General features: G+C 59.1%; 54 protein-coding genes, 3 tRNA genes and 1 other RNA gene (2 of these 58 running past the window's edge). 27 read left to right on the forward strand and 31 right to left on the reverse strand.

The window, feature by feature from the left end; genetic code table 11:
• Positions 1-743: the 3' portion of a carboxylating nicotinate-nucleotide diphosphorylase gene (nadC, locus tag ACOZJV_RS16615; RefSeq protein ID WP_078469790.1), read on the forward strand. 106 nt of this gene lie to the left of the window's left edge; the window shows 743 of its 849 coding nt (coding positions 107-849); its start codon lies beyond the left edge, outside the window; it ends in the stop codon at positions 741-743.
• Between the two features lie 63 nt (positions 744-806).
• Here nadC and ACOZJV_RS16620 read toward each other — a convergent pair whose 3' ends face one another.
• A complete protein-coding gene (locus tag ACOZJV_RS16620; RefSeq protein ID WP_201129424.1) occupies positions 807-1,112 on the reverse strand; it encodes a DUF6388 family protein in 306 nt (101 codons plus the stop codon).
• A 315-nt stretch (positions 1,113-1,427) separates the two neighbouring features.
• On the opposite strand from ACOZJV_RS16620, the gene ACOZJV_RS16625 reads away from it, so the two are divergent.
• Positions 1,428-1,973 carry a hypothetical protein gene (locus ACOZJV_RS16625; protein WP_421548059.1) on the forward strand — a complete coding sequence of 182 codons (546 nt, stop codon included), beginning with the start codon at positions 1,428-1,430 and terminating at the stop codon, positions 1,971-1,973.
• Positions 1,974-1,982: 9 nt separating this feature from the next.
• Here the strand turns inward: ACOZJV_RS16625 and ACOZJV_RS16630 are convergent.
• The 16 genes from ACOZJV_RS16630 to rlmE all read right to left on the reverse strand — a co-directional run bounded on the left by ACOZJV_RS16630 (position 1,983) and on the right by rlmE (position 17,483).
• Positions 1,983-2,058: transfer RNA gene (locus ACOZJV_RS16630), tRNA-Thr, on the reverse strand.
• 135 nt (positions 2,059-2,193) lie between these two features.
• Complete coding sequence (gene pnp / locus ACOZJV_RS16635; protein ID WP_020299906.1) at positions 2,194-4,299, reverse strand: polyribonucleotide nucleotidyltransferase; 2,106 nt, start codon at positions 4,297-4,299, stop codon at positions 2,194-2,196.
• 196 nt (positions 4,300-4,495) lie between these two features.
• Positions 4,496-4,765: a 30S ribosomal protein S15 gene (gene rpsO / locus ACOZJV_RS16640; protein WP_020299907.1), complete on the reverse strand. Its 270-nt coding sequence runs from the start codon at positions 4,763-4,765 to the stop codon at positions 4,496-4,498.
• A 116-nt stretch (positions 4,766-4,881) separates the two neighbouring features.
• Positions 4,882-5,799: a tRNA pseudouridine(55) synthase TruB gene (gene truB / locus ACOZJV_RS16645; RefSeq protein ID WP_020299908.1), complete on the reverse strand. Its 918-nt coding sequence runs from the start codon at positions 5,797-5,799 to the stop codon at positions 4,882-4,884.
• Positions 5,800-5,802: 3 nt separating this feature from the next.
• Positions 5,803-6,204, reverse strand: a complete 402-nt coding sequence (gene rbfA / locus ACOZJV_RS16650) for a 30S ribosome-binding factor RbfA (protein WP_078469788.1) — start codon at positions 6,202-6,204, stop codon at positions 5,803-5,805.
• Positions 6,205-6,363: 159 nt separating this feature from the next.
• Entirely contained in the window at positions 6,364-8,889 is a 2,526-nt protein-coding gene (gene infB, locus ACOZJV_RS16655) for a translation initiation factor IF-2 (RefSeq protein WP_020299910.1), read from the reverse strand.
• A gap of 27 nt (positions 8,890-8,916) precedes the next feature.
• Entirely contained in the window at positions 8,917-10,398 is a 1,482-nt protein-coding gene (gene nusA / locus ACOZJV_RS16660) for a transcription termination factor NusA (protein WP_020299911.1), read from the reverse strand.
• 47 nt (positions 10,399-10,445) lie between these two features.
• Positions 10,446-10,904: a ribosome maturation factor RimP gene (gene rimP, locus ACOZJV_RS16665; protein ID WP_020299912.1), complete on the reverse strand. Its 459-nt coding sequence runs from the start codon at positions 10,902-10,904 to the stop codon at positions 10,446-10,448.
• A gap of 130 nt (positions 10,905-11,034) precedes the next feature.
• Positions 11,035-11,111 (reverse strand) — tRNA-Met (locus tag ACOZJV_RS16670).
• A gap of 96 nt (positions 11,112-11,207) precedes the next feature.
• Positions 11,208-11,293, reverse strand: a tRNA-Leu gene (locus tag ACOZJV_RS16675).
• A 29-nt stretch (positions 11,294-11,322) separates the two neighbouring features.
• Complete coding sequence (secG, locus tag ACOZJV_RS16680; protein WP_078469786.1) at positions 11,323-11,706, reverse strand: preprotein translocase subunit SecG; 384 nt, start codon at positions 11,704-11,706, stop codon at positions 11,323-11,325.
• 4 nt (positions 11,707-11,710) lie between these two features.
• Positions 11,711-12,466 carry a triose-phosphate isomerase gene (gene tpiA / locus ACOZJV_RS16685; RefSeq protein ID WP_020299914.1) on the reverse strand — a complete coding sequence of 252 codons (756 nt, stop codon included), beginning with the start codon at positions 12,464-12,466 and terminating at the stop codon, positions 11,711-11,713.
• Positions 12,467-12,532: 66 nt separating this feature from the next.
• A complete protein-coding gene (gene glmM / locus ACOZJV_RS16690; protein ID WP_078469785.1) occupies positions 12,533-13,870 on the reverse strand; it encodes a phosphoglucosamine mutase in 1,338 nt (445 codons plus the stop codon).
• 16 nt (positions 13,871-13,886) lie between these two features.
• Entirely contained in the window at positions 13,887-14,738 is an 852-nt protein-coding gene (gene folP / locus ACOZJV_RS16695; RefSeq protein ID WP_421548060.1) for a dihydropteroate synthase, read from the reverse strand.
• 8 nt (positions 14,739-14,746) lie between these two features.
• Positions 14,747-16,651 (reverse strand): ATP-dependent zinc metalloprotease FtsH, encoded by a 1,905-nt coding sequence (ftsH, locus tag ACOZJV_RS16700; RefSeq protein WP_421548061.1) that lies wholly within the window; start codon positions 16,649-16,651, stop codon positions 14,747-14,749.
• A 202-nt stretch (positions 16,652-16,853) separates the two neighbouring features.
• Positions 16,854-17,483, reverse strand: a complete 630-nt coding sequence (gene rlmE / locus ACOZJV_RS16705; protein ID WP_020299918.1) for a 23S rRNA (uridine(2552)-2'-O)-methyltransferase RlmE — start codon at positions 17,481-17,483, stop codon at positions 16,854-16,856.
• A 103-nt stretch (positions 17,484-17,586) separates the two neighbouring features.
• On the opposite strand from rlmE, the gene yhbY reads away from it, so the two are divergent.
• On the forward strand, positions 17,587-17,895 hold the full coding sequence (gene yhbY / locus ACOZJV_RS16710) for a ribosome assembly RNA-binding protein YhbY (RefSeq protein WP_201129421.1): 309 nt from the start codon (positions 17,587-17,589) through the stop codon (positions 17,893-17,895).
• Between the two features lie 12 nt (positions 17,896-17,907).
• Here the strand turns inward: yhbY and ACOZJV_RS16715 are convergent, their stop codons facing one another.
• From ACOZJV_RS16715 to grpE, 8 genes are all read right to left on the reverse strand, one after another.
• Positions 17,908-18,312 (reverse strand): MFS transporter, encoded by a 405-nt coding sequence (locus ACOZJV_RS16715; protein WP_421548328.1) that lies wholly within the window; start codon positions 18,310-18,312, stop codon positions 17,908-17,910.
• A gap of 28 nt (positions 18,313-18,340) precedes the next feature.
• Positions 18,341-18,817 carry a transcription elongation factor GreA gene (gene greA, locus ACOZJV_RS16720; protein WP_020299921.1) on the reverse strand — a complete coding sequence of 159 codons (477 nt, stop codon included), beginning with the start codon at positions 18,815-18,817 and terminating at the stop codon, positions 18,341-18,343.
• A complete protein-coding gene (carB, locus tag ACOZJV_RS16725; RefSeq protein ID WP_201129420.1) occupies positions 18,814-22,035 on the reverse strand; it encodes a carbamoyl-phosphate synthase large subunit in 3,222 nt (1,073 codons plus the stop codon). The genes greA and carB overlap by 4 nt, the downstream gene beginning before the upstream one ends.
• Positions 22,036-22,164: 129 nt before the next feature.
• Positions 22,165-23,301 (reverse strand): glutamine-hydrolyzing carbamoyl-phosphate synthase small subunit, encoded by a 1,137-nt coding sequence (carA, locus tag ACOZJV_RS16730; protein ID WP_201129417.1) that lies wholly within the window; start codon positions 23,299-23,301, stop codon positions 22,165-22,167.
• A 258-nt stretch (positions 23,302-23,559) separates the two neighbouring features.
• A complete protein-coding gene (dapB, locus tag ACOZJV_RS16735) occupies positions 23,560-24,366 on the reverse strand; it encodes a 4-hydroxy-tetrahydrodipicolinate reductase (RefSeq protein ID WP_421548062.1) in 807 nt (268 codons plus the stop codon).
• A 10-nt stretch (positions 24,367-24,376) separates the two neighbouring features.
• Entirely contained in the window at positions 24,377-25,501 is a 1,125-nt protein-coding gene (dnaJ, locus tag ACOZJV_RS16740) for a molecular chaperone DnaJ (protein WP_020299925.1), read from the reverse strand.
• 325 nt (positions 25,502-25,826) lie between these two features.
• A complete protein-coding gene (dnaK, locus tag ACOZJV_RS16745; protein ID WP_020299926.1) occupies positions 25,827-27,743 on the reverse strand; it encodes a molecular chaperone DnaK in 1,917 nt (638 codons plus the stop codon).
• Positions 27,744-27,845: 102 nt separating this feature from the next.
• The gene (grpE, locus tag ACOZJV_RS16750; protein WP_020299927.1) at positions 27,846-28,412 is read right to left on the reverse strand and encodes a nucleotide exchange factor GrpE; all 567 of its coding nucleotides are present in this window, start codon (positions 28,410-28,412) and stop codon (positions 27,846-27,848) included.
• A 251-nt stretch (positions 28,413-28,663) separates the two neighbouring features.
• On the opposite strand from grpE, the gene recN reads away from it, so the two are divergent.
• The gene (gene recN / locus ACOZJV_RS16755) at positions 28,664-30,337 is read left to right on the forward strand and encodes a DNA repair protein RecN (protein ID WP_020299928.1); all 1,674 of its coding nucleotides are present in this window, start codon (positions 28,664-28,666) and stop codon (positions 30,335-30,337) included.
• Between the two features lie 86 nt (positions 30,338-30,423).
• Here the strand turns inward: recN and fur are convergent, their stop codons facing one another.
• Positions 30,424-30,831, reverse strand: coding sequence for a ferric iron uptake transcriptional regulator (gene fur / locus ACOZJV_RS16760; protein WP_020299929.1), 408 nt, complete (start codon positions 30,829-30,831; stop codon positions 30,424-30,426).
• A 98-nt stretch (positions 30,832-30,929) separates the two neighbouring features.
• Between fur and ACOZJV_RS16765 the strand changes: the two genes are divergently transcribed.
• Positions 30,930-31,457 (forward strand): outer membrane protein assembly factor BamE, encoded by a 528-nt coding sequence (locus tag ACOZJV_RS16765; protein ID WP_020299930.1) that lies wholly within the window; start codon positions 30,930-30,932, stop codon positions 31,455-31,457.
• 66 nt (positions 31,458-31,523) lie between these two features.
• On the opposite strand, the gene ACOZJV_RS16770 is transcribed toward ACOZJV_RS16765, so the two are convergent.
• The 3 genes from ACOZJV_RS16770 to ACOZJV_RS16780 are packed head-to-tail and all read right to left on the reverse strand — an operon-like array spanning position 31,524 to position 33,673.
• Positions 31,524-31,835, reverse strand: coding sequence for an RnfH family protein (locus tag ACOZJV_RS16770; RefSeq protein ID WP_421548063.1), 312 nt, complete (start codon positions 31,833-31,835; stop codon positions 31,524-31,526).
• Complete coding sequence (locus tag ACOZJV_RS16775; protein WP_020299932.1) at positions 31,828-32,262, reverse strand: type II toxin-antitoxin system RatA family toxin; 435 nt, start codon at positions 32,260-32,262, stop codon at positions 31,828-31,830. Before ACOZJV_RS16775 ends, ACOZJV_RS16770 begins: the two co-directional genes overlap by 8 nt.
• 7 nt (positions 32,263-32,269) lie before the next feature.
• Positions 32,270-33,673, reverse strand: coding sequence for a sodium-dependent transporter (locus ACOZJV_RS16780; RefSeq protein WP_078469773.1), 1,404 nt, complete (start codon positions 33,671-33,673; stop codon positions 32,270-32,272).
• A 118-nt stretch (positions 33,674-33,791) separates the two neighbouring features.
• Between ACOZJV_RS16780 and smpB the strand changes: the two genes are divergently transcribed.
• Entirely contained in the window at positions 33,792-34,274 is a 483-nt protein-coding gene (gene smpB, locus ACOZJV_RS16785) for an SsrA-binding protein SmpB (protein WP_020299934.1), read from the forward strand.
• 74 nt (positions 34,275-34,348) lie between these two features.
• On the opposite strand, the gene ACOZJV_RS16790 is transcribed toward smpB, so the two are convergent.
• Positions 34,349-35,116, reverse strand: coding sequence for an FCD domain-containing protein (locus ACOZJV_RS16790; protein WP_421548064.1), 768 nt, complete (start codon positions 35,114-35,116; stop codon positions 34,349-34,351).
• A 260-nt stretch (positions 35,117-35,376) separates the two neighbouring features.
• Between ACOZJV_RS16790 and ACOZJV_RS16795 the strand changes: the two genes are divergently transcribed.
• The 11 genes from ACOZJV_RS16795 (at position 35,377) to ACOZJV_RS16845 (ending at position 46,709) form a co-directional block, all read left to right on the forward strand.
• The gene (locus ACOZJV_RS16795) at positions 35,377-37,071 is read left to right on the forward strand and encodes a lactate permease LctP family transporter (protein ID WP_078469771.1); all 1,695 of its coding nucleotides are present in this window, start codon (positions 35,377-35,379) and stop codon (positions 37,069-37,071) included.
• A gap of 148 nt (positions 37,072-37,219) precedes the next feature.
• Positions 37,220-38,044: a (Fe-S)-binding protein gene (locus ACOZJV_RS16800; RefSeq protein ID WP_421548065.1), complete on the forward strand. Its 825-nt coding sequence runs from the start codon at positions 37,220-37,222 to the stop codon at positions 38,042-38,044.
• A complete protein-coding gene (locus ACOZJV_RS16805; RefSeq protein WP_078469769.1) occupies positions 38,041-39,498 on the forward strand; it encodes a LutB/LldF family L-lactate oxidation iron-sulfur protein in 1,458 nt (485 codons plus the stop codon). The genes ACOZJV_RS16800 and ACOZJV_RS16805 overlap by 4 nt, the downstream gene beginning before the upstream one ends.
• On the forward strand, positions 39,495-40,166 hold the full coding sequence (locus ACOZJV_RS16810) for a LutC/YkgG family protein (protein WP_421548066.1): 672 nt from the start codon (positions 39,495-39,497) through the stop codon (positions 40,164-40,166). Before ACOZJV_RS16805 ends, ACOZJV_RS16810 begins: the two co-directional genes overlap by 4 nt.
• On the forward strand, positions 40,163-42,973 hold the full coding sequence (locus ACOZJV_RS16815) for an FAD-binding and (Fe-S)-binding domain-containing protein (RefSeq protein ID WP_078469767.1): 2,811 nt from the start codon (positions 40,163-40,165) through the stop codon (positions 42,971-42,973). The genes ACOZJV_RS16810 and ACOZJV_RS16815 overlap by 4 nt, the downstream gene beginning before the upstream one ends.
• Before the next feature lie 216 nt (positions 42,974-43,189).
• A complete protein-coding gene (locus ACOZJV_RS16820; RefSeq protein WP_078469766.1) occupies positions 43,190-43,477 on the forward strand; it encodes a hypothetical protein in 288 nt (95 codons plus the stop codon).
• Positions 43,478-43,565: 88 nt separating this feature from the next.
• Positions 43,566-43,959, forward strand: a transfer-messenger RNA (tmRNA) gene (gene ssrA / locus ACOZJV_RS16825).
• Positions 43,960-44,455: 496 nt separating this feature from the next.
• Positions 44,456-44,833 (forward strand): hypothetical protein, encoded by a 378-nt coding sequence (locus ACOZJV_RS16830; protein WP_153050199.1) that lies wholly within the window; start codon positions 44,456-44,458, stop codon positions 44,831-44,833.
• Between the two features lie 61 nt (positions 44,834-44,894).
• Entirely contained in the window at positions 44,895-45,329 is a 435-nt protein-coding gene (locus ACOZJV_RS16835; RefSeq protein ID WP_421548067.1) for a DUF2388 domain-containing protein, read from the forward strand.
• Between the two features lie 181 nt (positions 45,330-45,510).
• On the forward strand, positions 45,511-45,759 hold the full coding sequence (locus tag ACOZJV_RS16840; protein WP_421548068.1) for a hypothetical protein: 249 nt from the start codon (positions 45,511-45,513) through the stop codon (positions 45,757-45,759).
• A 221-nt stretch (positions 45,760-45,980) separates the two neighbouring features.
• On the forward strand, positions 45,981-46,709 hold the full coding sequence (locus ACOZJV_RS16845) for a helix-turn-helix transcriptional regulator (RefSeq protein ID WP_421548069.1): 729 nt from the start codon (positions 45,981-45,983) through the stop codon (positions 46,707-46,709).
• Between the two features lies 1 nt (position 46,710).
• Here the strand turns inward: ACOZJV_RS16845 and ACOZJV_RS16850 are convergent, their stop codons facing one another.
• Positions 46,711-47,391 carry an acyl-homoserine-lactone synthase gene (locus ACOZJV_RS16850; protein ID WP_201129393.1) on the reverse strand — a complete coding sequence of 227 codons (681 nt, stop codon included), beginning with the start codon at positions 47,389-47,391 and terminating at the stop codon, positions 46,711-46,713.
• 441 nt (positions 47,392-47,832) lie between these two features.
• Here ACOZJV_RS16850 and ACOZJV_RS16855 point away from each other — a divergent pair, with 441 nt between their 5' ends.
• The 10 genes in view from ACOZJV_RS16855 to ACOZJV_RS16900 are tightly spaced (at most 44 nt apart) and all read left to right on the forward strand, a layout consistent with a single transcriptional unit that may run on beyond the window.
• On the forward strand, positions 47,833-49,101 hold the full coding sequence (locus ACOZJV_RS16855; protein ID WP_421548070.1) for a beta-ketoacyl-[acyl-carrier-protein] synthase family protein: 1,269 nt from the start codon (positions 47,833-47,835) through the stop codon (positions 49,099-49,101).
• Between the two features lie 2 nt (positions 49,102-49,103).
• Entirely contained in the window at positions 49,104-49,886 is a 783-nt protein-coding gene (locus tag ACOZJV_RS16860; protein WP_078469737.1) for a MaoC/PaaZ C-terminal domain-containing protein, read from the forward strand.
• A 20-nt stretch (positions 49,887-49,906) separates the two neighbouring features.
• Positions 49,907-50,173 (forward strand): phosphopantetheine-binding protein, encoded by a 267-nt coding sequence (locus ACOZJV_RS16865; RefSeq protein WP_078469736.1) that lies wholly within the window; start codon positions 49,907-49,909, stop codon positions 50,171-50,173.
• 36 nt (positions 50,174-50,209) lie between these two features.
• Positions 50,210-51,109, forward strand: a complete 900-nt coding sequence (locus ACOZJV_RS16870) for a diiron oxygenase (RefSeq protein WP_421548071.1) — start codon at positions 50,210-50,212, stop codon at positions 51,107-51,109.
• Entirely contained in the window at positions 51,106-52,629 is a 1,524-nt protein-coding gene (locus ACOZJV_RS16875; protein ID WP_421548072.1) for a phytoene desaturase family protein, read from the forward strand. The genes ACOZJV_RS16870 and ACOZJV_RS16875 overlap by 4 nt, the downstream gene beginning before the upstream one ends.
• Positions 52,626-53,465 carry an alpha/beta hydrolase gene (locus ACOZJV_RS16880; protein WP_201129390.1) on the forward strand — a complete coding sequence of 280 codons (840 nt, stop codon included), beginning with the start codon at positions 52,626-52,628 and terminating at the stop codon, positions 53,463-53,465. Before ACOZJV_RS16875 ends, ACOZJV_RS16880 begins: the two co-directional genes overlap by 4 nt.
• A 36-nt stretch (positions 53,466-53,501) precedes the next feature.
• Positions 53,502-54,257 carry an SDR family NAD(P)-dependent oxidoreductase gene (locus tag ACOZJV_RS16885; protein ID WP_020299952.1) on the forward strand — a complete coding sequence of 252 codons (756 nt, stop codon included), beginning with the start codon at positions 53,502-53,504 and terminating at the stop codon, positions 54,255-54,257.
• A gap of 39 nt (positions 54,258-54,296) precedes the next feature.
• Complete coding sequence (locus tag ACOZJV_RS16890) at positions 54,297-55,802, forward strand: phytoene desaturase family protein (protein ID WP_421548073.1); 1,506 nt, start codon at positions 54,297-54,299, stop codon at positions 55,800-55,802.
• 44 nt (positions 55,803-55,846) lie between these two features.
• On the forward strand, positions 55,847-56,218 hold the full coding sequence (fdxA, locus tag ACOZJV_RS16895) for a ferredoxin FdxA (protein WP_020299954.1): 372 nt from the start codon (positions 55,847-55,849) through the stop codon (positions 56,216-56,218).
• Positions 56,219-56,239: 21 nt separating this feature from the next.
• Positions 56,240-57,393, forward strand: the 5' portion of a protein-coding gene (locus ACOZJV_RS16900) for a phytoene desaturase family protein (protein ID WP_201129389.1). Its footprint extends 484 nt past the window's final position; only the first 1,154 of its 1,638 coding nucleotides appear in the window; its start codon is at positions 56,240-56,242; the stop codon falls past the right edge of the window.

A 57,393-nucleotide genomic window follows, 5' to 3' on the forward strand; every position in this document is an offset into this window, starting at 1 on the left:
CGGCCGAGCGCCTGGCCAAAGCCACCATCATTACCCGTGAGGCGGCGGTCATCAGCGGCACGGCCTGGGTCGATGCGGTGTTCCGGCAGTTGGATCCGCGGGTTGCCGTGCATTGGCAGGTTCGCGATGGCGATCGGGTCAGCCCCAACCAGGCGCTGTTCCACCTCGAAGGCCCGGCTCGCTCCCTGCTCAGCGGCGAGCGCTGCGCGCTGAACTTCCTGCAACTGTTGTCCGGCGTCGCCACCCGCGCGCAGTACTATGCCGACTTCGTCGCCGACACCCAGGTCAAGCTGCTGGATACGCGTAAAACGCTTCCAGGGCTGCGCCTGGCACAAAAGTACGCAGTGACCTGCGGCAGCTGCCATAACCACCGCATTGGCCTGTACGACGCCTTCCTGATCAAGGAAAACCATATCGCCGCCTGCGGGGGCATCCCTGAAGCCATCAAGGCCGCCCACAAGATCGCCCCGGGCAAGCCGGTCGAAATCGAAGTGGAAAGCCTGGCAGAGCTGCAGGAAGCCCTGGCAGCCGGGGCGGACATCATCATGCTCGACGAGTTGAGCCTGGATGACATGCGCGAAGCGGTGCGTCTGAATGCCGGCAAGGCCAAGCTCGAAGCCAGCGGCGGGATCAACGAAAGCACCTTGCGCACCATCGCCGAGACGGGTGTGGATTACATTTCGATTGGTGCCATGACCAAGGATGTGAAAGCGGTGGATCTGTCGATGCGGCTCAGCATCTAAGTGACAAGGCACAAGCTGCAAGCCGCAAGCTGATCTGCTTTGGCTTGCAGCTTGTAGCTGCTTTTAAACCACCAGATTGTTCATCTCGCAGTACTCTTCCCAATCCACGCCCAATACCTCTGCCGCCTCCTTGTGCAGAACCAGGCGCGCCGCCTCGAACTCTTCCGGGGTCGAGGTGTACTTCAGCGTCAGTTCCCACGGCTGCAAGCCCTGGGCTTCTGCCTCATCCTCAAACGCCCATTGGATCTGGTCCTTCTGATCGTCGGCACTCAGGTCCTTGATCTCTTCCGCCAACTGCGGCGAGTCCAGCAGGTACTGCTTGAGTGCTTCTTCGTGTCTGGCTTCTTGGGTCAATGCTTTAGCGGTCATGTCGTTCTCGTTGATCTGGGGAATGGAAGATGGATCTGGATCATCAAGGATCTCTCTGACGCAAAAAACCGTGACAAGCCCGGTTTGTCTGGCCTTCAGAACCATTCGGGGATCATCTGAAAACTGCTACGGGGTGTTCGTGCAAAGTCCGAATATAGGACCTTTGGCTGACGATTTATACGAGTCGTTACATCAAATCTACAAATAAGCCGACGCCATCAGGTGTCGACCATTTGTGCAGACGCCCAGGAACAAGTTCCACAGCACAAAGTCATAGCGATGTGCCATCTAGGCACCTCACAAGGAATTCAGGTGATGCACAACTTTTCGAAGCTCCCGGCCACCCTGTTTGCAACCGGTATGGCTGCCCTGCTGCTTGGCAGTATGGTGCTGCCCAACGCGGCTCAGGCAGGGTTTGAACTCAGTTCTGACCACCCTTCGTATTCGGACAAACTGGCTGCCGTGCACAACTCGTTCGGCAAGGACGTCGTGGTCCGAAGCGACTTCAGTATTGATGGGATGGAAAAGCTGCAGAGCACGGTCAAGAGCAACTCGGTTGAAATCGAAACCCTGAAGAAAACCATCAAGGACCAGGCGCGCCTTATCGAAGAGCTCAAGCGCAACAACGGCTCGAGTTCCAGTTCGAACGCCAGTGAACTGTCCGACCTCAAGCGCACCGTTCGTGAGCAGGAAAGCGACCTGAAGAACCTCGGCAAACAACTGGACGATCTCAAGCGCAGCGCTGGCTCCAGTTCGAGCGCCAGCGACTTGTCCAGCCTCAAGCGTGAAGTCAGCGACCAGGACCGCGCCCTGGACCAGCTCAAGCGAACGGTCGAAGAGTTGAGCAGAAAAGTGAAGTGATGGGGGCGCTGGTGCCCGAGACAGGAATCGAACCTGCGACCTTCGCGTTACGAGTGCGCTGCTCTACCGACTGAGCTACACGGGCAGTGAGCTAAACCTAGCACAGCTTTGATCCGCGTCCACCGTCGTCACCGTCTCGGTAACGGGCGGACAAAAAAATGCCCCGCAGCTTTCACTGCGGGGCATTTTCACAACGCTGAAGCGTCAGGCGTGGGTGCGATTAAACGCCCGAAGCCTTGGCCGCTGCCACGTCTTTGATGGACAGCTTGATACGGCCGCGGTTGTCCACGTCCAGTACCAGTACTTCCACTTCCTGGCCTTCTTTCAGGATGTCGGTCACTTTCTCTACGCGAGCGTCGCTCAGCATCGAGATGTGAACCAGACCGTCCTTGCCAGGCAGGATGTTGACGAATGCGCCGAAGTCGACGATGCGCTCAACCTTGCCGACGTAGATCTTGCCGATCTCGGCTTCCGCGGTGATGCCCAGAACGCGCTGACGCGCGGCTTCTGCGGCTTCCTTGGTTTCGCCGAAGATCTTGATCGAGCCGTCGTCTTCGATATCGATCGAAGCCTTGGTCTCTTCGCAGATCGCACGGATGGTCGCGCCGCCTTTACCGATGACATCACGGATTTTGTCGGTGTCGATTTTCATCGCGATCATGGTCGGAGCGTTTTCCGACAGCTCGTTACGCGACTGACCAATGATCTGGTTCATCTGGCCGAGGATGTTCAGGCGCGCGTCCAGGGCTTGGCCCAGGGCGATCTCCATGATTTCTTCGGTGATGCCTTTGATCTTGATGTCCATCTGCAGCGCGGTCACACCTTTGGCGGTACCGGCTACTTTGAAGTCCATGTCGCCCAGGTGGTCTTCGTCACCCAGGATGTCGGTCAGGATGGCGAACTTCTCGCCTTCTTTAACCAGACCCATGGCGATACCGGCAACCGGTGCCTTCATCGGCACACCAGCGTCCATCAGGGCCAGGGAAGCGCCGCAGACCGAAGCCATGGAGCTGGAACCGTTGGACTCGGTGATTTCCGATACCACGCGGATGGTGTACGGGAACACGTCGGCAGCAGGCAGCATGGCCTGAACCGAACGACGAGCCAGACGACCGTGACCGATTTCGCGGCGACCAGCGCCACCCATGCGACCACACTCACCTACCGAGAACGGTGGGAAGTTGTAGTGCAGCATGAACGGGTCTTTTTTCTCGCCTTCCAGGGTGTCCAGCAGCTGTGCATCACGGGCGGTGCCCAGAGTTGCAACCACTAGAGCCTGGGTTTCACCACGGGTGAACAAAGCCGAACCGTGGGTCTTTGGCAGAACGCCGACTTCGATGTTCAGCGGACGTACGGTCTTGGTGTCGCGGCCGTCGATACGTGGCTTGCCGTTGACGATGTTTTCGCGAACGGTGCGGTATTCGATTTCGCCGAAGGCAGCTTTGACTTCGCTGGAAGTCGGCTGGCCTTCTTCACCGGACAGCTTGGCGACGACCTGGTCTTTCAGCTCACCCAGGCGCGCATAGCGGTCAGCCTTGATGGTGATGGTGTAAGCCTGGGAGATGGCTTCGCCGAACTCGGAGCGGATAGCGCCCAGCAGTGCGGTGGCTTCTGGCTGTGGAGCCCAGGTCCAGGTTGGCTTGGCGGCTTCGGCGGCCAGTTCCTTGACGGCGTTGATCACCACCTGGAACTCGTCGTGGGCGAACAGTACGGCGCCCAGCATCTGGTCTTCGGTCAGCTCTTTGGCTTCCGACTCAACCATCAACACGGCTTCCGAAGTACCGGCAACGACCATGTCCAGGCTCGATGCTTTCAGTTGCTCGTAAGTCGGGTTCAGCAGGTAGCCGGTGCTTTCATGGAAAGCAACGCGAGCGGCGCCGATCGGGCCGTCGAATGGAATACCGGAGATCGCCAGCGCAGCCGAGGTACCGATCATCGCAGCGACGTCCGGATCGGTTTTCTTGCTGGTGGACAGCACGGTGCAGACAACCTGCACTTCGTTCATGAAGCCTTCTGGGAACAGAGGGCGGATCGGACGGTCGATCAGACGCGAGGTCAGGGTTTCTTTCTCGGAAGGACGGCCTTCACGCTTGAAGAAACCGCCAGGGATCTTACCGGCAGCGTAAGTCTTTTCCTGGTAGTGAACGGACAGAGGGAAAAAGCCCTTGCCTGGATCGGCTTGCTTGGCACCGACTACGGTCACCAATACGCTGACGTCGTCGTCAACGGTGACCAATACTGCGCCGGAGGCCTGACGGGCGATACGGCCAGTCTCGAGGGTAACGGTCGACTGACCGAACTGGAATTTTTTGATTACCGGGTTCACGGTGTCCTACCTTCTTTGTGGCTCTTGGGGAACTTGTCTTCTTGCGAAATTCTTGGGCAACGCCGGGAATCGGCCCAGCTGTCATTGTCCAGGTAAAACTATTGTCCAGATAAAACTTGAGGCTGGGAGCCTGCCATGCGCCAGCGGGAAACCCGCTGACGCACAGCAAACAACCAACCTCTAGCGCAATCGCTTATTAGCGACGCAGACCCAGGCGAGCGATCAGCGAGCTGTAACGGCTCACGTCCTTGCCTTTCAGGTAGTCCAGCAGCTTACGGCGCTGGTTTACCATGCGGATCAGACCACGACGGGAGTGGTGATCTTTACCGTTGGCCTTGAAGTGACCTTGCAGTTTGTTGATGTTGTGGGTCAGCAGTGCAACTTGCACTTCTGGCGAACCAGTGTCACCAACAGCTTGCTGGTAGTCAGCTACGATTTGAGCTTTTTCTTGAACGTCGAGAGCCATGAGGCAATCCTTTTATCAGGAAACGATTCGCGAGAACCGCTTCAATAGGCCGAGGGCAAACCCTCGTATTTTAAAATGAGAAGTGACCATGCCTATTAACAGCCACCCTCGTCCGGTCATTCTGACCGAATCAATCGACGCGGCGCGATGCGCCCGTCTTCGCTCACTTCACCGATACCGATGAAACGACCGTTGTGATCCTGTACCCGTACCATGCCGAACTTCGGGGCATCCGGGGCTCGTACCGGCTGGCCGTTGAGCCAGTAGAACGAGCTGTGCTCCGAGAACTGCAACAGCGGCCAATCCAGCAGGCCGCTGTCCGATGGCATCAGGAAGCGGTCGACCGCTTCGTTGCCGCCTTCGGCATGTACCGCTTCCAACTCTTCCAGCGTGACCGTCTGCGCCAGGGTGAAAGGTCCGGCCTGGGTACGTCGCAGTTCAGCAACGTAAGCGCCACAGCCGAGCTCTTCACCAATATCCTCCACCAGGGTGCGGATATAGGTGCCTTTGCTGCAATCCACCGCAAGCCGCGCAGTATCGCTTTCGAAGGCCAGTAATTCCAAGCGCGCAATAGTAACAGAACGCGCTTCGCGCTCCACTACTTCGCCTGCACGAGCCAGCTTGTACAGCGGCTGGCCATCACGTTTGAGTGCCGAGTACATCGGCGGTATCTGACTGATTTGCCCGCGAAATCTCGGCAACGCCGCTTCGACATCGGTGCGACCAACGGTCACCGGGCGCTCCTGCAAAACCTCGCCCTCGGCGTCCGCCGTAGTCGTGGTCTTGCCCAGTTGCGCCAGGGTTTCGTAACTCTTGTCGGAGTCGAGCAGGTACTGGGAGAACTTGGTCGCCTCACCGAAGCACAGCGGCAATACGCCAGTGGCCAGCGGGTCGAGGCTACCGGTATGCCCGGCCTTTTCAGCATTCAGCAGCCAGCGCACCTTCTGCAAGGCAGCGTTGGAGGTGAACCCCAACGGCTTGTCGAGCAGGATGATGCCGCTGACGTTACGACGGATACGTTTGACCTGAGCCACCGATTACTCCTTGGTGTCTTCGGGTTCTGCCGCAACCGGGTGCTGATTGTCCTCAGCCACGGCACGTTCGATCAGGGCCGACAGGTGGGCACCACGCACGACGCTTTCGTCGTAGTGGAAGTGCAACTGCGGAACGCTGCGCAACTTCATCTCACGGGCCAACTGCATCCGCAGGAAGCCTGCCGCCGAGTTCAGCACCTTGATGCTTTGAGCGATGTCTTCAGCGCTGTCCTGGCCCATCACGGTGATGAAAATCTTGGCGTGACCGACGTCACGGCTGACTTCCACGGCGGTGATGGTCACCAGACCGACGCGCGGGTCTTTCACTTCACGACGGATTAGCTGTGCCAGCTCACGCTGCATCTGATCGCCGATACGTTGGGTACGGCTATATTCTTTTGCCATGTCTTGTTACCTGTTACTGCCCTGCGGTGAAACCCGCATGGTCTGAAAGCGGCAAACGCCCGGCCTGACAGAAGCCAGACCGGGCGTTGCGTTTAGAGTCCTGCTATGGTCCGAGCATGTTTCATGCTGCAGCCCATAGCGGCCCTTGAAGTGCGCGAGTTAGAGGCTGCGAGCAACCTGAACCTTCTCGAAGACTTCGATCTTGTCACCGACTTTGACGTCGTTGTAGCTCTTCACGCCGATACCGCATTCCATGCCGGCACGTACTTCGGAAGCGTCATCCTTGAAGCGGCGCAGGGATTCCAGCTCGCCTTCGAAGATAACGATGTCTTCACGCAGTACACGGATTGGACGGTTACGGTGCACAACACCTTCGATAACCATGCAACCGGCGATCGCGCCAAACTTCGGCGAACGGAACACGTCGCGGACTTCAGCAACACCCAGGATGTTCTCCCGCACGTCGCTGCCAAGCATACCGGTGAGGGCTTTCTTGACGTCTTCGATGATGTCGTAGATCACGTTGTAGTAACGCATATCCAGACCTTCCTGCTCGACGATCTTGCGAGCGCCAGCATCGGCACGCACGTTGAAGCCGAACAGTACAGCGTTGGAGGCCAGTGCCAGGTTGGCGTCGGACTCGGTGATACCACCGACACCGCCACCCACAACACGCACTTGCACTTCGTCGTTACCCAGGCCGTTCAAGGCACCGTTCAACGCTTCCAGCGAACCACGGACATCGGATTTGAGGACGATGTTGAGCGTCTTCTTCTCTTCCTGACCCATGTTCTCGAAGATGTTTTCAAGCTTGCCGGCGTGAGCACGGGCCAGCTTGACTTCGCGGAACTTGCCTTGACGGAACAGAGCCACTTCACGGGCTTTCTTCTCGTCGGCAACCACGCTCATCTCGTCGCCAGCGTCCGGGGTACCGTCCAGGCCGAGGATCTCGACAGGGATGGAAGGACCGGCTTCCTTGATTGGCTTGCCGTTCTCGTCGAGCATGGCGCGAACGCGGCCATAGTTCGAACCGACCAGCACCATGTCGCCTTGGCGCAGGGTACCGTCTTGAACCAGAACGGTAGCAACCGGGCCACGACCTTTGTCGAGACGCGATTCAACCACGACGCCACGACCCGGGGCCGATGGAGTCGCTTTCAGTTCCAGGACTTCAGCCTGCAGCAGAACAGCTTCGAGCAGTTCGTCTACACCGGTACCGACTTTCGCCGAAACCGATACGAACGGGGTGTCGCCGCCCCACTCTTCCGAGGTCACGCCGTGAACCGACAGTTCGCTACGGATACGATCGAGATCGGCGCCCGGCTTGTCGATTTTGTTCACAGCCACAACCAGAGGAACACCGGCCGCCTTGGCGTGCTGGACAGCTTCAATGGTCTGCGGCATCACGCCGTCGTCCGCTGCAACGACCAGGATCACGATGTCAGTCGCCTTGGCACCACGGGCACGCATGGCGGTAAACGCGGCGTGACCTGGGGTGTCGAGGAAGGTGACCATGCCGCGTTCGGTTTCAACGTGGTATGCACCGATGTGCTGGGTGATACCACCGGCTTCGCCGGCCGCTACCTTGGCACGACGGATGTAGTCGAGCAGCGAGGTCTTACCGTGGTCAACGTGGCCCATTACGGTCACGACTGGTGCACGGGAGAAGGTCTCGCCTTCAAACTTCAGGGACTCGGCCAGGGAATCTTCCAGGGCAGTGTCGCTGACCAGGGTCACTTTGTGGCCCAGCTCTTCAGCAACCAGTTGGGCAGTTTCCTGATCCAGTACCTGGTTGATGGTGGCCGGAGTGCCCAGCTTGAACATGAACTTGATGATTTCAGCTGCCTTGACCGACATCTGTTGAGCGAGATCGCCCACAGTGATGGTCTCGCCGATCTTCACTTCGCGCACGACAGGGCCGGTTGGGCTCTGGAAACCGTGGGCGTTGCGTTTTTTCAGCTTGGCCTTGCCGCGACCACCACGACGGAAGCCATCGCTTTCTTCGTCGGTAGTACGTGGGGCAACGCGAGGTGCCGGTGCCTTTTCCTTGACCGAAGCACGATGCGGAGCGTTTTTGCGCTCACCATCGCCACTGCCACGACGATTGTTATCGTCGGCACGTGGTTTGTCAGGACGGCGCTGTTCTTCACGCTTGCGAGTGTCGACAGCAGGGGCTGGAGCAGCGGCCACGACCGGCGCGCTTTCACGCACAGGCTCGGCAACTGCGGCAGGAGCTGCAGCAACTTCGGTAGTCGTGGTTTGCGCAGCAGCAGGCTGGCGACGCGCTTCTTCTTCGGCGCGACGCTTGGCTTCTTCTTCAGCCTTCTGACGTGCAGCATTTTCTACTGCGCGACGTTCTTCCAGTTCGCGTTTGCGCTCGGCTTCGATTTCTTCCGGGCTGCGCTGTACGAAGACTTTCTTCTTGCGTACTTCAACGCTGATGCTTTTGCTGCCAGCAACACGCAGGGTGCTGGTGGTTTTACGCTGCAAAGTGATCTTGCGCGGTTCTTCCACTTTCGCCTTGTGGCTGCTTTTCAAGTGAGTCAGCAACGACTGCTTCTCACTGTCGCTCACATGTTCCTCGGCGGCGGTGTGCGGCAGACCTGCCTCACGCATCTGCTGCAACAGGCGCTCTACCGGTGTTTTGACCTCATCGGCCAGTTGTTTCACCGTGACTTGCGTCATGCACTTCTCTCCTCAGGCCGCGCCTAATTACTCGAACCAATGGGCTCGGGCGGCCATGATCAACTTGCCGGCACGATCATCGTCAATGCCGTCGATGTCGAGCAGGTCGTCAATAGACTGCTCGGCCAGGTCTTCGCGGGTAATTACGCCGCGCACCGCCAGTTCCATCGCCAAATCCTTGTCCATACCCTCAAGCGAGAGCAGGTCTTCGGCCGGATGGGCGTCTGCCAGCTTTTCCTCAGTAGCGATGGCTTTAGTCAACAAGCGATCCTTGGCCCGAGCGCGAAGCTCGTTGACGGTGTCTTCGTCAAAGCCGTCGATGTTGAGCATTTCTTCCAACGGTACGTAGGCAATCTCTTCCAGGCTGGTAAAGCCTTCATCTACCAGCACCTGCGCCAGGTCTTCGTCGACTTCCAGCTCGTCGATGAAGTTGCGCAGGATGTCGCCGGTTTCTGCTTGCTGCTTAGCCTGGATGTCCGATTCGGTCATGACGTTCAGGGTCCAGCCAGTCAACTGGCTGGCCAGACGCACGTTCTGACCACCGCGACCGATGGCCTGGGCCAGATTGTCTGCGCCAACGGCGATGTCCATGGCATGGGCATCTTCGTCAACGATAATTGCCGCAACCTCAGCCGGTGACATGGCGTTGATCACGAACTGCGCCGGGTTGTCATCCCACAGGACGATATCCACACGCTCGCCACCCAACTCACCGGAAACGGCCTGGACGCGCGAACCGCGCATACCAATGCACGCGCCCTGCGGGTCGATGCGCTTGTCTTTGGAGCGGACCGCGATCTTGGCGCGCGAACCCGGGTCACGGGAGGCAGCCATTACTTCGATCAGGCCTTCAGCGATTTCCGGCACTTCAATACGGAACAGCTCGATCAGCATTTCCGGCGCGGTACGCGACAGGATCAGCTGAGGGCCGCGGTTCTCGGTGCGGATTTCCTTGAGCAGCGCACGCAGGCGCACGCCAACCCGGAAAGTTTCGCGAGAAATGATGTCTTCACGGGCCAGCAACGCTTCTGCGTTGTTACCCAGGTCGACGATCACATTGTCGCGGGTTACTTTTTTCACGGTGCCGGAGATGATTTCCCCCAGGCGCTCGCGATAGGCATCGACGACTTGAGCACGCTCAGCTTCGCGAACCTTCTGCACGATGACTTGCTTGGCAGTCTGTGCAGCGATGCGGCCGAACTCGATGGAGTCGATCTTTTCTTCAACGACGTCGCCAACCTTGGCGCCAGGATGCGTTTCAGCAACCTTGCTCGGCCAGGTTTCGATCGCAGGATCGTCCAGGTCGGCTTCCTCGACGACAGTCCAGCGACGGAAAGTCTCGTAGGCACCGGTGTGGCGGTTGATTTCCACACGCAGGTCAACTTCGTCTTCAAAACGCTTTTTGGTAGCTGTGGCCAAAGCCAGCTCCAGCGCTTCAAAAATCACGCTTGCCGGTACACCCTTTTCATTGGATACCGACTCAACAACCAGCAGTACTTCTTTGCTCATCGTACGCCTCGCCTTTCGCAAGCCATTGGATCCGCGGGATCCGCGTCTCAGTCAAAACTGGGAATTATGTTGGCCTTGTCGATCATATCGATCGGCAACAGGAACTCATGGTCTTCTACCTGCACCACGATGTCCTGCTCCTCTATCCCGCGGAGAAGGCCCTGAAAATTACGCCGACCTTCGAAAGGCGAGCGCAGCTTGATCTTCACTTGTTCACCGACATACTTGGCAAACTGTTCAAGAGTGAACAGCGGGCGTTCCATGCCAGGAGAGGAAACTTCAAGGGTGTACTCAACAGTGATTGGATCTTCGACATCCAGAACACCGCTGATCTGACGGCTGACGATGGCGCAATCGTCCACCAGCACACCGCCTTCTTTATCAATATAAACGCGCAACAGTGAGTGGCGGCCTTGAGCTGAAAACTCGATACCCCAGCATTCATAGCCAAGGGCCACGACCACCGGGGCCAACAAGGCCTGCAACTGTTCTAGCTTGCTCGACACCTGAACCCCCTCGTGCATGCTTGTGCAAATAAAAAATGGGCGAAGCGCCCATCCCGGAAACGCCGTTGAATAGCGGCGTTATAAAGTGTCCAGCTAACAAAAAGCCCCTGAAAAGGGGCTCCGCTAAAACTGGTTGCGGGGGCCGGATTTGAACCGACGACCTTCGGGTTATGAGCCCGACGAGCTACCAGACTGCTCCACCCCGCGACAAAGCTGGGGCGGAAGTATACGACCGATCCCCTTAAGGGTCAATGTAACCTTCCACCTACAAGAAAGCCCGCAACAGCGGGCTCTCCTGATAATTGGTACCGAGAAGGGGACTCGAACCCCTACACCCTATGGGCACAACCACCTCAAGGTTGCGTGTCTACCAATTCCACCACCTCGGCAAATACTGCGTTACTGCGTGAAACCCTTCTTACTTTTGCTCTTGAGCTGGAGGTACGTCAGTCGCAGTGTTAGCCGACTTTTGCTCTTGAAGCACCGGTACATCATCAGAAGCCGGCTTTTGCTTTGGAACTTCCAACACCGCTGGGTTTGGCAAACCTACTTGAGTCAGCTCATGAGCTTTCTCTTTAGCAAAGTAACCTAACCCCAAGCTGGTTATGAAGAAACCTGCGGCAAGTATAGCAGTAAACTTACTAAGAAAGGTAGAGGAACCTTGGCTTCCGAACACAGTATTTGAAGCACCTGCACCGAAAGACGCACCAGCATCCGCACCTTTACCCTGCTGCAGCAAAACCAGAGCAACTACGCCCAGAGCGCCCAGCAGATGAAAAACGACTACGACTGTTTCCAGCATTTTTTCAGTTTCCCGCGGCGCGACAAATCGCACCGAACTCATCTGCATTCAGGGAAGCTCCACCAATGAGCCCCCCATCGATATCCGGCATGCCGAACAGTTCGACCGCATTGGCCGCCTTCACGCTGCCGCCGTATAGAAGCCGCACACCTCGTGCGACCTCAGAATTCTCTGCCGCCAACTGCGCGCGAATGGCTGCGTGCACATCCTGCGCCTGTTGCGGTGAAGCAGTCAGCCCGGTGCCAATGGCCCAGACCGGCTCGTAAGCGATAACCGCATTGGCGAAAGCGCCAACACCCAGCTCTTCGATGATGCTGCCCAGTTGACGCCCGACAACTTCCAGGGTCTTACCGGCTTCGCGCTGCTCCAGGGTCTCCCCCACACACAGGATCGGCTTCAAGCCACATGCCTGTGCTGCTGCGAACTTGCGGTTGAGAGTCACATCACGCTCGCCCATGATCAGGCGGCGCTCAGAGTGCCCAACCAGCACCAGGGAACAACCTGCGTCCACCAACTGACTGGGAGCAATCTCACCCGTCAGCGCACCTTGCATGGATTCCACCGCAGAATTCTGCGCGCCGACCGAAATCGACTTTCCTTTCAGGCCATCAATCACTTGATTGATATACAGGCAAGGAGGGAATACCGCGACATCAACACCGCTAGGCAAGGCCAGATGACGAAGGCCATTGATCAGCTCAGCGACGCTGGCGCGGGTACCGTGCATCTTCCAGTTACCAGCTACCATAGGGCGACGCATGCTGTACCTCGTCGGTCAAAGTGGGCGCAGATGTTACCCAACCGCGTTAACACTGGCAAGCCGAAATCAGGCAGAAACTTCAGCAACCAGTTTTGCCAGCTCATCGGCGTAGCCACGAACCACAGCCTCGTCGTCACCTTCGACCATGACGCGCACCAAAGGCTCGGTACCCGACTTGCGCAGCAACACGCGACCGCGCCCCGCCATGGCAGCCGTCACACGCTCACACGCTTCCTTGACCGCCGGATGCTCGACCGGGTTCTTGCCACCGGAAAAACGCACGTTGACCAGGACTTGCGGGCACTTTCGCAGCGCCTGACGGGACTGAGCCAAGCTCTCGTTACGCGTCTTGAGCGCCATCAACACCTGGAGTGCGGCGATGATTGCGTCACCCGTGGTGGCATGCCGGAAACACACGATATGCCCCGAATTCTCGCCGCCCACCTGCCATTTACGCTCGATCAGCTCGGCAATCACGTAGCGGTCGCCGACATTGGCGCGCACGAAGGGAATCCCCAGATCAGCCAGGGCCAGTTCGAGCCCCAGGTTGCTCATCAAGGTCCCTACAACGCCGCCCTGCAGGCGATCACGCTCGTGCAGATCACGGGAAATGATAAACAGCAGCTCATCGCCGTCGACAATCGCCCCGGTGTGATCGACCATCAGCACCCGGTCGCCGTCGCCATCGAAGGCAATCCCAAGGTCGGCATGCTCAGCCAATACCGCGGCCTGCAACTGCGACATATGGGTCGAACCGCAATTGTCGTTGATGTTCAAGCCGTTGGGCTGCGCCGACAGGACAGTGACGTCGGCACCCAACTCGCGAAACACGCTTGGAGCCACCTTGTAGGTAGCGCCATGAGCACAATCGAGGACGATTTTCAGACCCGCAAAACTGGTGCTGGAAGGTACGCTGCTTTTGCAAAATTCAATGTAACGCCCAGAGGCGTCATTGATCCGCGACACTTTGCCCAGCTTGCTCGACTCCACCACGGTCATGGGGGCGTCCAGCAGCTCTTCGATCATCAATTCCACTTCATCCGGAAGCTTGGTGCCCTCACCGGAGAAGAACTTGATGCCGTTATCATCATGCGGATTGTGCGACGCACTGATCACAATCCCGGCCTCGGCATGGAACGTCCGCGTCAGATAAGCAATGGCCGGCGTCGGCATAGGCCCCAGCAGCAAAACATCGGCACCTGCGGCGGAAAGACCGGCCTCCAGTGCAGATTCGAACATGTACCCGGAAATTCGCGTGTCCTTACCCACCAGAACACGACAAGCGCCCATGCTACGGAAGGCCATACCAGCGGCCCAACCGAGCTTGAGCATGAAATCGGGGGTAATCGGGTACACGCCCACACGACCGCGAATGCCGTCGGTGCCAAAGTATTTTTTAGTCATAAGTGCTCCATCATTCTTATTCGGCCATTTCCACTGCCGTGATCATCCGCACCACATCCACCGTCTCTGCCACATCATGGACGCGCAAAATCCGCGCGCCCTTGCCCATGGCCAGCGCAGCGAGAGCCAGGCCACCATAGAGGCGCTCTCCCACCGGACGATTCAGGGCGTGACCTATCATGCTCTTGCGGGAAACCCCTACCAGCAGGGGGCGTCCGAAGACATTCAAGGCCTCCATATGCTTGAACAGGCTCAAGTTATGCTGCAGGGTCTTGGCGAAACCAAAACCCGGATCAAGCACGATGCGCTCAGCTGCGATGCCGACCGCCGCACATTGAGCCATGCGCTCAGCCAAAAACTCACACACTTCTTCAGTCACGTTGCGATAGTGCGGATCATTCTGCATATCGCCAGGCTCACCCAGCATGTGCATCAGACATACCGGCAAGCCGGTAGCTGCAGCCGCGTCCAGCGCACCATCACGCTGAAGGGAGCGCACATCGTTGATGAGGCCAGCCCCCAGGCGCGCAGTCTCTCGCATGACCGCAGGCGTGGAAGTGTCCACAGAGATGATCACATCCAGTTCGCGATGAATCCGCTCGACAATCGGCGCCACTCGCTCCAGCTCCTCCAGGGGAGAAACCGCTCGTGCGCCTGGCCTAGTCGACTCACCGCCAACATCGATCAGCGTAGCACCGGCCGCAACCATTGCCTCGGCATGCCGCAAGGCAGCGTCAAGCTGGCTGAAACGACCGCCATCGGAGAAGGAGTCAGGAGTGACATTAAGAATGCCCATAACATGCGTATGGGCCAAATCAAGAACCCGGTTGCCGCAAGGCAACCGGGTTGAGGACGACACAGAAGTCATTTCAAACCTTAATGGTCAGCAGCTGGGCCGCCGATCGGGGTTTCTGGACGATCATTCTGCACAACAGGTGGAGTAGTGCCCGAGCCACCTTCCCAATCCCGCGGCTCACGCGGAGTACGACCCGCCATGATGTCGTCGATCTGCTCGGCATCAATGGTTTCGTACTTCATCAAGGCATCGGCCATGGCATCCAGCTTGTCACGGTTATCCGTCAGGATCTGCTTCGCCGTGCCATAACATTGATCAATGATGCTGCGCACTTCGGAGTCGATCAGCTTGGCCGTCTCACCCGAGAAACTTGCGCTTTGACCGCCACCGCCGCGACCGAGGAATACTTCACCCTCTTCTTCGGCATACATCAACGGGCCAAGCTTCTCGGACAGGCCCCACTTGGTCACCATGTTCCGTGCGATCTGACTCGCCCGCATGATGTCGTTGGAGGCGCCGGTGGTCACACCGTCGAAACCCAAGGTCATCTCTTCAGCAATACGGCCGCCGTACAGGGAGCAGATCTGGCTGATAAGGGCACGCTTGGACAAGCTGTAGCGATCTTCTTCCGGCAGGAACATGGTCACACCCAGCGCACGACCGCGCGGAATGATCGACACTTTGTAAACCGGGTCATGCTCAGGCACAACACGGCCGACGATAGCGTGGCCCGCCTCGTGATAAGCGGTGTTCTGCTTTTCTTTCTCGGACATGACCATGGATTTGCGCTCGGCGCCCATCATGATCTTGTCTTTGGCCAGCTCAAACTCTTTCATTTCAACGATGCGCTTGCCGGTACGAGCCGCAAACAAAGATGCTTCGTTCACCAGGTTGGCCAGGTCGGCGCCCGAGAAGCCAGGGGTACCACGAGCGATCACGGCCGGAGCGACGTCCTCACCCATAGGCACTTTGCGCATGTGAACCTTGAGAATCTGCTCACGACCACGAATGTCCGGCAAACCGACGACAACCTGACGGTCGAAACGGCCCGGACGCAGCAACGCAGGATCCAGTACGTCCGGACGGTTGGTCGCAGCGATCACGATGATGCCGTCGTTCATTTCAAAGCCATCCATCTCAACCAGCAACTGGTTAAGCGTCTGCTCGCGCTCGTCATGACCGCCGCCCATGCCGGCGCCACGGTGACGACCGACGGCGTCGATTTCATCGATGAAGATGATGCACGGCGCGTGCTTCTTGGCTTGTTCGAACATGTCGCGAACACGACTGGCGCCCACGCCGACGAACATTTCGACGAAATCGGAACCGGAAATGGTGAAGAACGGGACTTTTGCTTCGCCGGCAATAGCCTTGGCCAGCAGGGTTTTACCGGTACCTGGAGGGCCAACCATCAGCACACCACGAGGAATGCGGCCACCCAGACGCTGGAACTTGCCCGGATCACGAAGGAACTCGACCAGCTCGCCCACTTCTTCCTTGGCTTCGTCGCAACCTGCAACGTCACCCAGGGTGGTCTTCACCTGATCTTCAGAGAGCAGGCGCGCCTTGCTCTTGCCGAAGCTCATGGGCCCACCCTTGCCGCCTGCACCGCCCTGCATCTGCCGCATGAAGAACATGAACACGGCAATGATGACCAGAATCGGGAAGCTGGCGACCAGAAGCTGGGTCCAGATGCTTTGCTGCTCAGGCTGCTTGCCTTCGACAACCACGTGGTTATCCACCAAGTCACCGATCAGGCCATTGTCCTGGATAGCAGGACGGATGGTCTTGAAGCTGTCGCCGTCGTTGCGTTTGCCGGTGATCACATAGCCGTCTACCGCTACGCGCTCGACCTTGCCATCCTTAACTTGCTGGATGAAGTCGGAATAGTTGAGGGTCTGCGGCTCGTTAGGGCTGGAGAAGTTGTTCATTACCGTCACCAGGACAGCCGCAATGATCAACCACAGGATCAGATTCTTTGCCATATCGTTCAATTAACTACCCTCTGAAGCAAGCTCCGCTACTGGCGCGCGCTTCGCATGATATTCACCGGCCTAACTTACTACATTACCTACGGCTCTGGCAGGCGCCGTCTGTAACCCTTTGTGAAACACTTTCTACACAATATTCGCTAATGCTCACGGGGCGAAATACGAAAAACCTATCGGCCCGCCAAAAAACCTCGATTTACTCACTACGGCCGCGGTAGCCCCAAGCCAGCATGTATTGCTCGCGGGAACTGCCACGGGAAGAGTCCGGCTTGATCATCTGGACCTTGTCGAATTTCTGACGAGCGTCCTTCACGTAAGCATCAAACCCTTCGCCCTGAAACACCTTGATCACGAAATTACCACCCGGCTTGAGTATCCGAGCCGCCAGATCAAGAGCCAGCTCACATAAAAACATGGCCTTCGGCATGTCCACCTCAGGCGTACCACTCATATTGGGGGCCATATCGGAAATCACAAGGTCCACCTGCGAATTACCAACAGCTTCAAGGATCTGAGCGAGCACGTCGTCCCGGGTGAAGTCACCCTGGATGAAAGTCACGTCCGGAATGCTGTCCATTTCCAGGATGTCCGAGGCGATCAGACGCCCCTGACCACCGATCAGCCGACTAGTGACCTGCGACCAGCCACCGGGCGCCGCTCCCAGGTCGACAACACTCATACCTGGACGGATCAGTTTGTATTTCTCCTGGACTTCCAGAAGCTTGTAACTCGCACGCGAGCGGTAACCATCCTTCTGCGCCTGCTTCACATAGGGATCATTGACATGTCTTTGCAGCCACTTAAGGCTTGTCTTGGAACGGGCCACGGGCCACCTCAAATAAAACGGGTAGTGATTAACTGGGCGGTCCCGGACTCGCTCGGGTAAACTGGCCGCCGCTTTTTACAAGATCAGACGCAGGGGTCAGATTATGCCGCTCACTCAAGAGCAGAAGAAACAGTACAAATCCATTGGCCACCATCTGAAACCAGTATTGACTGTGGCTGACAACGGTTTGACCGAAGGTGTATTAGCCGAACTTGAACGCGCCTTGAGCGATCATGAGCTGATCAAGATCAAACTCAACATCCTCGAGCGCGAGTCTCGCCTGGCGGTCATCGCCGAGCTGTGCAAGGCGGGCAAGGCTGACTTGGTGCAAGTCATCGGCAAAATGGCGTTGATTTACCGCAAAAACGCCAAGGTAAACAAGCAACTGTCGAACGTCCATCGCTTCCACTGACGTCGATAAGGGTCAAGGGTGCGCTTCGCGTACCCTGCCACCCCATCCAGGCACTGGCTGCAGCACCAGCACCAGCCCGGAAAACCCAAGCACAAGATAGCTGAACAATTGCCAGCGTTGCGCCTCAGGCAACAGCATGCGCACCACGAAATACATCGCACACGCATAAAGCCCCATCAGCAGCAGCTGCCCGCGAATATCCCGCCACATGCTTGCCAGCCCTTCGGACTGAATCAATATCAGCACCTGCAACACCAGGCACGCCGCCGAAAAGCCCACCAGCAACGCACCCAGCATTTTACCGATATCGTCGATCAGCAGCGGTGCCAAGCCTATTTGCTCGAGCACCGGCAGCAAACCGATGTGCAGAAGCCACAAGCCACCGACCCAGAGCATCTGGGCCAGTTGCCAAAGCATGGCACCCGCGCGAAGCGGGTGCCGTCTTTCAGATGTGACGAACTTCGACAATCTCGTACTCGATAACGCCACCTGGCGTTTTGACGGCGACCACATCACCCTCTTCCTTGGCAATCAAGGCACGAGCCAGTGGCGAACCGACGGAGATCTTGCCGAGTTTGAAGTCCGCTTCATCCTCTCCCACGATTTGATAGGTCACGCTTTCGTCAGTTTCAACGTTGGCGATCTCGACCGTGGTACCGAAAATCACTTTACCGGTGTGAGGAATGGTCGTGACATCGATGATCACCGCATTCTGCATGCGGCCTTCAATATCGCGAATCCGCGCCTCGACCATACCTTGCTGCTCGCGGGCAGCATGGTATTCGGCGTTCTCTTTAAGGTCACCCAACTCGCGGGCCGTTCCGATGTCCTGGCTAAGCTTAGGACGAACGACCTTGGTCAGGTGAGCGTGCTCTTCTTCCAGGGCTTTAGCGCCCTGGACAGTCATCGGGTATTTGATCATGCCTTCAATCCTGCGTGTAGATCCTGCAAGCGGCGCACGGTCTTCTCGGGACCGAACTTCAACGCTTCGCAGATGGCTTCGCCAGCAGCAATGGTCGTGGTGCAGTAGATCTTGTGCTGCAAGGCATTACGACGAATGGAGTAGGAATCAGCGATCGACTGGCGACCTTCCGTGGTGTTGATGATCAGGGTGACTTCGTCATTCTTGATCATGTCGACCACGTGCGGACGACCTTCGGTCACCTTGTTCACACGACGCACTTTCAGGCCGGCAGCTTCAATCAGCTTGGCAGTCCCAGCAGTGGCAACTACTTCGAAACCCAAGTTGATCAGATCACGAGCCACACCTGCAACCAGCGGCTTGTCATCGTCACGCACGCTGATGAACGCGGTACCGCCAGTCGGCAACACTTCGCTGGCACCCATCTGGGCCTTGGCGAAGGCTTCGCCGAAGGTGTCACCGACACCCATCACTTCACCGGTGGACTTCATTTCTGGGCCGAGGATCGGGTCCACACCAGGGAACTTGGCGAACGGGAACACTGCCTCTTTCACACTGTAGAAGTTCGGAATGATTTCCTTGGTGAAACCGATTTCCTTCAGGGTTTTACCCGCCATCACGCGAGCCGCGATCATGGCCAGGGAAACACCGATGCACTTGGATACGAACGGCACGGTACGGGAAGCGCGCGGGTTGACTTCGATGACGTAGATGTCCTCGCCTTGCAACGCCAACTGCACGTTCATCAGGCCGACAACACCTAGCTCCAGGGCCATTTTCTTGACCTGTTCACGCATCTCGTCCTGGATATGCACAGGCAGCGAGTATGGCGGCAGGGAGCAGGCAGAGTCACCGGAGTGAACACCGGCCTGTTCGATGTGCTGCATGATTGCGCCAATTACCACATCGGTGCCGTCGCAAACCGCATCCACGTCCATTTCGATGGCGCAGTTGAGGAAGTGGTCGAGCAGTACAGGGCTGTCGTTAGACACTTTCACCGCGTCACGCAGGTAGCGCTTGAGTTCTTCTTCTTCGTAGACGATTTCCATCGCCCGACCGCCGAGCACGTAGGAAGGACGCACCACCAGCGGATAGCCGATCTTGCTGGCTGCACGGATGGCTTCATCTTCGCTGCGCACGGTGGCGTTTGGTGGCTGACGCAGGTTCAGGCGTTCCACCATTTGCTGGAAGCGCTCGCGGTCTTCGGCACGGTCAATGGCGTCCGGGCTGGTACCGATGATCGGCACGCCAGCAGCTTCCAGGGCACGCGCCAGTTTCAGCGGGGTTTGGCCGCCGTACTGGACGATCACGCCTTTAGGCTTCTCGACGCGGCAGATTTCCAGCACGTCTTCCAGCGTTACCGGCTCGAAGTACAGACGGTCGGAAGTGTCGTAGTCAGTGGAAACGGTTTCCGGGTTGCAGTTGACCATGATGGTCTCGTACCCGTCTTCGCGCAGCGCGAGGGCGGCGTGTACGCAGCAGTAATCGAACTCGATGCCCTGGCCGATACGGTTTGGACCACCGCCCAGGATAATGATCTTGTCGCGGCCCGATGGCGCAGCTTCGCACTCCTCCTCGTAGGTGGAGTACAGGTACGCGGTGTCGGTGGCGAACTCGGCGGCACAGGTGTCAACACGCTTGTAGACCGGGAAGATATCCAGTTTGTGGCGATGCGTGCGCAGGTTCTTCTCGGTCACACCCAGCAGCTTGGCCAGACGCTGATCGGAGAAACCCTTGCGCTTGAGGCGGAACATCAGGTCGCGGTCGATGGAGGACAGACCGAGGGTCTTGACCTTCTCTTCTTCCTTGATCAGATCTTCGATCTGCACCAGGAACCACGGATCGATCATGTTCATGCCGAAGATGTCTTCGACGGTCATGCCGGCGCGGAAAGCATCAGCCACGTACCAGATACGCTCAGCGCCCGGCACGGTCAGCTCGCGCTTGAGCACGCTCATGCTTTCCGGGTTGCTCAGGTCGAGCTTCTCGTCCAGACCGCAAACGCCCACTTCCAGGCCACGTAGGGCTTTCTGCAGAGACTCCTGAAAGGTCCGGCCGATGGCCATGACTTCACCGACAGACTTCATCTGGGTGGTCAGGCGAGCGTCGGCCTTCGGGAATTTCTCGAAAGCAAAACGTGGCAGCTTGGTCACGACATAGTCGATCGAAGGCTCGAAGGACGCCGGCGTAGCGCCGCCAGTGATTTCGTTTTGCAGCTCGTCCAGGGTGTAACCGATCGCCAGCTTGGCGGCGATGCGCGCAATCGGGAAGCCGGTAGCTTTCGATGCCAGTGCCGAAGAACGCGATACACGCGGGTTCATCTCGATCACGACCATGCGGCCGGTGTCCGGGCAAATACCGAACTGAACGTTGGAACCGCCGGTTTCAACGCCGATCTCACGCAGTACCGCCAACGAGGCGTTGCGCATGATCTGGTATTCCTTGTCCGTCAGGGTCTGTGCTGGCGCAACAGTGATCGAGTCACCGGTGTGCACGCCCATCGGGTCAAAGTTTTCGATGGAGCAGACGATGATGCAGTTGTCCTTCTTATCGCGGACAACCTCCATCTCGTACTCTTTCCAGCCGATCAGGGATTCGTCGATCAGCAGCTCTTTGGTCGGCGACAGGTCCAGGCCGCGAGCGCAGATTTCTTCGAACTCTTCACGGTTGTACGCGATACCGCCACCGGTGCCGCCCATGGTGAAGGACGGACGGATGATGCACGGGAAGCCGAGCTTTTCGAGGACCGCATTGGCCTCTTCCATGCTGTGGGCGATACCCGAACGCGGGCAGTCCAGGCCGATGGATTTCATCGCCTTGTCAAAGCGCGAACGGTCTTCGGCCTTGTCGATGGTGTCAGCGTTGGCGCCGATCATTTCTACGCCGAACTTCTCCAGAACGCCTTCGCGCTCCAGGTCCAGAGCGCAGTTCAGAGCGGTCTGGCCACCCATGGTCGGCAACAGGGCGTCTGGACGCTCCTTCTCGATGATCTTGGCAACGGTCTGCCACTTGATCGGCTCGATGTAGGTGGCGTCGGCCATGTCCGGGTCGGTCATGATGGTGGCCGGGTTGGAGTTCACTAGGATGACGCGGTAACCCTCTTCGCGCAGGGCTTTACAGGCCTGGGCGCCGGAGTAGTCGAATTCGCAGGCCTGGCCGATCACGATCGGGCCAGCGCCGAGAATCAGGATGCTTTTAATGTCTGTACGTTTTGGCATGGGTTTGTCACTCAAATCCGCAGGTCAGTCGGCAAGCCGTCTTGATCAATTTCTGAAGCTCCAAGGGGGCCACCGGGTTGATCGGGGCCGCCCTTGGACGACTTCTCGCTACATTCTCAAGGCGAGCGCTTAGCGTCGCTTGGCCATCTCGTTGATGAAGCGGTCGAACAGCGGCGCCACATCGTTCGGGCCTGGGCTGGCTTCAGGGTGACCCTGGAAGCTGAAGGCGCTCTTGTCGGTACGCTCGATACCCTGCAGGGTGCCGTCGAACAGCGACTTGTGAATCGCCCGGACGTTGGCTGGCAGGGTCGCTTCATCTACCGCAAAACCGTGGTTCTGGCTGGTGATCATCACCACACCGGTATCCAGGTCCTGGACCGGGTGGTTGGCGCCATGGTGACCGTGACCCATTTTCAGAGTCTTGGCACCGGAGGCCAGGGCCAGCAGTTGGTGACCGAGGCAGATACCGAATACCGGGATCTCGGTTTCCAGCACTTCCTTGATGGCCTTGATGGCGTAGTCGCAAGGTTCCGGATCGCCAGGACCGTTGGACAGGAATACACCATCCGGCTTCAGGGCCAGGACATCGGCAGCCGGGGTCTGTGCAGGGACCACGGTTACGCGGCAGCCGCGCTCGACCAGCATGCGCAGGATGTTCACCTTGACGCCGTAGTCGTAGGCCACCACGTGGTACGGCAGCTCTGAGGCCTCGATGGTCGCGTGACTGTCGGTTTTCAGGTCCCAGACAGTCGAGCGCCACTCGTATTGCTTCTGGGTGCTGACGACTTTTGCCAGGTCCATGCCCTTGAGGCCAGGGAACCCCTGGGCGGCGGCGATGGCGGCTTCTTCGGAGATGTTGTCACCGGCCATGATGCAGCCGTTCTGTGCGCCTTTCTCACGCAGGATGCGGGTCAGGCGACGGGTGTCGATACCGGCGATAGCCACAACATTGTTGGCTTTCAGGTAATCGGACAGGGACATGGTGTTACGCCAGTTGCTCGCAACCAGTGGCAGGTCACGAATGACCAGGCCGGCGGACCAGACGCGGTCGGATTCGGCGTCTTCCGGTGTGGTGCCGGTGTTGCCAATGTGCGGGTAAGTCAGGGTAACGATCTGCTGGGCGTAGGAAGGATCGGTAAGGATTTCCTGATAGCCGGTCATGGCGGTGTTAAATACCACCTCACCAACGGTTTGACCGTCGGCTCCAATTGCTTCGCCGCGAAAAATGCTGCCATCAGCAAGGGCGAGTATGGCTGGCTTAGTCAAGAAGACCTCCCGTAAATAAAGCCTGAAAGGGCGATCGCAGGTGTAAAAAAGCGGAGTGACGTATGGACACGTCACCCCGCTCATTCACTGAATTATTCTGCGCGCTTTTAGTGAACACACTAAAGCTGTAGCTTACAGAAAAAGGCTTTTTCGGTCCACCGCTAATGAGCCTAAAAGGCAGAGGAATGCGACAGAACATCGCTTAGCGGGATAAAACAGGGCTCAGGCACATGACTGAACCCTGCCTTGAGTGCATCATCAGCGCAGGTCGAGCACATCCTGCATATCGTAAAGACCTGGCTCGCGACCGTCCAGCCACAACGCCGCACGCACCGCCCCCTTGGCAAAGGTCATGCGGCTGGAGGCCTTGTGAGTGATCTCAAGACGCTCACCCTCTGCAGCGAACAGGACCGTGTGATCGCCCACCACATCACCACCACGAACCGTGGCGAAACCGATGGTTTCACGATCACGCACACCGGTATGGCCTTCACGGCCATAGACCGCCACTTTCTGCAGATCACGCCCCAGCGCATCAGCAATAACCTCGCCCATGCGCAGGGCCGTGCCCGAAGGGGCATCGATCTTGTTCCGGTGATGGGCTTCGATGATTTCAATGTCCGCATCATCACCCAGCACCCGCGCCGCCATGTCCAGCAGCTTCAGCGACAGGTTGACGCCGACACTGAAGTTGGCCGCGAACACGATTGGAATATCCTTGCTCGCCTCGGCCAGCACCTGCTTCTGCGCAGCATCCAGCCCAGTCGTGCCGATTACCATCGCCTTGCCCGTCTTGCGGCAGAAGGCCAGGTTTTTCAGCATCACTTCCGGCAAGGTGAAGTCGATCAAGACATCGAATTCATCGGCGACACCCTCGAGATTGCCCGATAGCGGCACGCCGATACGACCCAGGGAAGCCAGCTCGCCGGCATCGACCCCGATCAACGTGCTGCCAGGACGCACAATGGCAGCAGTAAGGCCGGTCAGCGGCGCACGTTGCTGCACCGCCTCGACCAGGATCTTGCCCATGCGCCCGGCGGCGCCCATCACAGCTATACGTCGCATGTGTCGCTCCTTACAGATCGCCGAAGAAGCGCTTCACGCCTTCAAACCAACCAGTGGTTTTCGGTGAATGGGTATTGTCATCGGCCAGGGAGCTGCGCAGCTCTTCCAGCAATTCACGCTGACGACGCCCCAGATTGACCGGAGTCTCCACCGCAACGCGGCACATCAAATCACCCGCACCGCCACCACGCACCGGCGCCACACCCTTGCCACGTACGCGGAACTGCTTGCCGGTCTGAGTCCCCTCGGGGATCTTCAACTTGACCCGACCATCAAGGGTCGGAATCTCCAGCTCGCCGCCCAGCGCCGCATCAACAAAGCTGATTGGCACTTCACAGAACAGGTGCTTGCCGTCGCGCTGGAAGATCGCGTGCTCACGCACATTGATCACCACGTACAGGTCGCCAGTAGGCCCACCCTGCGCACCCGCCTCACCTTCACCCGACAGACGGATACGGTCGCCGGTATCGACACCCGCCGGCACTTTGACCGACAGCGTCTTGTACTCTTCGACGCGGCCTTCGCCGTGGCAGGAGTCGCACGGATCGGAAATGATCTTGCCCTGGCCATGGCAGCGCGGGCAGGTCTGCTGCACCGAGAAGAAGCCCTGCTGCATGCGCACCTGGCCAATACCGCCACAGGTTGGGCAAGTGATAGGCGAGGAGCCTTTCTTGGCACCCGAACCATCGCACGGCTTGCAATTGACCAGCGTCGGAACACGGATATTCACGGTAGTACCGCGCACCGCCTCTTCCAGGTTCAACTCCAGGGTGTAGCGCAAATCGCTGCCGCGCTGAGCACCGCCACGGGAACCGCCACGACCGCCGCCGAAGAAATCACTGAAGACATCACCGAAGATGTCGGAGAAGTTCTGACCACCGAAGCCAGCACCACCGCCGCCCATGCTCGGATCAACACCGGCATGACCGTATTGGTCATAGGCGGCGCGCTTGCTCGAGTCAGAGAGTACTTCGTAGGCCTCGTTGGCCTCTTTGAACAGTTCTTCCGACGCTTTGTCGTCAGGATTACGGTCCGGGTGATGCTTCATCGCCAGGCGCCGGTAAGCCTTCTTCAGGTCGGCCTCGCTGGTGCCTCGCTCAACACCCAATACTTCGTAATAGTCACGCTTTGCCATAAGTCTTTGCACTCTTAAGGACGTCCGGCCAAGCTCTCCTGAGCCTCGCCAAACTCGTTGAGCCCCAATACAGGCCCGGACCCAACTCACGTCAATTCAACGATCCTGGTCTTTGAAAAAACCAGCCAGCAGTGGCCGGCCATTGCGGTAATCCCGCTCGGAAAGCAGGAGCATTTCCGGCCATACCGCCACCCCGCGTGACAGGTCACGCCGAGTAAAAAATTTCGCTTGCTCCAGACACGCCAACGCGGGAGCAAGCTCCCGCGCGGCGACATCCTACCAGCCACCGCACAAAGGCAGTCAACTGGCCGACCAACAAGCAGTCTTACTTGTGGTCTTTTACTTCTTCGAACTCAGCGTCGACTACATCGTCAGCTTTTTCAGCCGACTCGCCTTGCTGAGCCGCGCCTTCTGCAGGCTGAGCCTGTTCGGCGTACATCTTCTGAGCAACCGGCGCCGAGACTTTGGACAGCTCTTCAACCTTGGCGTCGATGGCTGCTTTGTCGTCGCCTTTGACGGCGGCTTCAAGGGCAACCACAGCCGCTTCGATTGCGGTTTTCTCTTCAGCGGTCACTTTGTCGCCGGCATCAGCGATCATTTTGCGAGTCGAGTGAACCAGGGCGTCACCTTGGTTACGCGCGCTGGCCAGCTCTTCGAACTTGCGGTCTTCGTCAGCGTTGGTTTCAGCATCGCGAATCATCTGCTGAATCTCTTCCTCGGACAGACCGGAGTTGGCCTTGATCACGATCGACTGAGTCTTGCCGGTGGCCTTGTCTTTGGCGCCTACGTGCAGAATGCCGTTGGCGTCGATATCGAAGGTCACTTCAATTTGTGGCACGCCACGTGGTGCTGGTGGAATCTCGGCCAGGTCGAACTTGCCCAGGGACTTGTTCTGGGCCGCTTGCTTACGCTCACCTTGCAGCACGTGAATGGTCACAGCGCCCTGGTTGTCGTCGGCAGTCGAGAACACTTGCGATTTCTTGGTAGGAATCGTGGTGTTTTTCTCGATCAGCGCGGTCATCACGCCACCCATGGTTTCGATACCCAGGGTCAGCGGGCTGACGTCGAGCAGCAGGACGTCTTTCACGTCACCGGCCAGTACCGCACCCTGGATAGCAGCACCCATTGCAACCGCTTCGTCCGGGTTGACGTCTTTACGTGCTTCTTTACCGAAGAACTCGGTCACCAGCTTCTGCACCAGCGGCATACGGGTCTGACCACCGACCAGAATCACGTCGTTGATCGCGCCAACTTCGATACCCGAGTCTTTCAGAGCGATGCGGCAAGGTTCGATGGTGCGCTGAACCAGGTCTTCAACCAGAGCTTCCAACTTGGCGCGAGAAATCTTCACGTTCAAATGCTTAGGACCGGTGGCATCTGCAGTGATGTACGGCAGGTTGACGTCGGTCTGCAGGCTCGAGGACAGCTCGATCTTGGCTTTTTCGGCAGCTTCTTTCAGGCGCTGCATGGCCAGCGGGTCACCCTTGAGGTTCATGCCGCTTTCTTTCTTGAATTCGTCGACGAGGTAGTCGATCAGACGAATGTCAAAGTCTTCACCACCCAGGAAGGTGTCACCGTTGGTGGCCAACACTTCAAACTGGTGCTCACCATCAACTTCGGCAATCTCGATCACCGAAACGTCGAAGGTACCGCCACCCAGGTCATAAACGATCACGGTGTGATCGCCCTTGGCCTTGTCCATACCGTAAGCCAGAGCGGCCGCGGTTGGTTCGTTGATGATGCGTTTTACGTCCAGGCCAGCAATACGACCGGCGTCTTTGGTGGCTTGACGCTGGCTGTCGTTGAAGTAGGCCGGAACGGTGATCACCGCTTCGGTCACTGGCTCGCCAAGGTAGTCTTCGGCAGTCTTCTTCATCTTTTTCAAGATTTCAGCCGAAATCTGTGGCGGCGACATTTTCTGGCCGTTCACTTCAACCCAGGCGTCAGCGTTGTCAGCCTTGACGATCTTGTAAGGGACCATCTGGATGTCTTTCTGTACCACTTCTTCTTCGAAGCGACGACCGATCAGACGCTTCACCGCGTACAGGGTGTTATGCGGATTGGTCACTGCCTGACGCTTGGCCGACTGACCAACCAGGATTTCGCCATCGTTGGCATACGCAACGATCGACGGCGTGGTACGCGCGCCTTCGGCGTTTTCGATAACTTTAACGTTGCCGTTTTCAAGAATAGAGACGCAGGAGTTGGTAGTCCCCAGGTCGATACCGATAATTTTGCCCATGTTAACTCTCCCGAAACTTTGGATTTTGTTGCCGCAGCGGTGGTGGCCAACTGCGGTAGCACTTAAACGCTTGACTTCTAAATGGGGGCCTTACGGCTGATTTCAAGCCTTCTCATCAATAGAAGGCGAAACCGGAGCCGGAGCCTTGCTGACCACGACCATGGCCGGGCGCAGCAGGCGGCCATTGAGCTGATAGCCCTTCTGGAACACCTTGAGCACGCTGTTGGGTTCCATATCGGCGCTTTCCTGCATGGCCATCGCCTGATGATGCTCGGCGTTGAACGGTTCGCCGTGCGGGTCGATGGCTTCCAGCTGATAGCGCTTGAGGGTGTCGTGGAACATCTTCAGGGTCAGCTCGATCCCTTCACGCATCGGACGAATGCTTTCGTCATCCGCGCTGGACAGCTCCAGGCCACGCTCGAGGCTGTCGATCACTGGCAACAGGTCGCCAGCAAAGCGTTCCAGCGCGAATTTGTGCGCTTTTTCCACGTCCTGCTCGGCACGGCGGCGGACGTTCTGCAGATCGGCAGCAACACGCAAAGCCTGATCCTGAGCGCCGGCCAGCTGCTCTTCGAGCACTTTTACACGAGCCACCAGGTCCTCGCCCGAGGTCTCGGGAGCCTGATTGGCGTCTAGATTTTGCGTATCCAGCGTCTGTTCGTCAGCCATGAAATTCTCCTTTCAATAACGTCCGTGAGCTCAACTCACGCTTCTGTCCCGGTATATGGGGTCGCATTTCTCAGGTTCAAGGGCTCGACCCATGGCAAAACCTTTCAAGACTGGAAACACACCTGGGTTCGACATTCCTGGTTGCGCTAAAAAAGTTTTCCACCCAAGCAAATCGAGCTAAGGGAGGGCATTGTCAGCCAGAAACAAAACACTGTATAAATAACCAGACTTAAAGCCTGGGAGCGGCCGTCATGCTGGTGCACCTGTCCGTACACAACTACGCCATCGTTGAACATCTCGATCTGGAACTGGATCGCGGGATGAGCGTCATCACGGGCGAAACCGGCGCCGGCAAGTCGATCATGCTCGACGCCCTGGGCTTGACCCTGGGGGATCGCGCCGACAGTGGCGTGGTGCGTCCGGGCGCAGACAAGGCCGACATCCTCGCGACGTTCGACCTTGTGGATATCCCTGAAGCCCGTACCTGGCTGGCCGAACGCGACCTGGACAGCGAGAGCCCGTGCATCTTGCGCCGGGTCATTACGGCCGAGGGGCGCTCGCGCGGCTATATCAACGGCTCGCCCTGCCCGCTGGGTGATCTCAAGGCCCTCGGCGAACTGTTGATCGATATCCACAGCCAGCACGAACATCAGTCGCTGCTGAAAACCGAGACCCATCGGCGCCTGCTCGACGAGTACGCCGGCGCTACCGACCTGTCGCGCCAGGTACAGCTTGCCGCACAACGCTGGCGCCAGACGCGCCAGGAGCTTGAACGCCTGTCCAACTCCGGCGACGAGCAACGCGCCCGCCATCAACTGCTCAGCTATCAAATGGAAGAGCTGGAAAACCTGGGTCTGGGCGACAACGAACTGGAGCAACTGGAACAGGAACACAAAAACCTGACCAACGCCGAAACCCTGCTCGGCATTTGCCGACAGGTGGTCGAGCAATGCAGTGAAAGCGATTCCGGCAATGTCCTCAATGCCCTGACCGCCAGCCTCAATCGCCTGTCGAGCGTCGGCAACTCGCCGACCGCCCTGGGTGAGGCCACCAATCTGCTGGCCAGCGCTCAGATCCAGGTCGAGGAAGCCGTGGGCGAGCTGAATCGCTTTCTCGACCACTTCGATGCCGATCCAGCACGCCTGCAACAACTGGAGGAGCGCCTCGACGCTATCTATACCCTGGCCCGCAAGCACCGAATCCAGCCAACCGAACTGGCAGCCATGCAGCAACAGCTGCTGGATGAAATCGAAGCGTTGGACGCGAATGACGAGTCCATCGAGCGTCTTGGTGACGAGCTGAAGTCATATGCGCGGCATTACCAGGAGAAAGCCAAGGAACTGAGCCGCCTGCGCCAGCAAGCCGCCACCACCCTGGCCAGTGCGGTCGAGCAGGAGATACAGCGCCTGGGCATGCCCGGCGGGCGCTTCACCATCGAGCTGCACGCCAACACCAGCGATGAGTTGCTGCCCTATGGCCTGGAACAGGTGGAATTGCTGGTCAGCGCCAACCCTGGGCAACCGCTCAAGGCCCTGGCCAAGGTCGCGTCCGGGGGCGAATTGTCACGTATCAGCCTGGCGATCCAGGTGATCACCGCGCAAACCTCCCGAGTACCGACTTTGGTATTCGACGAAGTGGATGTGGGTATCGGAGGCCCGACCGCAGAGATTGTTGGCCAATTGTTGCGTCGGCTGGGCGAACGAGGCCAGGTACTCACCGTCACTCACTTGCCGCAAGTGGCTGCCCAGGGCCATCAGCATCTATTCGTGCATAAGGTGCGCGGTAGCGACGCCACCCATACGGCGGTGTCCAAACTGGGTAAGACCGAGCGTGTCGAAGAGGTCGCTCGCATGCTGGGCGGCATCGACCTGACTAAAGAGTCGCTGGCCCATGCGAAAAAGATGGTGGTGACCGCAAAAATCTAAGCGCTCGTTACTCGAAAGCCAGAAAGCACGAAGGCGGCCCTAGGGTCGCCTTCGTTCGTTTCGCGGACATGGCCCGCGCGACATGCTTACTTTTTCTTGTGGCGTACGTACAGCACCAAGTTGTGATCCACCAACTCGAAGCCATGCTTCTCGACGATCGCCTTTTGCAGTTTTTCGATTTCTTCGTCGAAGAATTCGATCACTTCGCCAGACTCCACGTTGACCATATGGTCGTGGTGGCCGCCGTCGGCCAGTTCGAATACAGCGTGGCCGCCATCAAAATTGTGGCGAACCACAAGGCCTGCAGCTTCGAACTGAGTCAGTACACGGTAAACCGTGGCCAGACCGACATCCTCGCCAGCTTCCATCAGCGCCTTGTAAACATCTTCGGCGCTCATGTGTCGCTGCTCGGCGGAATCGAGCATTTGTAGAATTTTGACCCGTGGCAGAGTCACTTTAAGGCCGGCTTTACGTAGTTCGCTATTTTCAACCATGGTCAGCTTTCTCGCGGATGCTGCTTCGCAGCTTCTCTTAATGCGGGTATGATCGGGGTTTACGTTGTCCCAGCCAAGATAGTGGAAGTCGCCCACCGATGCAAAACACCAAGCTCTTGCTAACCAGTTTCACCTTCGTGGGACTGCTCGCACTCGCCGGTTGTTCATTCCCCGGGGTTTACAAAATCGACATCCAGCAGGGCAATGTCGTCACGCAGGACATGATAGACCAGTTACGCCCGGGAATGACCCGCCGGCAAGTACGGTTTATTATGGGCAACCCTCTGCTGACCGACACGTTCCATGCCGATCGCTGGGATTATTTGTATAGCCTGCAACCAGGGGGCGGTGAGCGCCAACAGGAACGCGTCAGCGTTATCTTCAATGGCAATGACCAACTCGTCAGCCTTTCGGGCGACTTTATGCCTGGCGTAAGCCGCGACGAAGCCCTGCTGGGCAAGGACAGCGGCACCACCGTGACCGCGCCGGCCGAGAACACCGAGAAGCCAAAACCAGAGAAACCAGTCAAGCCTGGCTCTCTGCTGGATCAGATCCAGAAAGACGTGGATGGGGTAAAAGCCGTCCCGGTTCCGACACCGGAGCCACTGGACACTTCGCCACAATAAGTTGTGTCGAAATAAAAAAGCCCGGCATGTCCGGGCTTTTTATTGCGTGTTTTCTGGCCAGGAGCGCTAATCCTGCAGACGGGCCTGTGCTGCCTTGGCCGCGCGCAGGCGCCTGACCTCCTTTGGATCCGCCAGCAACGGACGATAAATTTCAATCCGCTCACCCGCCTGCAGCACGTGCCGATCAGGATCGGCAATCACTTTGCCAAAAATCCCCACGGGACAAGACTGCACATCCAGCACGGGAAACTGCGTGGCAATGCCGGAAGCCATCAGCCCCGCACGAAGGGTCGAGCCGGCTGGCAGCGACACCTTGAGCAACACTTGGCGGTCGACGGCGGCATACACCACCTCGATCTCGATGGTTGACTCAAGCATGCAACTGTTTGGCGCGCTGACAGAACGCATCAACCAGGGTATTCGCCGCCTGGTTGAACAAGGGGCCCAGGGTGGCCCGTACCAGCGGCCCGGCATAGTCGAACGACAGGTCCAGACTGATCTTGCAGGCCTTCTCCCCCAACGGTTTGAAAACCCAGACCCCGTGCAACTGATTGAACGGCCCCTCCTCCAGGTTCATCTCGATCGACTGCCCCGGGACCAGGATATTGCGCGTTACAAAATGCTGGCTGAGCCCGCCCTTGGCCACCGCCAGGCTGGCGCGCATATGCTCATCACTGCTTTCCAGCACTTCGGCAGATGAGCACCAGGGTAGGAATTCCGGATAACGCGCCACGTCATTGACCAGCTCATAGAGAAACTGCGCCGGATAAGGCAAAAGGGCCGAGCGTTGAATATGGGTCGTCATGTCAGCGTCATTTCCACAGCTGGGCGGCAAACACTACAAGAATGCCGATGGGCGCTACATAGCGCATCAAAAACAAGGTCAAGGCGAACAACACAGGGCTGCGCATCGACAGTTCATCACGAACCGCATCGCGCCCCATCACCCAGCCAGCAAACACCACGAAACACAAACCACCGAGAGGCAGCATGATCCGCGAGGTGAAGAAGTCGATCACTCCAAAGAGGTCCAGGCCGCTGGCCGCCCCCCACTGGTAGAGATGAAAAACCCCGCCTTCGTTCACGAAAAATTTGGCCTGCTGCCAGATGTTAAAGGAGAAAACCGTCCCCAATCCCACGAACCAACAGCTAAAGGCCAGCCAGAATGTTACCCAGGCGCGGCGGATTTTAGTCCTCTCAACCAGATAAGCCACCATGGGTTCGAGCAAGGAAATCGCCGAACTCCAGGCAGCAATGGCCACCAGGACAAAAAACACTACGCCCATCAACTGCCCGAACGCCACATTACCGAAGGCAAATGGCAGGCTGACGAACATCAGCCCCGGCCCCTCGCTGGGGTTGAGCCCGGCGGCAAACACAATCGGAAACAGCGCCAGCCCAGCCACCAGCGACACAAAAGTATCGAGCAGCGCGACGCCCACTACAGTACCGGACAGCGATGCATTCTTCGGCATGTAGGCGCCATAGATCATGATCGAACCGACACCCACGCTCAGGGAAAAGAACGCGTGCCCCATGGCCGGCAGCAATCCGTCGAGTACCTTTTCCGGGTTGAAGTCGAACATGAAGTGCACACCCTGCATGAAATGCCCGGTGGTCATGCTGTAACCCAGCAGCACCAGGAGCATCACGAACAGCAGCGGCATCATGATCCGCAGGCTGCGCTCCAGCCCCGCGACCACACCCTTGGCGATCACCAGGGCCGACAGCAGCATAAACAAGCTGTGCCACAGCGTCAGGCGCCAGGGGTCGGCCGTGACCGAGGCGAAGTAGGCACCGACCTGGTCAGCCGTCACGCCCTGGAAATCGCCGCGCCCCATATCAATGATGTAGTCCAGCGACCAACCACCGACCACGCTATAAAAAGAAAGAATCAGCAGCGCCGTGATCATCCCGGCAAAGGCACCCCAGGACCATTTGGCGGAGTGCCCGGCTTCGGTCGCCAGCACTTTAAGGGCATTGGCCGGGCTTTGTCGGGCGCGCCGGCCGATCAGGGTTTCTGCCAGCATCACCGGGATGCCGATCAGGGCAATGCACAGCAGAAACATCAGGACAAAGGCACCGCCACCGTAGACGCCGACCATGTAGGGAAACTTCCAGATACTGCCCAAGCCCACGGCAGAACCCGTCGCGGCGAGTATGAAGACCCAACGGCTAGCCCAGCCGCCGTGGACAGAAACCTTGTCTGACGACATCGTTAACGCGCCCAACCGATAAAAAAAGAGGGCGCATTGTCCGGGATTCACTCATAGGGCTCAAGCACGCAGCTTCACCGTAGCCGACAGCCTTGCAACTCCCTATAATGCCGCCCCTATGGCTAATCAGAAGAAACACCCAACAGGGACCATCGCGCAAAACAAAAAGGCGCGACACGATTACTTCATCGAACATCGGTTCGAGGCTGGTCTGGTCCTGGCCGGCTGGGAAGTAAAAAGTCTGCGGGCGGGCAAGGCGCAACTGGTCGACAGTTACGTGCTGCTCAAGGATGGCGAGGCCTGGCTGCTGGGTAGCCATATCACGCCACTGACCACCGCCAGCACCCACGTCATTGCCGACCCGGTACGCACGCGCAAGCTGCTGCTCAACCAGCGCGAGCTGGCCAAGCTGTTTGCCGCGGTGCAGCAGAAGGGTTACGCGTGTGTCTGCCTGTCGCTGTACTGGAGCAAGCATTTGATCAAATGCGAAATCGCTCTGGGCAAGGGCAAGAAGGAATACGACAAGCGTGACACCGAGCGCGAACGCGACTCCAATCGTGAGCTGCATCGCGCCGTGCGCAACAAGGGCAAGGAAGAGTAAGACCTCGACCTGCACCACTTGCCACCGGCATGCCGGCTCCTGACCCAGGAGCTGGCTGCCGGCGTTTACCCCGCCTACATCCCCTTGCGCCGCTCGGCGCGTGCCATGCGCTGAACTTCCTGACGCACTTCCTCCAGCACTTCCTGCACATACAGAATGTGGCGACTGGAGACTTCCCGCGCCTGTTCCGCGCGCCCTTCGATAATCGCCAGATACAAATCACGGTGCTGGCTGATCAGCATGTCGCGGGTTTCCGTGCGCTGCTTGTACATGCCACCGATGTTGGTCACAACGTTGCGCTTGAGCAGGTCGAACAGCCCGCGAATGGTGTGCAGCAACACCGCGTTATGGCTGGCTTCGGCGATGGCCAGGTGAAACCTGGCATCGGCGGCACCCTCTTCGACCCGATTGCTATCGCCTGGGCGGCTGTAACAGTCCTGCAGTTCCTCAAACGCTGCCGTCAGCCGCTCGCGGTCCACCTCGGTGGCGCGCAAGGCCGCGTAATAAGCGCAAGAGGCTTCCAGGGTGTGGCGAAACTCCAGCAGGTCGCGCTGGGCTTCAGGGTTGCTTTCCAGCAGGTGTAGTAGCGGATCGCTAAAGGTCGAGCCGAGGGAATCGACCACATAGTTACCGCCCCCCTGGCGACTGATCAGCAAACCCTTGGCTGTCAGTTTCTGGATCGCCTCGCGCAATGAAGGACGTGACACGCCAAATTGTTCGGCCAAGGCCCGCTCGGCCGGCAAGCGTTCACCTGACGTCAAAGTGCCCTCAAGGATCATGCCCTCGAGCCGCTCGACAATATCGTCAGACAAACGGCGCTGACGTATCTGATCAAACCCCATAACCCACTCTCCACCATCCCGACCATGTGCCGGGCTCTCTATTCTGGCCTATTGAGGCCGGGCCGACACCTACCAGACGCTGCTCGATTGAACCGATCAGATGCTCGCCACATAGCGCATTCGACAAAAGTTTTAGGGCGGCAAATTGACACATCCCACACAAGGCTTTTACCCTAGCCAACAGTGATTGTAAATTGGTCTTACCAATTTACCGCATCACATCGAAGTGCCTGACCAACAACAATTAGGGGCCACCCCATATGCAAACCTGGCAACAGCTCTATAGTCCGCTTGGCAGCCTCGGCCTGTCCGCCCTCGCCGCCGTTATCCCGATCGTGTTCTTCTTCCTGGCTTTGGCCGTGTTCCGCCTCAAAGGACACGTCGCCGGGAGCATTACCCTGGCCTTGTCGATTCTGGTGGCGATCTTTGCCTTCCAGATGCCTGTCGACATGGCCCTCGCTGCCGCTGGCTATGGATTTGCCTACGGTCTGTGGCCTATCGCCTGGATCATTGTCGCCGCTGTCTTCCTCTACAAGCTGACCGTAAAAAGCGGCCAGTTCGAAGTCATCCGCAGCTCGGTACTGTCGATCACCGACGACCAGCGCCTGCAAGTGTTGCTGATCGGCTTCTGCTTCGGTGCCTTCCTCGAAGGTGCAGCCGGCTTCGGCGCGCCGGTGGCGATCACCGCCGCGCTGCTGGTAGGCCTGGGCTTCAACCCGCTGTACGCCGCCGGCCTGTGCCTGATTGCCAACACCGCGCCCGTGGCCTTCGGTGCCTTGGGGATTCCGATCATCGTCGCTGGCCAGGTGACGGGTATCGACGCGTTCAAGATCGGCGCGATGACCGGTCGCCAGCTGCCGCTGCTGTCGCTGTTCGTGCCGTTCTGGCTGGTGTTCATGATGGACGGCATGCGCGGGGTCAAAGAAACCTGGCCTGCCGCGCTGGTCGCCGGCCTGAGCTTTGCCATCACCCAGTACTTCACTTCGAACTTCATCGGCCCGGAACTGCCGGACATCACCTCGGCCCTGGCCAGCCTGATTTCCCTGACCCTGTTCCTCAAGGTCTGGCAGCCAAAACGCAGCGCGGGCGCACAAATCGCCGGCGCGACCTCAGGCACCGCAATCACTGCCAGCGCCGGCGGCTTCGGCCTGCCGCGCAGCACCGTGGCCTCGCCTTACAGCCTGGGTGAAATCTTCAAGGCCTGGTCGCCGTTCCTGATCCTGACCGTGCTGGTGACCATCTGGACCCTCAAGCCCTTCAAGGCCATGTTCGCCGCGGGTGGCTCGATGTACAGCTGGGTGTTCAACTTCGCGATTCCGCACCTGGATCAGATGGTGATCAAGGTCGCACCGATCGTCACCAACCCGACCGCGATTCCGGCGGTGTTCAAGCTCGACCCGATTTCCGCGACCGGCACTGCGATTTTCTTCTCGGCGCTGATCTCGATGTTGGTGCTGAAGATCGATTTCAAAACTGGTCTTACCACTTTGAAAGAGACCTTTTACGAGCTGCGCTGGCCGATTCTGTCGATCGGCATGGTGCTGGCCTTCGCCTTTGTCACCAACTATTCCGGCATGTCCTCGACCATGGCCCTGGTCCTGGCCGGCACCGGCGCGGCCTTCCCGTTCTTCTCGCCGTTCCTTGGCTGGCTCGGTGTGTTCCTGACTGGCTCGGACACCTCGTCCAATGCCCTGTTCAGCTCGCTGCAAGCCACCACCGCGCACCAGATCGGGGTCAATGACACCCTGCTGGTGGCGGCCAACACCAGTGGCGGCGTCACCGGCAAGATGATCTCCCCGCAATCGATCGCCGTGGCCTGCGCCGCGACCGGCCTGGTGGGCAAGGAATCCGACCTGTTCCGCTTTACCCTCAAGCACAGTCTGTTTTTTGCCACTATTGTCGGTCTCATCACCCTGGCCCAGGCTTACTGGTTTACCGGCATGCTGGTGCACTAAGCGCGACACGTAGACGCAAGAACCTGCGCCGGGCCAGCCCCCGGCGCAAGCAATTCACAACCGGGTCTGCAAGGCTGCTGAAAGTTTGCCTCTCTACTATCAGCAGCCTCAGCGGACGGATAACCGGGACCACCCGGAGACACGCCTGATGAGCGAGCTTTTTTACAACGCCGTGCCCAATGCGACCCGCGTCGCACCGCCGCTGGCCGAACCACGCCAGTACCCCAGCGAAAAACCGCAGCAGGTCTATCTGTTCGGAACCTGCGTGGTCGACCTGTTCTATCCCGAAGCCGGGATGGACGCGATTCATCTGCTGGAGCGCGAAGGCATTCGCGTCGAGTACCCGCAAGGACAAAGCTGCTGCGGACAACCGGCCTACACCTCGGGCTATACCGAGCAGGCACGGGCCGTGGCGCGCTCGCAACTGGCGCTGTTTGCCGGGGACTATCCGGTGGTGGTGCCGTCCGGCTCCTGCGCCGGGATGTTGCGCGAGCATTACGCCGACTTGTTCAAGGATGAGCCGCAGATGCTGATACAGGTTCAGGCCCTCGCGGCGCGGACCTACGAGCTGGCGGAGTTCCTGCTGTTTGTATGCAAGGTGCAACTCAAGGACAGCGGCGAGCCGATCAAGGTCGCGCTGCACACCTCGTGTTCGGCACGTCGGGAAATGAACACCCACCTGCATGGCCGCCAATTGCTGTCGCAGTTGGGCAATGTGGAACGGGTCGAACACAGCCATGAAAGCGAATGCTGTGGCTTCGGCGGAACTTTCAGCGTCCGAATGCCAGACATCTCCGGCGCGATGGTGGCGGACAAGACCCGCTCGCTGAAAGAGTCCGGCGCGCACAAGGTGCTCAGCGCCGACTGTGGCTGCCTGATGAACATCAACGGCTCGCTGGAGAAACAACAGGCCGCGCTGCGTGGGCAACACCTGGCAAGCTTCCTCTGGCAGCGTACCGGGGGTGGCCAATGAGCACGCCGCAGCTGATACCGACCGTTGCCGTGTCGGAAGATTTTCGTACCCGGGCCCACCAGGCCCTGGGTGATACGCAACTGCGCAATAACTTTCGCAGTGCGATGGATTCATTGATGACCAAGCGTGCGGCGTCGTTCAGCGATGCCCACGAGCGGGAACATCTGCGAGCGCTGGGCAATGCTGTCCGCGCCCGTGCGTTATCCAAGCTGCCCGACCTGCTCGAGCAACTTGAACAGAACCTGACCCGCAACGGTGTGACAGTGCACTGGGCGGAAACGGTGGACGAGGCCAATGGCATCGTCCTCTCGATCATCCGCGCTCACGAGGCTCGGCAAGTGATCAAGGGCAAATCGATGGTCAGCGAAGAGATGGAAATGAACCATGTCCTCGCTGAACAAGGCATTGAATGCCTTGAGTCGGACATGGGCGAATTTATCGTCCAGCTCGACCACGAGAAGCCTTCACACATCATTATGCCGGCGATCCACAAGAACGCCGGTCAGGTCGCGTCCTTGTTCCACGACAAACTTGGCGTGGAGTACACCAAGGACGTTGACCAACTCATTCAGATCGGTCGCAAGGTCTTGCGGCAGAAGTTTTTCGAAGCGGACATCGGCGTCTCCGGCGTCAACTTCGCAGTGGCCGAGACCGGCACCCTGCTGCTGGTGGAAAACGAAGGCAACGGGCGCATGTCCACTACCGTGCCGCCGGTGCACATTGCCGTCACCGGCATCGAGAAAGTCGTCGAGAACCTGCGCGACGTAGTGCCGCTGCTGTCGCTGCTGACCCGCTCGGCCCTCGGCCAGCCCATCACCACCTACGTCAATATGATCTCCGGGCCACGCCAGGCGCATGAGCTCGACGGCCCGCAGGAAGTGCACCTGGTGCTGCTGGACAACGGTCGCAGCCAGGCCTTTGCCGACAGCGAGCTGCGCCAGACCCTGAACTGCATCCGCTGCGGCGCCTGCATGAACCACTGCCCGGTCTACACCCGCATCGGCGGCCACGCCTACGGCGAGGTCTACCCCGGTCCGATCGGCAAAATCATCACCCCGCACATGGTCGGCCTGGCCAAGGTTCCGGATCACCCCAGCGCTTCGTCGCTGTGCGGCGCCTGCGGTGAAGTGTGCCCGGTGAAGATCCCGATCCCGGCGCTGCTGCGGCGCCTGCGCGAAGAAAACGTCAAGGCCCCGGACAGCCCTCATCAAGTGATGCGCGGCCAAGGCAGCAAGTACTCGCGCAAGGAACGCTTCATCTGGAACGCCTGGGCCCGGCTCAACAGCTCGCCCACGCTCTATCGGCTGTTTCTCCTGGCCGCCACTCGCCTGCGTGGGCTGACGCCAGGCAATGTCGGGCCCTGGACGCAAAACCACAGCGCGCCGAAACCTGCCGCTCGCTCACTGCATGACCTGGCCCGCGAGCACTTGGCCAAACAGGAGGACCGTCGATGAGCGCCAAACAGAACATCCTCGCCAAGCTGCGCCACAGCCTGACCGGCACCACCACGGTGGCGGACAACTTCGACGAAGCGCTGGTGACCAAGCCCTACACCTACAGCCCGGAACAACGCATCCCGCAACTGCGCAAACTGATGGAAGCGGTGCACACCGAAATCCACCTGAGCACCGGCGCCGATTGGCCCGAGCTGCTGGCCCAGTTGCTCAAGGACCGGCAATTGCCCAGCCTGCTGATCGCCCCCACCACGGCCCACGGCCAGCGTGTCACCGCGTACTGGGCTGAACACTCGGATCTGCCGACACTCAAGGCCTACGACCGGCCCGTGGAAGAGTGGAAAGCCGAGTTGTTCAATGACACCCCGGCCAGCCTCACCACCACCCTCGGCGCAATTGCCGCCACCGGCAGCCTGATCCTGTGGCCAACCCGGGAAGAGCCGCGCCTGATGAGCCTGGTGCCGCCGGTGCATTTTGCCCTGCTCAAGGCCAGTGAAATTCGCGACAACTTTTATCAGGTCCAGCAGCAGATGAACTGGGCTGCCGGCATGCCGACCAATGCCCTGCTGGTGTCCGGCCCGTCGAAGACTGCCGACATCGAGCAAGTCCTGGCTTACGGCGCCCACGGCCCGAAAGACCTGGTGGTACTGATCCTGGAGGACCAATGAGCCTACCGGCCGCTTTCCTGCGTGATGCGCAGCAACTGATTCCCCAGGAGCGCCGTTTCGACGACCCGCTCTCGACCCTGGCCTTTGGCACCGACGCCAGTTTTTATCGGCTGATCCCCAAGCTGGTGATCCGCGTCGAGTCAGAAGACGAAGTGGTCGCCCTGCTCGAACTGGCCCAGCGTGACCGCGTGCCGGTGACCTTCCGCGCCGCCGGCACCAGCCTTTCGGGGCAGGCCATCAGCGACTCGGTATTGATCGTGCTGGGGGATAACTGGAACGCGAAAGAAATCCGCGGGCAAGGCATGCAGATCCGTCTGCAACCGGGGGTGATCGGGGCCCAGGCCAATGCCTGGCTGGCACCGTTCGGACGCAAGATCGGCCCTGACCCGGCCTCGATCAATGCCTGCAAGATCGGCGGTATCGTCGCCAACAACGCCAGCGGCATGTGCTGCGGCACCGCGCAAAACACCTATCACACCCTGGCTGGGATCCGCCTGGTACTGGCCGACGGCAGCCGCCTCGACACCGAAGACGCCAACAGCGTGGCCGCGTTCCGCAACAGCCACGGCGAACTGCTGGAGCGCCTGGCAACCCTGGGCCGCGAGACGCGGGCCAATGCCGAGCTGGCGGCCAAGATCCGCCATAAATACCGCCTGAAAAACACCACCGGCCTGTCGCTCAATGCCCTGGTGGATTACGACGAGCCTGTGGATATCTTGAGCCATCTGCTGGTGGGCTCCGAAGGCACCCTGGGTTTTATCAGCGCAGTGACCTACGACACGGTGATCGACCACCCGAACAAGGCGTCGGCGCTGATTGTGTTCCCCGATGTGGAAACCTGCTGCAACGCCGTGACCGTGCTCAAGAGCCAACCGGTCTCGGCCGTGGAACTGCTGGACCGCCGCAGCCTGCGCTCGGTGCAGGACAAGCCCGGGATGCCGGCCTTTGTCCAGCAACTGTCGGCCAGTGCCTGCGCGCTGTTGATCGAGTCCCGCGCCGCGTCGTCGTCGCTGCTGCACGAGCAACTGGCGCAGATCATGAATTCCCTGGCTGCCTTCCCGGTGGAAAAGCAGGTGGACTTCACCGAAGACCCGCAGGAAAACGCCAAGCTCTGGGCAATCCGCAAGGACACCTTCCCCGCCGTGGGCGCGGTGCGTAAAACCGGGACCACGGTCATCATCGAAGACGTGACGTTCCCGGTCGAACAGTTGGCTATCGGCGTCAACCGCCTGATCGAGCTGTTCGACAAACACCATTACGACGAGGCGATCCTGTTTGGCCATGCCCTGGAGGGCAACCTGCACTTCGTCTTCACCCAGGGCTTCAACAGTGCCGAAGAAGTGGCGCGTTACCAGGCGTTCATGGATGACGTGGCGCAGTTGGTGGCGGTGGAGTTCGGAGGTTCGCTCAAGGCCGAACACGGCACCGGGCGCAACATGGCGCCCTTTGTCGAGCTGGAATGGGGCAGCGATGCCTACCAGTTGATGTGGCAACTCAAGCGTCTGCTCGACCCCAACGGCATCCTCAACCCGGACGTGGTGCTCAGCGACGACCCGCAAATCCACCTCAAGCACCTCAAGCCGCTGCCGGCGGCGGACGAGATTGTGGATAAGTGCATCGAGTGCGGGTTCTGCGAACCGGTGTGCCCGTCCAAGGGGCTGACCTTGAGTCCGCGCCAGCGCATCGTCATCTGGCGTGATATCCAGGCGAAAAAAAGTGCCGGCATCGACACCCGCGAACTGGAAGAGGCCTATCAGTACCAGGGCATCGACACCTGCGCCGCGACGGGCCTGTGTGCGCAACGCTGTCCGGTGGGCATCAACACCGGGGAGCTGGTGAAGCAACTGCGCAGCCGCAGCGCCAACCACGGCAAGACCGCCGATTGGCTGGGCAATCACTTCGCGACCACCTTGCAGGGCGCGCGCTTTACCCTGCACGTGGCCAACGGCGCGCGCATGCTGCTGGGGGCTCCGCGCCTGGCCAGGCTGTCGGCGTCCTTGAGCAAGCTGTCCAAGGGTCAGGTCCCGCAATGGACCAGCGCCATGCCGCAACCGGAAAAGGCCATCCGTTTCAGCCCCAGCGTCAGCGATCAGCGCCCACGGGTGGTGTACCTGGCGGCGTGCGTCTCGCGGGTGATGGGCCCGGCAGCGGGCGACAAGGAACAGATGTCGCTCTACGACAAGACCCGGGGCCTGCTGGAAAAAGCCGGCTTTCAGGTGGTGATCCCCGACAATCCGGACAGCCTCTGCTGCGGCCAGCCATTCGCCTCCAAAGGCTATGCGGAGCAGGCCGAACACAAGCGCCAGGAGTTGATCGGCGCCCTGCTCCACGCCAGCCGTGGCGGCCTCGACCCGATCTACTGCGACACCAGCCCGTGCACCCTGCGCCTGGTACAGGACCTGGGCGATGTGCGCCTGGACCTGTATGACCCGGTACGTTTCATCCGCACCCACCTGATGGATCGGCTGGAATTCACCCCCCAGGAAGCGCCTATCGCAGTGCATGTCACCTGCAGCACCCAGCACCTGGGAGAAAGCCAGGCCCTGATCGACCTGGCCCGGCGCTGCAGCAGCAACGTGGTGATTCCGGAGGGTATCCACTGCTGCGGTTTCGCCGGCGACAAGGGCTTCACCACCCCCGAACTCAATGCCCACTCACTGCGTAGCCTCAAGGACGCGGTGCAGCATTGCAGCGAAGGGATCTCCACCAGCCGCACCTGTGAAATCGGCCTCAGCCAGCACGGCGGCATCGACTATCACGGGCTGGTGTACCTGGTGGACAGGGTCACCCGGGCCAAGGTGGCCTGAGGCATCAACCTGACTTAAAAGGGGCATTTTTGCCCCTTTTTAGTGCCCCCGGCACTAGCCAGGTGGTTTTTTCATAACCGGAGTAAAAAAAACCGAATTCCTGCGCGCGGCTATAGTCATCTGCTTAGGCCCCAGTGAATGAGGCTTATAACCGACCTCGGCAGGTTGTCCTGATTAATCGGCAGCACCGAGACTAATCGTTCAAGGAGATACCTTATGAAGCGTTCTGCATTGGCTGGACTGTTCATTACTGCGGCAATGTTGGCCTCCCCGGTGTTCGCGGCCGCGCAGGAAGACCTGTGTCAGATCAACCTGCAAAAAATCCGCGACGCCAAAGTCAGCACTGAAGCCATGAGCGAGCAACTGAGCAACGACATCGACGCGTCGGTTCAACAGGCAACCGCCGAGAAAGCCAAAGGCACCGAGGAAGGCACCAAGAATTGCATCTCGCTGACCACCCAGGCGATCCAGAAATTGCAGAACAACACCAAGGGCGATCAGTAAGCAACCGCTCAAGGTCAACCTTCGGGTTGGCCTTCTGAGCCCGGTTGGCGTACACTGTGTCGACCTGCTGGTTACGTACAGCAGGTTCGGGGCCGTTTAGGATTCGACGCCGGTTGCGAAACTTTAGGTGCATGCCGAGTTGGTAACAGAACTCGTAAATCCACTGTTGCAACTTCCTATAGTTGCCAATGACGAAACCTACGGGGAATACGCTCTCGCTGCGTAAGCAGCCTTAGCCCTTCCCTCCTGGTACCTTCGGGTCCAGCAATCATCAGGGGATGTCTGTAAACCCAAAGTGATTGTCATATAGAACAGAATCGCCGTGCAGTACGTTGTGGACGAAGCGGCTAAAACTTACACAACTCGCCCAAAGCACCCTGCCCGTCGGGTCGCTGAGGGTTAACTTAATAGACACGGCTACGCATGTAGTACCGACAGCGGAGTACTGGCGGACGGGGGTTCAAATCCCCCCGGCTCCACCAAACAAGCTACACAAATCAGGCACTTAGCGTTTATCGCAAGTGCCTTTTTTGTGCCTGGATGGATGGTTTTGGCTCGGTTATGCCAGCTTAATGACAGCATTTGTATTGAGTATGTAGTGCCGCAACAAGTCGGCCCGACTTGATTGGCACGCTGGGTGTCCCGTTTTTCCAACACGAATCGAGGTCATGCTAATTTTTGCGACCGCGCTTGAAGGTCCGCAGGTAAACGCCCTGCCGTAAGCCTGGGAAGCCCGCAGAGCAATCTGCTTTTACTAAGGCTGAACAAAACGATGCCCGCAACTGAACCTTGCGGCTAAGCGAGCGCATCAATTGGGCTTTGAGGTACGCGTACAGGCGTGCTCTCGATAAGTTTGCCTAACCATGGAGAGTGCCCGGCGCCCATCGCGAACTCCTGGGCAAGCTATTGACTCGACAGGTGGCTTATAGCCATATATTTGCTGCATGCCGCTTGGCTTCGATCTGTGAAGGGAAAATCATGAAATCACTTTTGCTCATTCCGGCGCTGTTTTCACTTGCGGTATCAGCAGCTGAGACACCTACGCCGCCGGGACCAAATCCCATGCAGTTTACAGGACGCGTTTTTACGCTTGCCGCGAACGACCCACTGGGGCAAATCAAACCTCCTGCAAAAATTGGATATACCGCATTGGTTCTGGATGAGCAGAAGACCGTTCGGACCGATATCGGAAATGTAGTCACTGCAGATCGTGTGCAGTTCGCGTTAGACGACGGAGAAAACTTGCCAAATGGAACCAGGGTGACGCTGGATTGTGGCTTCGTCATGGGAGCCGAGACTCATCACCACTTCGAGCCGCTGGTTTGTGGCCAAAGCAAGTTGACTGTATTGCGATAGAAGCCGCTATCCCGCTACTCAAGTTCGGCTTGACCAGGTTGAAGGCCTGGGAGTCGGACTGATGCGCTACCGATCTGTGTTCTGTAGCCCGCCACTGCGCGGGCTTCTTGTTTCTGGCGATACCCTGATTTGCTATCGTCGCGACCTCGGATCGCAATGGAAGCAACGAAGAATGGACTCATGGAAGATTATGGCTGCCGCCCTCACGTTTTCGATCAGCGCTCATGCCACTGAGCGGTCCGATGATTCCTATGAAAAATCGATGATCATGATAACGCTAGCCCCAACCACGGTCCTTTCTGCAACCACCGGGTTTTCTGAGCTGGCTGCTAAAAATTTCAAACCTGCAAAAGCTGACGCACTTGCGTTCGTCGGTTCAGATGGCGATATTCGCGGCGCTCAGTTTGAGCAAGCAGTGCGGTATTACCGTACGACATACACCCCGCCCTTGATGACCGACCAACAACTGGCCCTGGCGATCGCTACTTCATTCTGATGTAGACCTCCAAACTGTCCACAGCCACAGGCCTCTTGTTTCTCAAATACGGCTCACCCCACAGTCCAGTGCCACACATCCCCGTCTTGTTCAGGGGACGATGAGCGAAATGAGGGCGCGGCTGAAATCGGTCTGCTGGCCGGCTTCCAGGTGCACCGGGCGTTGCGGGTGGTCGAAGCGAATGTCCATGGCGCTGGCGGTGGTCGCGATAGAGATCGCCGATATTCTGGTGTGGATTGTTAGGGAGGTGCATGGGGCTTTTGTTGCTGGAGGTATGAGGCAGATGACCGAAAGACGAGCAACTTTTGTTAAAAATTCACCAGCACAATCTGAACGGAACAGCTCGGCAATAATCACCGAACCGCAAGCAGAAATGCTCCGGCTTTGGATCAAGGCAGCGTTTTTCAACCTCAAACAGCAAGGTTGTTAAAAGCAACTGTTTACTTCAATCGTTTTCTAAACAAACCGTCTAGTTAGTCTCGTCGATTTATATTAGGCCTTGGTCGAATACCGTCTGTCCGCTTGTACCGGCATTAAACGCCTTGTATGTCAGTGGCATGTACGTACTTGCTCGGCGTAATGAAAAATCTTGCATTGTCTTCAATGTTTGAGCAAAGTTCGCTTAATCCTGATGGATAATGAGCTCATGACATGGATAGTCAATTCAAATACGCTGATTTCGTCCCAGTCGACGAAGGTCATTCAAACGTCTGTTTACAATCTGAACTTGAAATGCAGCTGGGGGAGCTGCAAGGGCTAAGTTATGCCTACTTTGCCGTTCCTCGTAATCGTGAGGCGGCGCCTCTTATTGTTTCAAACTACCCCTTGCCCTGGCTCAAAGCTTATAAGGACGCCAGCTATCATTTGATCGACCCGATCATTCATCACGCGCTTAAAAGTTGCGCGCCCTTTTCCTGGGATGATGCGTTGCAGAGCGCGTCCTGTGAAAAGAGCCGGGAGTTTTTTCGCCGCTCCACTCAACACCGAATCTGCTCCGGCGCCACCTTTATCTTGCATGACCCCTGCGGCCTGTTCAGTTCGTTGAGCCTTTGCAACAAAGGGCCGCAAGCCGATTTTGAGCGACGCATGGCCGACCAGGAAGCGCAGATCCAGATGGCGTTGATCCGCTTTCATCGCCGGCTGCTGAGCCTGCGGACGGTCGATGAGTGGTTTGCCAAGCTCCAGAGCGGCCCGCTTTCGGCCAAGGAGATGGCGGTACTCAAGTGGGTGATGATGGGCAAGTCCTACCGGGAAATCGCGCTGATCTGCGCGATTTCCGAGCGGACGGTAAAATTTCACATGTCCAACATCGCCGGCAAGCTACAGGTCTGCAATGCCAAACAGGCGGTTTATGAGGCTCAGCGCCAAGGCATCCTCTGATTCAGGCACTGACCCGCTCGGGCACATCGAGCGGGCTGTCGCCAGCCTGCAGAGGGCGCGGCCACAGGCTGGCCTGTGCCGCTGACAGGGGTTGCTTGCGCGCAATAGTGGCCAGCAGGCGCTGGCGATTCAGCTCGTTGACCGGCATATCCAGCAGCAGCACTTTTTCCCCTGGCGAGGCTTCGCCGGTATCCAGTACGTCGTAGTGCCAGCCGGCGTTGCGCACGATCCGCCCCATGGCGTTGCTGACCACGGTGATGATCGACTCCAGGCCCTTGGCCGCGGCGTAGTTGTGCATGCTCAAGAGCAGCATTTCGGTCAGGGGGACCTGGGCCAGGCCGTGGTGGCGAGAGCGGATCTTGTCGACGAAGAAGCGACTGGATTCGGCCATCAGCGCGTGTTTTGGGGGCTCGCAGCGGAAAAAATCACGGAACGGGCCTTCGACCATATAGGGGTCCAGGGTGTTGATCAGCCGCAGGCCGGCCAGGGGAATGCCCTCCCAGGTGCCAATCAGGTAGGTGGTGCGCTCGTTGTCGTATTCATCGAACTCGATGCCGTTGTTTACATTGACCTTCCAATTCAGACGGTCGGCGAATACTTCCTTGCGCAGGCCATACAAGTCAGCGACCCAGGCATGGGGCGTCGCACTATAGTCAAGCGTGTAAAAATCGATAGCGTTCATATTATTAACGTTCTTCCATGAATGTAGTACTTAAGTACTAAGTGGAGCGATGGGTACAGGAGCGCAAGGCATTAACTTCCGCACATCGAAGATAACCCCCAACGACTTTCCTTAGTTTATCAATATCCGTTCAGTAGCGACCTGTACCTTAGTGCAGTTGGCGCCTGCGCACTTTGATTTTAATCACCTATCTGTACCTAGATACAGTTGTCCTGCCCTGGCAATTACGACAACTTATGCCGGGCAGTGGTTAAGCCCGGATGACGCTGCACGATGAACTTTCAATATTGGACGATTGTTCTAAGTTGCCGTCATCGCTTGTAATTCAAAGTACTCCATCTGCCTCTATCGCCAACTATGCCAATGACAGTCTGAGTGTCTGGATCAGGCTTCTTCATGCTGTGCGGCATTCAAGCCAAAGACATCGAAACAGGGAAGATCATGGAAAAGTCTGCTTCTTCAGAACCGCGCCGGGTCGTGGTAACCGGTTATGGCGCCATCTGCTCGCTTGGCGAGAATGCCGACGCTATCTGGGACGCGATGATGGATTACCAGGTGGGCTACCGTCAGCACACCTTCGATGATCCGAGCATCCACGCCCGTTACTTTGGTTTTATCGATGACTTCGGGCATGCGGCGATGCGTCCGTTTTCGAAGAAAATCTCCAAGATGTTGCCGCTGTTCGCCAAATACAGCCTGGTGGCGACCCATGAGGCGATCCGCATGGCGTTCAGTGATACGCCTCTGGATGAGATCGTCTCGCCCTTCGATCGCGGCGTGATCCTGGGCACCGGGTGGGGCGGCCTGGACACCGCCAACAGCAATAACAACGAATACCGTGCCCACGGCATCTCCACCTCCTTCGCCACGGTCATGTCGATGTGCAATGCGGCTACGGCCGGCATCACCATGAACTGGAACATGCGCGGCATCCAGAACAGCCCGGTGGCGGCCTGTGCCACGGGCACCATCGCCATCGGCGAAGCGTACGAGGCGATTCGCAGCGGCCGCGCCAAGGTGATGATTGCCGGTGGCAGCGAGTCCCTGAAAGAGCAGTTCAACGTGTGGTCGGTGGATGTCATCCAGGCCCTGAGCAAAGAGCAGGAAAACACCCGCCTGGCCTGCTGCCCGTTCAGCAAGGGCCGCAGCGGCTTCGTGCTGTCCGAGGGTGCGGCGGTGCTGTGTCTGGAGGACTACGAGTCGGCCCGGGCCCGGGGCGCGAAGATTCTTGGCGAGATCACCGGCTACGCCAACTATTCGGATGCCTACGACATGACTGCCCCGGCCGAAGACATGCAGGCCCGGGTACGGGTGATCAATGAGGTCTGCAAGCAGGCCGGCGTGCAGGCGGAGCAGATCGACTACATCAACCTGCACGGCACCTCGACCCCGCTCAACGACGTCAACGAAACCCGCTCGATCAAGCTCGCCCTGGGGGACGCCGCGTACGGCATTCCGATGTCCAGCACCAAGTCCTACACCGGCCACCTGATCGGTGCTGCCGGTTCCATGGAAGCGGTGTTCTGCCTCAAGGCCATGGCCCGCGGCACCATCCCGGCGACGATCCACATGGATCAGGCCGACCCCGAGTGCGACCTCAACTACGTGCCCAACGAGCACCTGCATGGGCAGAGCCTGAACAACGTGATGAACCTGAGCTTCGGCTTCGGCGGCGCCAACGCCGGCATCATGCTGCGCAAGGTGGTTTGAGCATGCAGTTGCAATTTGCAGCCGAGCAGATCGAGGCCTGGGCCGGCCTCTCCGGTGATCGCAACCCGATTCACTTCGACCTGGAAGCCGCGCGCCGCATGGACGCCGCCGATGTGGTGGTGCACGGCATGCTCGCGCTGCTGCCGGTCAAGCAGCGCATGGGCCGCGTCAACCCGGTGCTGCCCCAGGACTGGATGCAGTTCAAGGCGCTGCTCAAGACGCCGGTGCTGCGCGACAGCCTGGTTGCCCTGTCGACCCGCGAGCGCAGCGACAGCACGGCGTTCAAGTTGCAGTCGAGCATCGGCAACAGCGAACACATGATCGGCCACGTGCGCATCGTCGACGCGCCGCTCTGGTCCTCCAGCACTGCGGGCTTTCTGCTGGTCAGGGAGGAAGTGACGGCCTGGCTCGCGGAATTTCGCCAGGGCCTGGGCCAGGGTTTCGATGATTGGGTTGCGCTCGATGCGCTGATCTTTTCCCACTTCATTCGCAACCACATGGGGGTGGTCTTCGACTCCCTGTCAGCGCAGTTCCGGCAGCGGGAAAGACCAAACCGGCTTGAGGACCTGTCGGACCTGCTGGTGGTGCAGACCAGCCACCAGATCAACTTCTGCACCTCGCTGCGTTCCCTGGGCGGGTTGCAGACCGATATTCGCTGTGAGATCGGCAACATCAACCTGATCGAAAGCCCCGGCAAGGCCGTGGGCACCCTCGATCTTGGGGTGCATGTCAGCGATCGCCACGTCATGACCATCACCCTCGGGCTGATGGCAAAAACCCTTTAACCCCACCAAGGAGCTGTGCAATGACCACCGTAGAGAAAGTATTTGCCGTTGTTCGTGACCTCATTCTGGAACTCAAGGACGTCGACGAAAACGATGTGACCCTCGATACCCAGATCGAATCGATGGCGTTCGACAGCCTGGACTTCGTCGAGATGCAGCTTGTGGTGCAGAAGAAGATCGGCGTGGCGCTGGATCCCGACTCGTTCGCCAGCCGCCAGATCGCCACGTTGCGCCAGCTGTGCGAATTCGTGGTCGAGGTCAAGGAATCGGCCACCGCACCTGCCTGACCGGCAGATCCACCGTTACCCATTAGGAGCAAGGGAATGTCCACGCTGACCAATAGTGTGCTCACCATTTCAGAGGCAAGGGAATCGAAGGTCCGCAAGCTGAGTGAGGTCTCGCATCACAAGACCATGGACCACGCGACCGTATTGCCCTGGAACCAGGAAGTCGATCGCAGCCTTTATCCCAAGGACCCCGATCATCTGTGGATCAATGGCACGCGCTTCTGTGAAGGCCTGAGCGAGGCGCAGAAACTGGAGCTGGCCTGGCTGGAAACCGGCCGTGATATCTCCATGTTCATCTGGCTGGAGCAGACCATTCCGTCGTTGTACATGGGCTATATCACCCAGTTCCACGATCGGATCTCCCAGGACCTGCAGGAGTACCTGATGATCTTCTCCAAGGAGGAGATCGTGCACACCCTGACCTTCAAGCGCTTCATGGTCAAGGCCGGCCTGGAGATCTGGAACCCGCCGGTAGGGCTCTACGAACCGCTGACCGTGACCCTGCCGAAAATGGAGCCGGCGGTGGGCGTGCTGTTCACCCTGCTGATCGAGTGGGTGGCGGAAATGGGCGCTATGCACACCTCCCAGGGGCCTGGCATTGAACCCATGACCCGGACCCTGTTCCGTGAACATCACCATGACGAGGCCCGGCACATTGCCTTCGGTCGCTGGATCAGCGAGTCGTTCTTTGAAACGGCGAGCGCGGAATCCATCGCCCAGGTGAAAGCCATGAGCCGTCGGATCATTCCGGCGCTGATCGACATGTTCACCTACAACCCGGAAATCGCCCGGCACACGTCGTTCGAGTTCCCGATCGCGATGGACGACAAGGCGAAGATCGAAGAAGTCTGGCGCTCGGACAGCAACGCCCGGATCAACGACGTGCGTTTCACCGAGATCTACGCCTGGGTCGACAAGCTGGGGTTGCGTCAATGAGCCAGCCGTCCTGGGACGCGATTTTCGTCGGTGCCGGGATCACCAGCCTGGCCTGTGCGGCCATGCTGGTCAAACGTGACCCTGGGGTACGCCTGCTGGTGATCGACAAGCATATTGTCGTCGGCGGGTATGCCTCCACGTTCAGCCGACCGAAGCAGGAGGCGGTGTTCGATTGCAGCCTGCACAAGCTCAGCGGCATGGCCGAGGGCGGCAACCTGATCCGCATCCTGCGCAGCCTCGAGCTGGAGGACACGCTGGACCTGGTCTATCCCGAAGACTACTTCTGCGCTTACCAGGACGGCACACCCTTGCCCCTGGCCAACGATGTGGACGACGCGCAACAGCAGTTGCTGGAGCGCTTTCCCCATCAGGCCGAGGGCATTGCGACCTTCTTCGAACAGGTTCGGACTTACGGGCGCAACGGCTATTACCAGTTCCAGATGCTGGAAGGCACCTTTGAGCCGGACATGGCCCAATTGCGCTTCGCCCATCGCCACCTGAAGCAGAAGACCGTGCGCCAGGCGCTGCACGAGCTGTTCGACGACCCGTACCTGATCGAGATCCTGGCGGCGCCGGGCATCTACGTCGGCGGCTACTCGGAAGACCTGGGCTACCTGTACTACCTGCATGTGGTGTACGCCACCCTCAACCGTGGCAACGCCTATGTCAGGGGCTCATCGCAGCACCTGTCCAACCTGCTGGCGCAGCGGATCGAGCAGGCCGGTGGGCAGGTGCTGCTCAGCACGGCGGTCGATCAAGTGCTCACCGACGGGCAAGGCAGCGTCACGGGGGTCAGCACCAAGCGCGGCGTGTTCCATTCGCCGCGGGTGTACATCAACGCTTCACCGCACTACGCGGTGCAGTCGCTGTTCGCGGCGGATGTGGAGCTGGCCCCCACGCGGGAGAAACTCACCGCGCTGAAACCGGCCCGCTCGACCACCACCGTGTACCTGGTGACCGACCTGCCACCGGCGCACCTGGGCTTGCTGCACAGCGAGTCGATGCTGTTCCCCGAAGACCCGGGCGCCGGCGCCGAGCTGCGCATGGCTGCCGAACGCAGCGGTTATGAGGCGGCGCTCAGTGAGCGGGCCTTCTGGGAAATGTCGCCGGTCGAGGTCACCAACTATCACGCCCTGGACCCGGCTGCGGGCCTGGTGGTGTGCATCAACGTGCTCGACTCGATCGCTCATTGGCCGCAGCGCCGTACCGAGCAGTACCGGGCCAAGAAACAGCGCGCCGGCGCCGTCCTGGTGGAGCGTCTGTTGAGCCAGGTGCCGGGCTTGCGCGGGCATGTGCTGCATACCGAAGTGGCCACGCCCCACACCTATGTGCGGTTCACCAACAACACCGACGGTTCGGGTTATGGCGCGATGGTGAGCACGGACCTGAGCGGCCATGTCTTCCATCACGGCTTCCCGGTGCAGGGCGTGCAGTTCCTCAGCGCCTGGGTGGCGGGTCCCAGTTACGAAGCGGCATTCGGTTATGCCGAGATGAAGGCCAGACAATGGAAACGAGCATGAGCAAAAACGAGCAATCGACGGGTTGGCTGGGTGTGGCCATTTCCAAGCTGTTCATCCGCACCATGTTCCGCCAGGTCCAGGGCTGGAAGCGCGACGTCCCCAGTCGCGCGGCAGGTTTTGTCGAAGTCGCGCGCGACGGCAGTCGGCTGGAGGGGGCGTCCCTGCGCACCACCGTCATGCACCCTCGGGGCGTGGTGCTGTTGTGCCACCCGTTCCTCAAGTACGGCATGCATTACTTCTTCGAGAACAAGCTGGACCAGGCGTTTCTCGACCAGGGTTATCACGTGGTCGCCTTCAACTTCAAAGGCTTCGGCCGCAGCACCATCGGCGGCCACGCCTTTGCCGACGATGTGCTGGCCATTGCCCGACGGGTGCAGCGGGACAACCCCGGCCTGCCCATCCACCTGGTGGGCTGTTCGTTTGGCGGCTATCACCTGTCCCATGCCCTGGCGCGGGATACCACGCCCTTCACCTCGGCGGTGCTGGACAGTGTGCCGGTGTCGGTGCGCAGCTATTTCACCCGTGGCCCACTGCGACTGGCCATGCGCTGGATCAGCGGCAGCCGCCTGGCAGTGCCCACCGGAACCTGCGCCATCGACCACTCGTTGCGCGGCGTAGGCCGGCTACCGATCGCCTATTTCTACGGCCTCGACGACCGCTTTATCCCAGCGGCCAGCGTCGCGGGTCTGAGCCTCGATTGCGCGGCGCTGCACTTGGTCGGTTTCGAAGGCTGTCGCCATCTGGAAAACCACAAGAAGCATCGGGACCGCTACTTCGAGGAAATCTTCGATTTCTTCCACCGTGCAGAAGCTAAAACACCCGTCGTGCCCGCGTAACAACGGCAAGGACCATCAGGCTAAAGGATGTAGATCATGGATGTTCAGCAGGCTTCAAACGGTAAATGGGTGCTGGTCAGTGGCGGCAGTCGCGGCATTGGCCGCGCACTGGTTTCGTCCCTGGCCCGGGAAGGGTATCAAGTCGCGTTCACCTACCAGTCTTCGGCCGACTCGGCACGGCAACTGGAGCAGGAAGTGGCGGCCAGCGGTGGTCTGGCCCACGGCCACGCCTGTGACGGCCGCGATCATGGGTCGGTCGAGGCGGTGTGCGCACAGCTGGTGGAAACCCTCGGCGAGCCCTACGGCTTGATCAACAACATGGGGGTCACCGGCGACCAGTTGCTGCTCAAGTTCGACATCGAGCGTTATCGCGATGTGATCGCGACCAACCTCGATTCGGCGGTGTATTTCAGTAAATGCCTGGCGCCGGCCATGGCGGCCGAGCGGCGCGGCAAGATCCTGCACATGTCCTCGGTCAGTGGCTTCAAGGGCAACAAGGGGCAGTTGAGTTACTCGGCGACCAAGGCGGCGATGATCGGCATCACCAAGACCATGGCCCTGGAACTGGCGCGCTTCAAGATCAACGTCAACGCCATCGCCCCGGGGTTCATTGCCACCGAAATGGTCGAGCAGATCGCCGACCCGGTGCGCAAATCGATCACCGACACCATTCCCCTCAAGCGCTTCGGTGAAGTGCGTGAAGTGGCGGCCCTGGCCAGCTTCCTGCTGTCGAACCAGGCCGACTACATCACCGGCCAGACATTCGTAATCGACGGCGGCCTGACGGTCTGATTGAGCTGTCCCGATCCGGCCGCAGAGCCTGGAGATGTAATGAGTCAAGAATACGATACCGTTTTCGTCGGCGCGGGCCTTGGCGCGCTGGCGAGTGCCAGCCTGATGGCGCAACGCGGCCAGAAGGTACTGGTGGTGGAAAAACACAATGTACCCGGCGGTTATGCCAGCAATTTCCGGCGCAAGGATTTCAACTTCGATGTGTCCCTGCACTCGTTCGACGGCGTGGTGCGTGGCGCCGAGTCGTTCAATGTAATCGAGGCCTGCGGCGTGGCGGACAAGGTCGAGTTTCTGCATCACCCGACCCTGTACCGCTATCGCTCGCAGGACGTCGACATCACCGTCGGGCACCGCGACCTGGAAGGCTACAAGCGCGAGTTGTTCCGCTTCTTTCCCGAGGAAGTCGACAACATCAATCGCCTGTTCGCCGAGTCCCAGCGCAACTACAAGGACCTGTGCGGCTTCCTGTATTCGCGCAAACCGTTCTGGATGAGGCTGATGGCCACGCCCCTGGTCTATCCGCGGGTGCTCAAGTATGGCCACGAAACCGTGGACCACTACTTCTCGCGCTTCACCACCAACGAACGCCTGAAGGAAGTGCTGTCGGCGCAGTGGAGCTACTACGGCCTGCCGGCCAAGGACCTGGCGTTCGGCTACTTTTCCTACCCCTTTATCGACTACCTGGAAAACGGCGGCTACTCGATCAAGGGCGGCTCCCAGGCCCTGTCCAATGCCCTGGTGGAAGTGATCGAGCAGCACGGTGGCCGGGTCGAACTGGAGTCGGCGGTGAACCAGATCGTGATCGAGCGCGGGCGCATCAACGGCGTGGTAACGCGCAAGTCCGGCCGGGTCAAGACGCGCAATGTGGTGGCCAATATTTCACCCCATGCGGTGGTGGCCCTGGCCGGCGAACAGCACTTCGACGCCAAGTACCGCTCGCGCCTGCGCCGGCTCAAGTTGTCGGTGTCCGGGTTCCAGGTCTACCTGGGGCTCGATTGCCCGCTCAGCGAGTTGGGCGTGGGCCCCGAGGAGTACATCCACTTCTTCGCCCCGGAGAAAACCCAGAGCGAACAGTTCGAGCACATCCAGGCCGGCGAGCTGCATGGCGACAACACCAGTTGGTCGATCAACTACTTCTCCAACGTCGATCCGTCGATGGTCCCGGCCGGCAAGTCGAGCCTGGGCCTGTTCACCCTGACGGGCGCCAAGGAGTGGCTGTCCCTGGACAAGCTCGACTACCGGCGCAAGAAGCAGGAACTCACCGAACTGCTGATCGCCAACGCCGAACGGGTCATTCCCGGCCTGAGGCAGCACATCGAGGTCTGCGAGAGCGGCTCGCCCCGGACCATGACCAAGTTCACCCATAACCCGGCGGGCGCGATCTACGGCTTCGAGCAGAACACCCGGCAATCCGGCCTGTTCAACCGTTTCCCGCAGAAATACCCGGTCAAGGGGCTGTACCAGGTCGGGGCCTGGACCTTCCCGGGCGCAGGCTTCATCGGAACGATGCTGTCGGCGCGGTTGTTGGTCGACCGCTACTTCTGAGTGGCGCCCTCCCCCTGTCAAACCCGACTTTTACGAGACACACCATGACCTACGTAGTGACTGACAACTGCATTCAATGCCGCCATACCAGCTGCGTCGATATCTGCCCCGCGGATGCTTTCCACCTAGGGCCGAACTTTATCGCCATCAACCCCCAGGAGTGCGTCGACTGTGGCCTGTGCCTGCCGGAGTGCCCCGAGGAAGCGATCCAGCCGGAGAACCAGCTCGATGACAGCAACCGGCATTTCATCGAACTTAATGCCGAGCTGGTCCAGCACTGGCCGGTGATCCTGCAACGGATCCCGCCCCTGGCCAACCACGAACACTGGAGCCGCCAGCCGAACAAGCTGCCCCACCTGATACGTGAGGCCGAGGCGGTCGACCCGACCCGCGACCACCACCTAGCCCATGCCTGATGTGCGACTGGAACCTATCCCATGCAAAGCTTTGATCGATTCAAAACCCTAGAGAGCGACACCTTTGACGTGATCGTGGTCGGCGCCGGCATCGGTGGCCTGACGGCGGCGGCAACCCTGGCCAATCGCGGCAAACAGGTGCTGGTGCTCGACATGCACTATGAAATGGGCGGCTGCGCCACGGTGTTCCACCGCAAGGGCAAGGACTACGAGTTCGATGTCGGCCTGCACTACATCGGGGACTGCGGCAAGCACGGCCTGATTCCGCGAATCCTGCGCGGCGCCGGGATCAATGACGGTGAAATCAAGTTTATCGAGCAGGACCCGGAGGGCTTCGAGACCCTGTGCTTCCCCGCCTTCGAGTTCGCGGTGCCCCGTGGTTATGAACGCTTTCGCGAGAAGCTGCTGGAGGCCTTTCCCGAGGAACGGGCGGGGATCAACCGCTACTTCAAGATGCTGCAGCAGGTCTGGGACTTCATGGGCATCCACTCGCGGCCGCTGACCGCGCTGTGGGTGCTGCCACGCTCGTGGATGCTGATGCGCCATGCCAAATCGACAGTGGAGCAGTTCCTCGACACCTGTACCCAGAACCAACGCCTGCGGGCGGTGCTGACCGGGCAACTGGGGGTCTATCACCAGCCGCCAAGCCGCGCGACCATGGCCGGCCATGCCGCGGTGGTCAACCACTTCCTGCAGGGCTCCTACTACCCTTCGGGCGGCGGCCAGGTGTTCTCCGACAAGCTCGGCGAAGTGGTCGAGCGCAAGGGCGGCAAGATCCTGTTGCGCTCCAAAGTCGAACGCATCCTGATCGAGAATGGTCGCGCGGTGGGCGTCGAGTTCAGCAACAAGCACCTGGGCAAGCGGGTGGTCAAGGCCGACTCGGTGATCTGCAATGCCGACCTCAAGCAGTCCCTGCTGGGCCTGATCGGCCGTGAACACCTCAAGCCGCAGACCGTGCGCCGCGCCGAGCAATTCGAAATGTCACCGGCCATGGGCGTGGTCTACCTGGGCATCGACATGGACCTCAAGGCCATGGGCCTGAAGAACACCAACTACCGCCTCTACCCCGGCTACGACTACGAGAAGGCCTACCGCGACGTGTTCGCCGGCGAGTTCCCCGACGAGCCCCATCTGTTCATCGGCAACGCGACGATGAAAGACCCGGACAACCCGGC

This window comes from Pseudomonas sp. QD4 (assembly GCF_049199125.1).
GTDB lineage: Bacteria > Pseudomonadota > Gammaproteobacteria > Pseudomonadales > Pseudomonadaceae > Aquipseudomonas.

Coding starts and splice junctions, on each gene's coding strand:
- tpiA (WP_020299914.1), bottom strand. CDS start 12,466: ATGCGTCGCCCTATGGTAGCTGGTAACTGGAAGATGCACGGTACCCGC.
- ACOZJV_RS16840 (WP_421548068.1), top strand. CDS start 45,511: ATGTCCATGGCGCTGGCGGTGGTCGCGATAGAGATCGCCGATATTCTG.
- ACOZJV_RS16875 (WP_421548072.1), top strand. CDS start 51,106: ATGAGCCAGCCGTCCTGGGACGCGATTTTCGTCGGTGCCGGGATCACC.
- ACOZJV_RS16800 (WP_421548065.1), top strand. CDS start 37,220: ATGAGCGAGCTTTTTTACAACGCCGTGCCCAATGCGACCCGCGTCGCA.
- ACOZJV_RS16795 (WP_078469771.1), top strand. CDS start 35,377: ATGCAAACCTGGCAACAGCTCTATAGTCCGCTTGGCAGCCTCGGCCTG.
- ACOZJV_RS16890 (WP_421548073.1), top strand. CDS start 54,297: ATGAGTCAAGAATACGATACCGTTTTCGTCGGCGCGGGCCTTGGCGCG.
- ACOZJV_RS16810 (WP_421548066.1), top strand. CDS start 39,495: ATGAGCGCCAAACAGAACATCCTCGCCAAGCTGCGCCACAGCCTGACC.
- fdxA (WP_020299954.1), top strand. CDS start 55,847: ATGACCTACGTAGTGACTGACAACTGCATTCAATGCCGCCATACCAGC.
- ACOZJV_RS16865 (WP_078469736.1), top strand. CDS start 49,907: ATGACCACCGTAGAGAAAGTATTTGCCGTTGTTCGTGACCTCATTCTG.
- ACOZJV_RS16870 (WP_421548071.1), top strand. CDS start 50,210: ATGTCCACGCTGACCAATAGTGTGCTCACCATTTCAGAGGCAAGGGAA.
- ACOZJV_RS16845 (WP_421548069.1), top strand. CDS start 45,981: ATGGATAGTCAATTCAAATACGCTGATTTCGTCCCAGTCGACGAAGGT.
- nusA (WP_020299911.1), bottom strand. CDS start 10,398: ATGAGCAAAGAAGTACTGCTGGTTGTTGAGTCGGTATCCAATGAAAAG.
- rpsO (WP_020299907.1), bottom strand. CDS start 4,765: ATGGCTCTCGACGTTCAAGAAAAAGCTCAAATCGTAGCTGACTACCAG.
- ACOZJV_RS16850 (WP_201129393.1), bottom strand. CDS start 47,391: ATGAACGCTATCGATTTTTACACGCTTGACTATAGTGCGACGCCCCAT.
- ACOZJV_RS16765 (WP_020299930.1), top strand. CDS start 30,930: ATGCAAAACACCAAGCTCTTGCTAACCAGTTTCACCTTCGTGGGACTG.
- greA (WP_020299921.1), bottom strand. CDS start 18,817: ATGATCAAATACCCGATGACTGTCCAGGGCGCTAAAGCCCTGGAAGAA.
- ACOZJV_RS16775 (WP_020299932.1), bottom strand. CDS start 32,262: ATGACGACCCATATTCAACGCTCGGCCCTTTTGCCTTATCCGGCGCAG.
- ACOZJV_RS16835 (WP_421548067.1), top strand. CDS start 44,895: ATGCGCTACCGATCTGTGTTCTGTAGCCCGCCACTGCGCGGGCTTCTT.
- ACOZJV_RS16715 (WP_421548328.1), bottom strand. CDS start 18,312: ATGCTTTGGCAACTGGCCCAGATGCTCTGGGTCGGTGGCTTGTGGCTT.
- carB (WP_201129420.1), bottom strand. CDS start 22,035: ATGCCAAAACGTACAGACATTAAAAGCATCCTGATTCTCGGCGCTGGC.
- ACOZJV_RS16885 (WP_020299952.1), top strand. CDS start 53,502: ATGGATGTTCAGCAGGCTTCAAACGGTAAATGGGTGCTGGTCAGTGGC.
- ACOZJV_RS16805 (WP_078469769.1), top strand. CDS start 38,041: ATGAGCACGCCGCAGCTGATACCGACCGTTGCCGTGTCGGAAGATTTT.
- ACOZJV_RS16820 (WP_078469766.1), top strand. CDS start 43,190: ATGAAGCGTTCTGCATTGGCTGGACTGTTCATTACTGCGGCAATGTTG.
- rbfA (WP_078469788.1), bottom strand. CDS start 6,204: ATGGCAAAAGAATATAGCCGTACCCAACGTATCGGCGATCAGATGCAG.
- dnaJ (WP_020299925.1), bottom strand. CDS start 25,501: ATGGCAAAGCGTGACTATTACGAAGTATTGGGTGTTGAGCGAGGCACC.
- ftsH (WP_421548061.1), bottom strand. CDS start 16,651: ATGGCAAAGAATCTGATCCTGTGGTTGATCATTGCGGCTGTCCTGGTG.
- ACOZJV_RS16620 (WP_201129424.1), bottom strand. CDS start 1,112: ATGACCGCTAAAGCATTGACCCAAGAAGCCAGACACGAAGAAGCACTC.
- ACOZJV_RS16815 (WP_078469767.1), top strand. CDS start 40,163: ATGAGCCTACCGGCCGCTTTCCTGCGTGATGCGCAGCAACTGATTCCC.
- ACOZJV_RS16855 (WP_421548070.1), top strand. CDS start 47,833: ATGGAAAAGTCTGCTTCTTCAGAACCGCGCCGGGTCGTGGTAACCGGT.
- ACOZJV_RS16860 (WP_078469737.1), top strand. CDS start 49,104: ATGCAGTTGCAATTTGCAGCCGAGCAGATCGAGGCCTGGGCCGGCCTC.
- secG (WP_078469786.1), bottom strand. CDS start 11,706: ATGCTGGAAACAGTCGTAGTCGTTTTTCATCTGCTGGGCGCTCTGGGC.
- ACOZJV_RS16625 (WP_421548059.1), top strand. CDS start 1,428: ATGCACAACTTTTCGAAGCTCCCGGCCACCCTGTTTGCAACCGGTATG.
- infB (WP_020299910.1), bottom strand. CDS start 8,889: ATGACGCAAGTCACGGTGAAACAACTGGCCGATGAGGTCAAAACACCG.
- yhbY (WP_201129421.1), top strand. CDS start 17,587: ATGCCGCTCACTCAAGAGCAGAAGAAACAGTACAAATCCATTGGCCAC.
- ACOZJV_RS16770 (WP_421548063.1), bottom strand. CDS start 31,835: ATGCTTGAGTCAACCATCGAGATCGAGGTGGTGTATGCCGCCGTCGAC.
- dnaK (WP_020299926.1), bottom strand. CDS start 27,743: ATGGGCAAAATTATCGGTATCGACCTGGGGACTACCAACTCCTGCGTC.
- glmM (WP_078469785.1), bottom strand. CDS start 13,870: ATGACTAAAAAATACTTTGGCACCGACGGCATTCGCGGTCGTGTGGGC.
- folP (WP_421548060.1), bottom strand. CDS start 14,738: ATGACTTCTGTGTCGTCCTCAACCCGGTTGCCTTGCGGCAACCGGGTT.
- ACOZJV_RS16790 (WP_421548064.1), bottom strand. CDS start 35,116: ATGGGGTTTGATCAGATACGTCAGCGCCGTTTGTCTGACGATATTGTC.
- grpE (WP_020299927.1), bottom strand. CDS start 28,412: ATGGCTGACGAACAGACGCTGGATACGCAAAATCTAGACGCCAATCAG.
- ACOZJV_RS16880 (WP_201129390.1), top strand. CDS start 52,626: ATGAGCAAAAACGAGCAATCGACGGGTTGGCTGGGTGTGGCCATTTCC.
- ACOZJV_RS16830 (WP_153050199.1), top strand. CDS start 44,456: ATGAAATCACTTTTGCTCATTCCGGCGCTGTTTTCACTTGCGGTATCA.
- smpB (WP_020299934.1), top strand. CDS start 33,792: ATGGCTAATCAGAAGAAACACCCAACAGGGACCATCGCGCAAAACAAA.
- fur (WP_020299929.1), bottom strand. CDS start 30,831: ATGGTTGAAAATAGCGAACTACGTAAAGCCGGCCTTAAAGTGACTCTG.
- ACOZJV_RS16780 (WP_078469773.1), bottom strand. CDS start 33,673: ATGTCGTCAGACAAGGTTTCTGTCCACGGCGGCTGGGCTAGCCGTTGG.
- dapB (WP_421548062.1), bottom strand. CDS start 24,366: ATGCGACGTATAGCTGTGATGGGCGCCGCCGGGCGCATGGGCAAGATC.
- recN (WP_020299928.1), top strand. CDS start 28,664: ATGCTGGTGCACCTGTCCGTACACAACTACGCCATCGTTGAACATCTC.